The organism is Bacteroides sp. An322, assembly GCF_002161765.1.
Taxonomy (GTDB): Bacteria; Bacteroidota; Bacteroidia; order Bacteroidales; family Bacteroidaceae; genus Phocaeicola; species Phocaeicola merdavium.
The window spans coordinates 1-57,671 of sequence record NZ_NFIN01000016.1 but is presented as its reverse complement, the minus strand read 5'-3'; the positions used below and the strand labels follow the sequence as shown (position 1 = coordinate 57,671).

Below are 57,671 nucleotides of genomic sequence, written 5' to 3'. Positions count from 1 at the left end.
GTCGGTTTCTTTCATTATAAATACCTATTCCGGTTCGGCAATACATAATCATCGGCATTCTCCAACACATCATCCACCCGGTTGATTTCGAGGAACGAAGTATGCGTGCCTTTCTTTCCGCCGCTCAGGTATGCCACCATTTCATTCCGTGTCAACACACCGTCGTTGAGCAATTTGCGCAATGCCGTGAAATAATACTCCTGTCCGTTCGCCTTTTCGGGCATATAGATGGCTTCTACCCCGTATGACAATGCCAAATGGCGCATGGTCTTTTCCTTATAGCAAATAGCCAGCACCGGATATTTCCCGCGGAATGCAGCCAAGCTACGTGCCGTGCGCCCACTAAAGCTATCTGTAATCAAGGCACGGATAGGCATGAGGGTCGTAGCTCGTACCGCCTGCTTTGCCAAGAAGCTGGTGACATCGGTATTCTCCGGAGTCAGAGGAATAGGGATATCGTTTTCTTCCATTTTGTCTTTCTCGGCTTGTGCCGCAATCTTCGTCATGGTCTTCACGGCTTCTACCGGATATTTCCCGTATGCCGTCTCGCCGCTCAGCATCAACGCATCGGTGCGGTAATAAATGGCATTGGCGATATCGGTCACCTCGGCACGGGTCGGACGCGGGTTGTTAATCATCGTATGAAGCATCTGAGTGGCTACAATCACCGGCTTGCGCGCCAAGATACATTTCTTAATCAATTTGCGCTGGATGCCCGGAATGCGTTCTTGAGGCACTTCGATACCCAAGTCGCCACGAGCCACCATGATACCGTCCGCCACTTCCAAAATCTCGTCGATGTTGTCCACACCTTCTTGGTTCTCTATCTTCGCGATAATCTGAATGTCACTCTTGTGCGCATCGAGTATCTCGCGGATATCCAATACATCCTGCTTGTTGCGCACAAACGAGTGGGCGATGAAATCGATGTCCTTCTCGATAGCATACAAGATGTTGTTCCGGTCTTTCTCGGTAAGCGAAGGCAGGTTGATGCGTACGCCCGGCACATTCACGCTCTTGCGGTTGCCCAACGTAGCGTCATTGCATACCTCGCAAAACAAGGTATCTTCGTTTTTATCTATTACTTTCAATCCCAATTCCCCGTCATCAATCAAGACATTCGCGCCTACCGAAAGGTCGTGTACGAACCCCGGATAGCTGACCGCAATGCATTCATGAGTCGTCTCCTGTTCAGGATTCCCCACAATGCAGACCTTCTCGCCCGTCTTGAAGTCAATCGAGCCTTCCGCACTTGCCGTAGTCCGCACTTCCGGCCCTTTGGTATCCATCAAGATACCGATGCGGTTCGATACCTGGCGCACATTATTTATCAGTTTCTCGAACCCTTCACGATTAGCATGAGCGGTATTCATACGCACTACGTTCATACCTGCGTTGAACAGGTCTCTGATAAAATCGACATCGCAACGCAAATCTGAAATAGACGCAACGATTTTTGTTTGTTTAAGCATCATATAGTTTAGAGTTTTAGTGTTTCGTCAATAAAGCTTCCAACGCCAACCGGTACGAGTCAAGCCCGAAACCGCATATCACTCCGCGGCACGCACATGCTATCATCGACTTATGGCGGAATTCCTCACGCGCGTGTACATTAGATATATGTACCTCGATAACGGGAGCGGTCACCGCACGGATGGCATCCTGTAAGGCTATGGAAGTATGGGTATAGGCTCCGGCATTCATAATAATCCCGTCGCACGTGAAGCCTACCTCGTGAATTTTGTTAATCATCTCGCCTTCTACGTTCGACTGGAAATACGCTATTTCCACCTCCGGATAACGTCCTCTTAACGTTTGCAGATAATCTTCGAACGAAGTCGAACCGTAAATGCCCGGTTCGCGTTTGCCCAACAGATTGATGTTAGGGCCATTGATTATTTGTATCCTCATATTTATACTGAGTAAAACTTTTTAATAACTTTGCCGAGAAAAAATTCGGCACAAAGATACGAAAAAGAAATGAGAAGTTACGAAAAGATATTGTTAAAGTACCGTCAATACCTCAAATTAGAGCGTTCTTTATCCGAAAACACGGTAGAAGCCTACCTCACCGACTTGGATAAATTGCTCGCTTACCTCACCTTGGAAGGCATTGACATCACCGATGTGACCCTGCAGGACTTAGAGAATTTCTCCGCCGGGCTTCACGACATCGGCATCCATCCCCGCTCGCAAGCCCGCATCCTTTCGGGCATCCGCTCGTTCTTCCGCTTCCTCACCCTCGATGACTATATCCGCCAAGACCCCAGCGAATTGCTCGAATCGCCCCAGATAGGCAGGCATTTGCCCGATGTGCTGACCGTGGAAGAGATAGACGCGCTTATCGGAGCCATTGACCAAACCACTCCCGAAGGGCAACGCAACCGGGCGATACTGGAGACCTTGTATAGTTGCGGATTACGCGTCTCCGAGCTATGCAACCTCAAGCTATCCGACCTCTATCTGAACGAAGGCTTCATCAAGGTGGAAGGCAAGGGAAGCAAGCAACGCCTCGTGCCCATCTCGCCCCGCGCCATCAACGAACTGAAGAATTATTTCGTAGAGCGCGGCAATGCCAAAATAAAACCCGAATACGAAGACTTTGTGTTCATAAGCCGGTTCGGGAAAAACATCTCCCGCATCATGGTGTTCCATATAATAAAGGAGTTGGCAGACCGCATCGGCTTGAAAAAGTCCATTAGCCCCCACACCTTCCGCCACTCGTTCGCCACCCACCTCTTAGAAGGCGGAGCCAACCTGCGTGCCATCCAAGCCATGTTAGGGCACGAAAGCATCGGAACCACCGAGATTTATACCCACATCGACCGCAACATGCTCCGCCAAGAGATTATCGAGCATCATCCGCGGAATAAAAAACATGCTTTTGGTAAGCCATAGAGCTGATTTTAATCTTTTTTTTAATATCTGTTTAAAAAAAGAGCGCAAAAAGTTAACAGCTATCGGAGTTTTTCTTATCTTTGCCCCAAATAAATAAAGCGAAAGCAGAAAAGCCAAGCTAGATTATATTTTATAACAAACTAAATAATTAAAAACCATGATTAAGAAGTTGTATTTGCCCTTAGTGGCATTGTTAGTTCTTGCTTTCTCTTCATGTAGCAAGATGGGTGAATTGGACCCGAGCTATTTCACAACTGATCCTGAAGTATTGGAAGCTATCGGTGGTAAAGTGCCTGTAACTATCACAGGTAAGTTCCCTGAAAAGTATTTCAAGAAAACAGCAACCGTTGAAGTTACTCCGGTATTGAGATGGGACGGAGGCGAAGCCAAAGGCCAGCCTGCTATGTTCCAAGGTGAAAAAGTGGAAGGTAATGACCAGACTATCTCTTACAAGATGGGCGGTACCTATACGATGAAAGCCTCTTTCGACTATGTTCCCGAAATGGCTAAGTCTGAATTGTATCTTGATTTCAAAATCAAGAAAGGTAAGAAAGAATACACCATTCCTTCTGTAAAGATTGCCGATGGTGTAATCGCTACTTCTGAATTGCCTACCGTTAAGTCTGCTAACGCAGCATACGCGGAAGATGCATTCCAACGCATCATCAAGCAAGCTCAAGAAGCTCAAATCATGTTCTTGATCCAACAGGCTAACATCCGCGCAAGCGAATTGAAGTCGGACGGCATCAAAGATTTCAACAAGAAAGTAGTTGCTATCAACGGTGACAAGAAAAACTTCAAGCTGAACAACATCGAAATCTCTGCATACGCATCTCCGGATGGTGGTGTGAAACTGAACACTGGTTTGGCTGAAGACCGTCAGGAAAACACTGAAAAGTACCTGAACAAGCAATTGAAGAAAGGCGAAATCGAAACTCAGGTTGACGCTAAATACACCGCACAAGACTGGGAAGGCTTCCAGGAATTGGTTTCTAAATCAAACATCCAGGATAAAGACCTCATCTTGCGAGTGCTCTCTATGTATCAAGACCCTGAACAACGCGAAACTGAAATCAAGAACATCTCTTCAGTTTACAAGACTTTGGCAGATGAAATCCTTCCGCAATTGCGTCGTGCACGCTTGACCGCTAACTATGATGTTATCGGACGTAGCGATGAAGAAATCAACGCAGCATTCGATGCAAAAGAAGATTCTATCAGCGTAGACGAATTGTTGTATGCAGCTACCCTGACTCAAGACAACGCACGCAAGGAAGCTATTTACAAGAGAGCTATCGAAAAATATCCGAACGACTTCCGTGCTTATAACAACTTGGGTATGATGTCATACGCAGCAGGCGACTTGAACGCAGCTGAAAACTACTTCAAACAAGCAGCAAGCAAGAGCGCAAACGCAGCTGAAGTGAACACCAACCTCGGTTTGTGCGAATTGTGCAAAGGCAATGTAGCACAAGCTGAAACTTACTTGAGCAAGTCTACCGGCGCTAACACCGCTAACGAAGCTTTGGGTAACCTGTACATCAAACAAGGCCAATACGACCGTGCCGTACAAGCTTTCGGTGACACCAAGACCAACTCAGCCGCTTTGGCTCAAATCTTGGCTAAAGACTACAACAAGGCTAAGACTACATTGGAAGGCGTTAAGAACCCGGATGCTTATACTGATTACCTGATGGCTATCGTAGGTGCACGCACCAACAATGCCGACTTGGTTAAATCAAGCATGGCTAAGGTAGGTCAGAAAGACGCAAGCTTGAAAGCAAGCGCTCAGAACGACCGCGAGTTCGCTAAATATGCAAATGAGATTCAATAAATAGAATCTGTTTTTCATAAATTAAACATTTAGTGATTAGGAACCGGAGTGCGATTCGCGCTCCGGTTTTTTTATTTCAAATAATTTATGTATATTCGCAGGTCAATTCATCTATATGCAACGAACCATGAAGATATATCCAACGCTTATCGCACTTATAATGCTTGCCCTTTCTTCCTGCAAGGAAAACCCAACGTTCACAATCCGGGCAGAAATGGACGGACTTGCGGATAAACCCATACTTGTGGTCTACGACGACCCCACCTCAAGACTTGATACGATATTCCCGAAAGAAGGGAAATTCGATTACGCCTTCACTCCCGACACCATCACCCTCTTCCGTCTGGTCATGCCCGAAACGGGAGAAGTGATACCTGTCTTTGCCGATAAAGGGCAGGAAATGACACTTGCCGGAACCTTCCAAGCACCCGACATCACGGGAGACGGAATGAACGGGGAATACGGTGCGCTATTGAAAGAAGTGCAGGCTCTGAAAGACTCGGCATCCATTGCGCAAGCCGTAGAAAAGTTTATCCAAACCCACCCTTCTTCGTTTGCCTCGGCATACCTGATTAACCAATATTTCATCCAGGTCCCCTCGCCCGATACAGAGAAAATCGACCGGTTGATTGCTCCTCTTGCGGGAAACATCAAGGATAGCCGCATTCTGAGCGTGATACTCAAGACTTTGCCCTCGCAAGAAAACAACACCCGGCAAAACAAAGAATACGTCAATTATTTCTCGTGCAAGGACCGTGAAGGGAAATACATTTCGTGGGCCGGAGAAAAAGGAAGCTATACCTTGCTCAACTTTTGGGCAAGCTGGGACGAAGAAAGCCTCGTCCGGCGCGATTCTTTGGCAAAACTCGTTGAGAAATTTCCCGAAAAGAAATTCAAAGTCTTGAATATCTCCCTCGATTATGAGAAAGACAAATGGCTGGAAAAATGCAAGAAAGACACCAAGCAATGGATAGAAACCTGCGATTTCAAGGGTTGGAACAACACCATCGTAAAACAAAACCAAATTCATACGCTCCCTGCTAATATCTTAATAAACAATAGTAGGAAAATTATTGATGTACAATTATACAATCAAGCGTTATATAATAAAGTAAACGAAGAACTAAAAGAATAGGAACGCAAAACACAGCTTAAATGCTAATTAAATTATTCGGTGCAGCCGTTCAAGGAATAGACGCCACCATCGTCACAATCGAAGTCAATAGCTCCCGGGGAATCAAGTTTTTCCTCGTAGGATTGCCCGACTCTGCCGTAAAAGAGAGCCATGAGCGTATCGTAGCCGCCCTCCAAGTGAACGGATACAAATTCCCAACTTGCCAAATCGTGATCAACATGGCTCCCGCGGATATCCGGAAAGAAGGCTCTTCCTACGACCTTCCCTTGGCTATCGGCATCTTAGCGGTCTCCGGAGCCGTATCTCCCGAGAAGCTCGAACGCTATCTCCTCATCGGCGAACTAAGCCTCGACGGAAGCCTCCAACCCATCAAAGGTGCCCTTCCCATAGCCATCTGTGCCCGCCAGCAAGGCTTCGAAGGCTTTATCCTCCCCAAGCAAAACGCGCGTGAAGCCGCCGTGGTCAATAACTTGAACGTATATGGCGTAGAAAACATCACCGAAGTCATCGATTTCTTCAACGGGAAACGCGAATTAGAACCCACTATCGTCAATACACGTGAGGAGTTTTACCGGAGCCAGACCAACTTTCCTTTCGACTTCGCGGATGTCAAAGGGCAGGAGAATGTAAAGCGTGCCTTAGAGGTAGCGGCGGCTGGAGGGCATAACCTGATTATGATCGGTGCGCCGGGAAGCGGGAAATCGATGATGGCGAAATGCCTTCCCAGCATCCTTCCTCCTCTCTCCCTTGCCGAGAGCTTGGAGACGACAAAGATACATTCCGTAGCCGGAAAGTTAGGGAAAGATTCGTCCCTCATCGCCGTCCGCCCTTTCCGAAGCCCGCACCACACTATTTCGCAAGTGGCTATGGTAGGCGGAGGCACCAATCCCCAGCCGGGTGAAATCAGCTTGGCACATAACGGTGTCCTCTTCCTTGACGAGCTTCCCGAGTTCAACCGGAGCGTCCTCGAAGTGCTCCGCCAACCTCTCGAAGACCGGCATATCACGATTTCGCGTGCCAAATATACCTTGGATTATCCCGCCAGCTTCACCCTGATAGCCTCGATGAACCCTTGTCCCTGCGGGTACTACAATCATCCTACTCGCCATTGTGTATGCACTCCCGGACAAGTACAGAAATACCTGAACCGCATCTCCGGTCCTTTGCTCGATAGGATTGATATCCAAGTGGAAATCGTCCCCGTACCTTTCGAAAAACTTGCCGAACGCAAGTCAGGCGAACCCAGTGCCGCCATCCGCGAGCGTGTGATACATGCCCGACAGATACAAGCCAAGCGTTTTGCCGATATACCGGGCGTGCATTGCAACGCGCAAATGACTTCCCGCCTCCTGCATCAATACGCCCAGCCCGATGCACAAGGCATGACTCTCCTCCGCACCGCCATGGAACGCTTCAACCTCTCCGCCCGTGCCTACGACCGCATCCTGAAGGTTTCCCGCACCATAGCCGACCTGGACGGAAGCGAAGCCATCCTCCCCAAACACCTCGCTGAAGCCATCAGCTATCGGAACTTAGACCGGGAGAATTGGGCGGGATAACCGATTTATTCCTGCATCCTATCGGTTTCATTGCTAATCCCACCTAAGTAGGACTGCTGTTTTTCATAGATAGGACTCCAATCCTACTAGGGTAGTATTGCAATCCTACCCTAGTAGGATTGGACAAAGACCAAGAAGCATTATCTTATACACCAGCCTATACAAATACCTTCATATAACAATTTGGGAAGAAGTAAAAAGCCCCTGCAGGTTCTTTCTACCAGCAGGGGCTTCCGTTGTTTCGTTACGTAAGAATGAATTACTTACGCAGACCAAGTTCTTTCACGATAGCACGGTATCTTTCGATATCGCGACGCTTCAGGTAATCGAGCAATGCACGACGCTTACCTACCATCTTGGTCAAAGATCTTTCAGTTGTATAATCTTTTCTGTTGAGCTTCAAGTGCTCTGTCAGGTGAGAAATACGGTATGAAAACAATGCAATCTGAGACTCAGGAGACCCAGTATCAGTGTTAGACTTTCCGTACTTTTCAAAGATTTCTTGCTTTTTAGCTGCGTCTAAATACATAATTTTGACTGTTTTATTATTTATATAAATCAATTTGCGGGTGCAAAGATAGGAATAATCTTTTATACGGCAAACACTTTTGCTAAAATATCTTCTATAACAATATCATAAAGAGAAAAATTTGTGTTATATTTGCGGATATCAATCAACATAAAATTTATTATGGAAACCACTTTAACAATCTTGAAAGGAAGGCTAGCAAACACATTGCTGCATAAGTTTTCATTTATATCCAGTGTAGTATTTCTTTTTGGCTTTCATTTTCCCGTGAATCATTTTTATAATCCATGGGAGTATGCTAATGCAAGTGACGGATTCAAATACTTGATAACGATAGTCCCCCTTATCTTTATTGTAACTACCGCTATTTACTTAGGATATATAGGAAGGGACGAAGCTTTTTCTAAACATGTCAAATGGTGGACAATCTTTTATCTTTGTTTACTGCTGATTGACTTCGTTTTTATCTTGTCGCTTTTATTCACATAATGAAAATAATCTAATTAAAACCTTATGAATCATATTGCTACAAATCTTTACCATAAAAACGATACGGCTATTTAGCAGAAACGAATAAAAGCCCTTAAATAATATAGGACTTTTATTCGTTATACTCAAACAATACTTTCTTTTTCAAGCTTCTTATAAGCATAAAACAAAAAAACAGAAAGCATACAGAGTAAACTGATTGCTATAAAATCCAAAGAGGAAAAGCCCCTTTCAAGATGCAACAATACATAGCTTGGTATAGAAACCAAAACTACTTTCAGTAATAATTTTGAAGCCTTTGAAAAATAAAATAATGAATAATACTTATCTATTACACGGCTATTCAAACAAGGATGCTTATCTTTAAATAACGTACGGCTCACCAAAAATCTTTTCCGTCCATAATAACCTACAAAATACCATATTATTGACCATAAGACAATAAAGAAAATAGCCATACCACAATCAAAAACGCTTCCAAACATTTCATCATAAATAGATTCGTTATAAAAAACAAAACTAACATACGACAAAATCGCTATGAATATATTCCAAATAACTACAGAATATATTCCGTATTTTACATAACTATTTTTCATAAGGAACTTATTTAAGGTAAATATACTAGCTTAAAAGTAATAACAATATGGCAAACAACCAACAAAAAACGATAATTTTTCATTGATTGACATTGCTTTTTAATTCAGTAATCATAAAAATACAAAAAATATAAACTCATCAAATACATGACATTTGATTTGAACAAATTGGAGAAAAAATAGTAACTTTGCGCCCAAATAATAGGTATAGTATGCAAGACATTAGAAACATTGCTATCATCGCCCACGTAGACCATGGAAAGACGACACTCGTGGACAAGATGATGCTGGCGGGACATTTGTTCCGCAACGACCAGACCAACGGTGAACTGGTGCTGGATAACAACGACTTGGAACGTGAAAGAGGGATAACCATCCTTTCGAAGAATGTATCTATCAACTATAAGGGTACGAAAATCAATATCATCGATACTCCGGGACACGCCGATTTCGGTGGTGAAGTGGAGCGTGTATTGAACATGGCAGACGGATGTATCCTGCTGGTAGACGCTTTCGAAGGTCCCATGCCGCAAACACGATTCGTGCTCCAAAAGGCATTGCAGATAGGATTGAAACCCATCGTAGTAGTCAATAAAGTGGACAAGCCTAATTGCCGTCCCGAAGAAGTATATGAAATGGTATTCGACCTGATGTTCAGCCTCAACGCTACGGAAGACCAGTTGGATTTCCCCGTGCTCTATGGCTCGGCTAAGAACAACTGGATGGGCGAAGACTGGAAAACGCCTACAGGCACCATCGAACCGCTTTTGGACGCTATCGTGAAATACATCCCAGCCCCTAAACAACTGGAAGGGACACCGCAAATGCTGATTACCTCACTCGACTATTCATCTTATACGGGACGTATCGCCGTAGGGCGCGTACACCGCGGAACCATTAGCGAGGGCATGAACATCACGTTGGCAAAACGTGACGGAAGTATGGTGAAGTCTAAGATAAAGGAAGTACATACTTTCGAAGGATTGGGACGCCAAAAAGTACAATCTGTATCTTCAGGTGATATTTGTGCAGTTATCGGTATAGAAGGATTTGAAATCGGCGATACCATTTGCGACTTCGAAAATCCAGAACCGCTTCCTCCTATCGCCATTGATGAGCCTACGATGAGTATGTTATTTACGATTAACGACTCACCTTTCTTCGGAAAAGAAGGCAAATATGTGACTTCACGCCATATCCAAGACCGCTTGATGAAGGAATTGGATAAGAACCTTGCCCTCCGTGTACGTAAAACCGAAAACGAAGACGGCAAATGGATTGTATCAGGACGTGGCGTGCTGCACCTCTCGGTATTGATTGAGACCATGCGCCGTGAAGGATATGAATTGCAGGTAGGCCAGCCTCAGGTTATCTTCAAAGAGATAGACGGAGTGAAATGCGAACCGATTGAAGAACTGACTATCAGCGTTCCCGAAGAGTTCTCAAGCAAGATGATTGATATGGTGACCCGCCGGAAAGGTGAAATGGTTTCTATGGAAACCCAAGGCGACCGTGTGAACATCGAGTTCGATATGCCTTCGCGCGGCATCATCGGTCTGCGTACCAACGTATTGACCGCTTCTCAAGGAGAAGCTATCATGGCACACCGCTTCAAAGAATACCAGCCATACAAAGGAGATATTCCCCGCCGTACCAACGGCTCGATGATAGCCATGGAAAGCGGAACCGCTTTTGCATACGCTATCGATAAGCTTCAAGACCGCGGACGCTTCTTCATTTATCCGCAAGAAGAAGTCTATGCCGGACAAGTGGTAGGCGAACACGTACATGAAAACGACTTGGTGATAAACGTCACAAAGTCGAAGAAGCTGACCAACATGCGTGCGTCAGGTTCGGATGACAAGGCACGTATCATCCCTCCGGTGGTATTCTCATTGGAAGAAGCATTGGAATACATCAAGGAAGACGAATACGTGGAAGTAACCCCGAAGAGTATGCGTATGCGTAAGATTATCCTTGATGAAATCGAACGCAAACGGGCGAACAAGAACAATTGATATGTAATAGAATAGAAAGCACGGGAAAGAGGTTTTTAATTGATTTAAAATCCTTATTCCCGTGCTTTTCTATTTTATCATCGGTTAATAATATCAATTAATTATCCTCCTCTCCTACAATATGCTTGAAAGCTGAGCCGAAGATGATGTATTGCGTATTGCCGGCTATGGTTCCTTCGTTCTGTCCCCAAAGGAAGAGCCAATCATCGAAGTTCTCGAAATGGTCGGGCTTACGGAAAAGCACTCCAGGAGCGACATTGCCCGGTATGAATGAGAAATCAGCACGGTTGTTTCCATAGAATACCGCCTTCGGACGAGCTGCTCCTACTGCTGCCACAAACGAATAATTGTGGTAAGGGTGGCATCCGAAAAGCCAATTAACGGCACGATACACCTCATTCTTTGCCACAATATCAGGATAATAAAGATGTGCGAAACATACCGTAGTACCGAAACTAAGCAACGGACCGATTCCTGCCCAATTGCCTGTACCGATAGGCACACCATACGGATTCTGGCGATCAAAGTCTTGGATGTATTGCGCATATTTCTCTACATACGGACGCAGTTTCTCGCGATAATCTTCATCCATATAAGGAATAGCGTCAAGTGCGGTCTGAAGGTTAAATTCCAAATTCCGGTCCAGTTCGTTCCAAATTTCCTTCTTAAACACATCCAAATAGCCTTTTTCCTGCGTAGCGGCATAAAGTTGCAGATTCGTAGCCGCTACACCGCCAAACCTTGCACGGGTATTATTCTTCTCCGATTCAGCACGTTGGCTTAAAAGCTCTTCGGCTTCTTTCATCAAACGTTTCGATTGCGTCAATGCCCGTGCTGCCAAACTATCATTATAGCCTTTCAGTGCATGAGCCGCGGCGGCAAACATAGTCGCCGCACGCATATCGAGACGAGGATTCCGTGTCGTAAAAGCCCACATATCATCAGGCGTACCACTCCGTTTTCCATCTGCAGATACCTCGTAGGGTTTAAGCGAAGGGTCGTAGTGCAACCCATCGGTAATGGATGCAGCGTCTCCCAAATGATGATAATTATCCAAAACAGAATTTGACAATGTAGAAGCCATGTGCCCTATCTGCTCTGCCTGTGCCACCAGATTAAGCACGCCATGTTGGATGTATTGCATAATATCAGGAGTTCCGTCAGGACGGTGCAGATCCACATAACGCTGTTCTTCACTTACGAAAGTTTCATCACGCAAGGGCTTAAAAAGCTCCCATGCACGAATCAGATTCTCTACCACATTGATATTCGCACCGGTCTCAATATCAAAATCACCGGCATCAAAGAAGCCTCCGACATTCAGTCCGGGAATGAGTTCCAAAGGTTTGTATTTCGTATCTGTAACAGGACCTTGATAATGCAAGTCAAAATGGTCGCTGGGAGGAGCTTGCAAGTATCCTTCCTTGAACGGCTCGCCATGCCATACGCGATAGCCTTCGTTCACAAACATGTGATTCATGTGAATAGGCACCCACACATCTGTAGTGGCATCGGTTATCTTATCGTATACACGTTCGTCAATCAAGAAATTATTGGTCTTTACCGTATCGTATTGGATGTAGTAAATACCCGGTTCTTTTACACTTGAGAAATCAAACTTCACATAATTGTATTTATAATAACGTCCCCATGTATCAATCTTCCCTTCGTAAGCCTTTGAAACGGTTCCGTCTTCATTGATACGCATCAGGGCAGCAACCGCTTTCGGCGAATCGTTCTTATCCAATTCGATAACGCTTACCTTTGGCTGGTCTGGCGTGTAACCTACTTGGCAAAATCCGATATTTGGTTTCCGAATCCAGCCTTCAACCGCATAAGGCTCTACCGTCCAGCTCACTACTTTTCCCGTCTTTCCTGCAGGCAAAACGCTACGAAGCACAAACCAGCCGTTCTGTGCCAGCATACGCCCGTCGTAAAGTTTCAGTTCTGCATCATTACTATGGATACGAATCATACGCTCCGGGTCATCCATTGCCATCGTAATGCTATGCCCCGTTTCAAAAGGAAGGGGGTCAACGAAACGTCCCGTACCTCTGTCATCGTATGTCTTGAAACCTTTAAATTGCCGAGGTTTCTCATTATTGGGACGAGCAACGGTCTGACTGGTAGCATAACGCGGGAAACGATTCAACCGACCGTCCATCGAAAATGTCTTCAGCCAATATCTGGAAGGAAGAAACTCCAAATTCAGACCGGCATTTCCGACAAGTTCTTCCGGCACGGGTTTATCAAGCCAGACGGCTATTTCCACCGCTTTCCCTTGTGCAGTAACTACCACACGGCTATCAAAATCGTAGTCCTCATAACGCAGTCCGACTTCGATGCTTCCTTGTTCACGGTTCACATTCCGGTAAGTCATCTTCGGCACCAAATCCCATTGTTCAGGCGTGTTATTCAACCGCACGGCACCGCCTTGAATGGCACGGATGCCATGTTGGATAATCTCAATACCTGAGTTTTTCTCGTCATTGAATCCGCCATTAAAACTATTGCTGAAAACCAGCACATTTACTCCTTGCCTTTCAAAATAACAGCTGTCATTCAATTGCAAGTCTTGCGCTTGCGAAAAAGATGCTGCCATAAGGCCCATAACCCATAACAAATTCTTGTTGTTTTTCATATTGCTAACAAATTACAAATTTATTATTAGAGCCTGAAAATGACCGGAAGTTTAATCTTAACAATTACATTTTCACTACATTAACAATTCCTTTTAAGAAAAGTCATCCGCAAACATCTGCATCCTTCCGCATTCCAGCAGATTCCAGTGTGGTTTGCTCCACGAAATAGCGCGGACGTTGCTTCACTTCCTTATATATCTTCCCCACATATTCGCCAATAATGCCACATGCCAACAATATTGCCCCTCCGATAAACCAGACCGATACCAGCAAAGAAGTCCACCCGGGAATCGTATTTCCCTCGGCATACGAACACAAGCCGTAAACAATTGCAAACATGGCGATTAGCATAAAGAATAAGCCTAAATAAGTGATGTAACGCAACGGACGGACGGAAAACGAGGTAATGCCATCCAGCGCAAAGCTAATCATCTTCTTTAACGGATATTTCGACTCTCCGGCAAAACGCTCCTTACGGTCATAATAAACCATTGCCGTCGGATAACCCAAAGAAGAAACCATACCGCGAAGGAATAAGTTGCGTTCGGGATAGGAAACCAATGCCTGAAGCGTGCGGCGGCTCATCAAGCGGAAATCGGCATGGTTATAAACAATATCACCTCCCAATCCTCGCATCAGCCGATAAAATCCTTGAGCCGTAGTACGTTTGAAGAACGTATCTGTCTTCCGTTCCCGACGCACGCCGAATACGATATCAATACCTTTATTATAATAGTCCACCATCGTACCGATAGCCTCTACATCGTCTTGCAGGTCGGCATCTATCGAAACACATGCATCCGCATGAACCGAAGCCCATTCCAATCCTGCCCAAAGCGCATGCTGATGACCTACGTTATGCGCCAGTTTCAAACCTTCTACATACGCATTTTCTTTTGCATATTGCTGAATCAAACTCCAAGTGGCATCTTTGCTTCCGTCGTCTACATAAAGAATCATCCCGTGGCTTATGGCTTTCCTTTCCAACAAGGAATCAAGCACCCGTGAAAGTTGGGCGGTCGTTTCGGGCAATACCGCTTCTTCATTGTAACAAGGAACTACAATTACGAATTTCATAGCATTATCTTTTATGTTTGAATACAAATCTGACTAAGATAAAATTAACCGGTATGGCGATAGCAAATACAGGCAAAGGTGCCCATACTTTCGGAATACCGACATATAAAAAGAGATTCAACAACACGATATGAAGCAAATAGTTGACACCATGTGCAGCTCCCATACCGAACAACTTCTTCCACGAAGGCACCGAAGCAAAAGTGAAATAAGCGGTAGCATAGAAATTGGCGACAAACGAAAGCACATAGCCCACGGTATAAGCCACATTGACATTCATCACCTGCTGCAAAAGATAATAAATGCCGTAATGCAACGCCGTAGCCCCCACTCCTACAATGCCGAAGCGAAGAATCTCACCATATATTTTCTTTTGCTTCATTTCATCTTCCTGAACTGATAAAGCTGCACTACCTTATGGTCATCGCAACTCCGGTGCCTGCTATCATACACCTGCTTGATTTCGTATGCCGGATAAGCCTTGCCAAAGGCTTCCACATCCGATTCACCAACGACCAGATAACCTGCATCGGGCAAGAACACATCAAAAGGCACCACCCGGTCGCCCAAATAAAAGTTTATCGTAAACGGATGTGTGCGGTTCGCCACATATACATCCGTGCGATACGAATACAACCTGCCTTCGGGCACGATTTCCGCTATACGGTCTGCTACGGGCTTGTCTGATTTCACGTTCAATACCGTGGGTTGATAAAACCCGTCCAAGGCAAAAAAGATAGTAAAAATAATCCCTATCACCGAATACGCAAGCGGATTTTCACGTTGAACCGGTTTTATTTTAAAGAATGCATAAACCGCAACCAGAGGCAATAAGACTACAATCCATTTCCAACCCAATGCCGTTTGCTCCAGTGCCCGCATAAAAGCAATGTTTTCCGCTGCATGTTTCCCCGAAAAAATGCTATCGGGTACGATGCCGCACCGTACTGCCACAAATACCAAAAACAACAATACCGACAAACTTGCCATAACCGTACCGAAAAGCGTGACGGCTTTGCGATGCCTGCGAATCAAGTAAATCAGATATTCCGCCAAGAAATAAGCGATGAACGGATAAATAGGAAGCAGATACACACTCCGCTTGCTTTTCGGAATGCAATAGAATACGAAAATAATCACAATGCTGAGCAACGAGAACAGACGTGCGTCATCCATGTTGCGGATATAAGCCTTAAAACGGTTCCACCATGCCATCGGCTTTCCCTCTATCCGCTTGTATTTCAGGAAAAATACAGATATCAGCACCAAAAGCGTATAGGGTACATAGCCCGCAAACACGGTGATGAAATTATAATGCAACGGATTGACATGCGAATCGTAACTCATCTTGCCCAAGAGACGCAACACGTTCTCTTCCAGCACCAACTGGAGAAAACGGTCTCCTCCTTGCTGGTAGGCTGCCCAATACCAACACATCGGAAGCACACACGAAAGCAATACGATGCCGAAGAAAGAGAAGAAAATGCGCCAAAAGTTCAAGCCGCGAATCCACACGAACACCGCCACCACCAAACACGGAAGAAGCACACCTACCGGACCTTTGGTCAAGAACGCCCCGCTCAAGCAAAGCACCCCGACCCACGGAATGCCCCGCAAACGCTTCTCGCCCCACTTATAAAGCTGGTACAAAGCCAATACCATCAATGCCGAAAGCAACATATCCACCCGGCAATTCGTCCCGGCACGATGCACCTCGAAGTTTGTCAACGTAATCAATCCCATCAGGAAAGCCACTTCCGCCCCTCTCCTTTTAGCGTAAAAGCCATATCCAGCCAGTACCATAACCGCCAGTGCCAATGCCGAAGGCATACGCGAAGTATATTCGCTCACCGCTCCCGTCACCGAAGAAATTGCCGCAATCATCCAATGGAACAAAGGCGGTTTGAATGCCAATTCCACCCCATTGTTCACCGGAAGTACCCAATTCCCTTCCTGAAGCATCGAAAGTGCTACAACGGCTTCTCGCGGTTCGCCCCGTGTATTGAACAACGCTTCGCCTATGAACAAAAAAAGCGAGACGATGCATAGTGCTGCCAATATCCAGGCATAACGGTCTTGTTTGCGTATCATATTCTTATCTTTTTAATAATTACCACCATTTCCAGCTTCCTGTTTCCCATTCCTTTTTCGTCCGTTTCCAGCGGTTGTGCGTCCAAAGCCAATAAGCCGGAGCCTCCCTGATTTGTTTCTCCAAATGTTCGGAATACATATCCGTCAGACGGTATTGGGGCAACTCATTGGGATGCAAGGTTATAAGCTCCAGTTCAGCATGATAATACCCGCGCTTCACCCGCTTGATATTCACGTAATAAATGGCTGCATCCATTTTCTTTCCGATGCGTTCCGTCCCCAAAAAGAAGGCGGTTTCCTGATTCAGGAACGTTGTCCAGTGCTCCATAGCCTGCCAGCCCGGCGCCTGGTCGGCAATAAAGCCCACCATGACTTTCTTTTCGCCCTGGCTCAGGCGAAGGATGTGCCGCAAAGTCTCCTTCATCGGGATGTTATCCCCTCCGAATTGCCCGCGGAGCTTGAGAAACAAGCGGTCGAATGCCTTGTTGTATAACGGATGATAGATTTGCCCGCAATGGATTTCCGGAAGCCAGTATTGCATGGAAGCGACATACTCCCAGTTGCAATAATGTCCCAAATAGAGAAAGCAACATTTCTTGTTTTCCCGCTCCAGGTCAGCCTTTACCTTGTCCAGCCCGCCAAAGGTCATCCGGCGCATCATCTCTTTTTTCGACATCGAGAAAAGCTTAATCGTCTCTACCACATAATCACAAAAGAACCGGTAGAATTGCTTCTCGATGTGCAGGATTTCTTTTTCGCTCTTTTCTGGAAACGAATTTACCAGATTTTTATGCACGATGCGGCGCCGGTACTTGACACAATAGAACAAAGGGAAATATAAGAGGTCGGACACTCCGTACAGCACTCTCAACGGAAGCAAGGAGAGCACGTACCACGAAGCGAACACGATATAATAGACAAACTTCATCTCTGCAACAACATTTTTGGTTACAAGGCACAAATGTACAAATATTATTTGAAATACACTCACCTTAAAAAGAATTCCCCGCCCTATTGGTACGGTTCTTTCATTTTCGGCTCTTTCATTTAAAACACTAAATGGATGTCCGCATTTACCAAATACCAGTAGGGGCAGGCTTTGCCTGCCCGAATGCGTCCACGAATAGAGCAGTTGATGTCTTCGGGCGGGCAGACCCCGCCCCTACGGATAAATGGAAGAGCCGTGTTCTCTTGGCTGGATTCCCGTTTCCATATACATGCATTCGCCTATGCAATCAATTCCATTTACCGATGCAACCAATTAAGTTTTATATTCCAGCCCGCGGAATGTACGTTCCAGCCGGCGGAATATACGTTCCAGCCCGTGGAATATACGTTCCAGCCGGCGGAATGTAAAACTTACCTTGGCATACAAGAATAATGACCCGAACCCAAAAGAAAAGAAACGCGTTTCAATCTTTAAATCCTGCCGGAAGTTAAAATGCACAAATTCCGTCCCGTATGTGCATAAATATCAAGAAGAGCTTTAGAAATACCGAAAAAATGCCTTATCTTTGCACCCTCATAAACAAGCAGATTCCTTTATGAAAGAATTTTTCCAGATGATGCGGCGGTTCATCTCGCCCTATAAAAGATATGTTGCCGGTGCGGTGGCGTTGAACATCCTCTCCGCTATCTTCAACGTGTTCTCCTTCTCTTTGCTTATCCCGATACTGAATATCCTGTTCAAGACCGACGGTGCCAATCAGGTATATCACTTCATGGCATGGGGAAGCGGCGATATCAAAGACGTGGCGGTCAATAATTTCTATTACTACGCATCGCGGATGATTGAAATGTTCGGTCCTTCTACCACCCTACTCTGGTTAGGACTATTCCTTGCCGGAATGACCTTGCTGAAGACCGCCTGCTATTTCGGTTCTAGCGCAATCATGATTCCGCTCCGCACGGGAGTGGTGCGCGACATCCGCATCATGGTCTATTCGAAAGTGATGCACCTGCCTCTTAGTTTCCTTTCCGACGAACGGAAAGGCGACATCATCGCCCGTATGAGCGGCGATGTGGGCGAAATCGAAAACTCTATCACCAGTTCGCTCGACATGTTGTTGAAGAATCCTATCCTTATCTTCTTCTATTTCACCACCCTGATTGTCACCAGTTGGCAACTCACGCTCTTCACCCTCATCGTGCTTCCGGCTATGGGCTGGATTATGGGCAGAGTAGGAAGAAAGCTGAAACGCCAATCGCTTGAGGCACAAAGCAAATGGAGCGAAACCATGTCGCAGCTGGAAGAAACGCTGGGCGGAATGCGTATCATCAAAGCCTTTATTGCCGAGGACAAAATGATCAACCGTTTTGTGAAGTGCAGCAATGAGTTCCGCAATGCCACCAACCGTGTTGCGATGCGCCAAAGCCTTGCCCATCCGATGAGCGAATTCTTAGGTACAACCCTCATTGTACTGGTATTGTGGTTCGGCGGTTCGCTTATCCTGAGCGAATCATCACCCATTGATGCACCGACCTTTATTTTCTACATGGTCATCCTGTATAGCATCATCAACCCCTTGAAAGATTTTTCGAAGGCAAGCTACAACATCCCGAAAGGCTTGGCATCCATGGAACGTGTAGACAAGATACTGAAGGCGGAAAACCCGATTAAGGAACGCCCTGATGCCCGACACATCAGCGAAATGAAAGAAGGGCTGGAGTTCCGCCACATCTCGTTCAGCTACGGCACCCATGAAGTGCTCCACGACGTGAGCCTCAGCATCAAGAAAGGCGAAACCATAGCCTTAGTAGGGCAAAGCGGCTCAGGCAAATCGACATTAGTCGACCTTGTGCCCCGTTTCCATGATGTGCAATCGGGTGAAATCCTGATAGACGGACAAAACATCAAAGACTTGGCTGTAAAAGACTTACGAAGCCTGATAGGCAATGTGAACCAGGAAGCCATCCTCTTCAACGACACGTTCTTCAACAACATCACCTTCGGAGTGGATAATGCCACCATGGAAGAAGTGATAGCCGCCGCAAAAGTCGCCAATGCCCACGAATTTATCATGGAAAGCGAAAACGGATACGACACCAATATCGGCGACCGGGGTTGCAAGCTCTCAGGAGGCCAGCGTCAGCGCATCTCCATTGCCCGTGCTATTCTGAAAAACCCTGCTATCCTGATATTGGACGAAGCGACCTCCGCCCTTGATACAGAAAGCGAACGCCTGGTGCAAGAGGCTTTGGAACGCCTCATGAAGACCCGCACCACGATAGCCATTGCCCATCGTCTATCCACTATCAAGAATGCCGACCGCATCTATGTGCTCTACGAAGGCAAAATTGTAGAGTGTGGCAAGCACGAAGAACTGCTCCAAAAGAACGGCTACTACAAACGGTTGAACGATATGCAGGCGTTGTAAGAAGGGAAGCAAATTCAACGGCGGTTATTTCAACGGCGGTTGAATTTGCCCGGAATATGCTCAAAACATTATCATACCATGCAGTAAAACCAAAATCTGTCATTTATTGCATAAAAACAAATTACCAATCAAATGAAGAAAATATTATTCATTATCCCTTACATTCCTTACCCCTTGAATTCGGGTGGCAATCAGGCTTTTTTTAATATGGTAGAATACATCCGGAAAAGAATGTCTGTATCTGTCCTGCTCTATCCCCGTACAACTAAAGAACAGAACCATATTGAAGCACTTAAAAAAATATGGGATAATGTTACTTTCTTTGTATTCCAAGAAAATAAAGAACCTATTCAAAAATCATTTTATTTTTCCCTATTAGAAAAGATAAAAGCCAGCGTCACCCGAAAAATGCGACGTCGGTTAAACAAACTGAAAAAAGACCCTGTACGGGAAAAGGCTGTGCTATTCCAATCGGTTTTCCCTGCATTCCCCAGCCAGTATTTGGACTATGTGGCAAACATATCAAGACAAGGATTCGACATCATCCAAGTAGAGTTTTATGAACTTATCTCATTAGGATATATCCTTCCCCAAGATGTAGAATCCGTTTTCGTGCATCATGAAATAAGATACATACGGAACGAAAATGAAATGAATCTGTTCCATAATCTGACGGAACGTGAAAAAATGATTTTCCAAGTAGCTAAAGATTATGAACGTGCTGCATTGCAACAATATAAGCACATCATAGCATTGACCGATACAGATAAATACATTTTAGAACAGTTTATAGGAGAAAATAAAAGTATCTTTTCGTCTCCAGCCGTAATACAACCGATAAAGGAGCATCCGTTTCAACCCGCAACATCAAACCGGCTAACATTTATCGGAAGCGGGGACCATTATCCTAATAACGATGCAATGCAATGGTTCATTTCCGAAATTATACCTATTTTACACAAAAAAGGATTCCGTTTTACCTTAGACATCATCGGTTCATGGAACAGCTATGATATAAAAGCAGCAGAAGCTTTTGAGGAGATAAGAATGACTGGGTTCATTCCTGATTTAGCCGCTCACATCAGCGGAAGCATCGCCCTCATCCCTATACGTATCGGAAGCGGAATGAGAATGAAGGCACTCGATGCCGTTACCGCACAAGTCCCTATCATTACAACCACCAAAGGAATCGAAGGCATTGATTTACGCAACGAAGAAGAATGCCTGATAGCAGATTCTCCCGAAGCTTTCGCAGATGCAATCATCCGCCTTTCGCAAAACACAGACCTACAAAAAAAGTTATCTGCAAACGCTTCTGAAAGATTAAAAGCACTGTATCAACCCGAACGTATGTTAGAAAAAAGGATGAATGTATATAGACAAATCACGGGCGAATACCTAGCTTAAAGATTAATAAGTGTTAACGACATGCAGTAAAACACATTATTATCCATTTTATCTATAATAAAGCACAAAATGTATTTGTAATATGAATAAAGCCCCATACATCAGCGTCATTGTTCCCAATTACAACTACGCCCGTTACCTCGACCTGCGTATCGCGTCCATATTAAACCAGACTTATACGGATTTTGAACTGATTTTATTGGATGATGCTTCTACCGATAATAGTGTAGAGATATTGGAAAAGTATAAAGACAATCCTCACGTTTCACACATCCTTGTGAACGAAAAGAATAGCGGAAGCCCTTTCCTACAATGGATAAAAGGCATTTCCCTGGCACAAGGCAAATGGATTTGGATAGCGGAAGCGGATGATTTATGCGAACCGACCTTCTTAGAAACATGTATGCATTACATAGAAATGTACAAAAACGTTGCGGTCTGCAATGTAGGAAGCGTCTATATTGATGCAGAAGGCAATACAATAGACGAATGTGTCTATCCATGGCAAAAAGAAACAAACCATCCCGATGCCAAATGCTTTAACGGGAAAAAATTTGCCGAATGTGTATTATATTGGCAAAACGAAACCCGCAACGCCAGCGGCATTGTATTTAACAGGGCGTATGCCTTAAAGCTTCAGAACAAAGAATGGACCAAATTCCGTTATTGTGGAGACTGGCTGTTCTGGACACTCATGGCAATACAAGGGCAAGTCGTTCAGATTTATCAGAATCTGAATTATTTCCGCCAACATACTTCCCAAACAGCTAAAGGACAAAGCAGCGGACAAAGTGCTATCGAAGATTTTAAAGTCATCCTATACATTGAAAAAAATCTTCCTTCTATCAGCTATAGCAAACGCAAGCTAAGACATGGGAAAGAAGCCCGCAAAATAAGGCATATAAAAAACGAACGGGTCAAGAAATTGGTTTCAAAAGAATACCACAAACTATTCCACTCGTCCAAATTGAAAGACTATCTGTATTTCAAATTGCATTGGCATCTGAAATCACTGCCTTATATCTTGACGGAGGAAAAAGACAGGGAGAAAGTAACAAGATACAATTATTCATTATAAGGCAATGGCATATTCAATTTCCTTGCCTTTATCATTAAGTACAACGAGGGTGTATCAAAATATAAAACACTTTCATTTTGATACACCTTCTTAGAAGAACATCATAAACTTGCATTACTTTTATCAATATACTCAGCTAAATGCAAGTATTAATGAGTGACTTTGCTGTTCTATAACAATAAATCAATGAGAAAAGATTTTATCTATCCAAATTTTACTATTTTTGTATCTATATCAATATGAAATCATTCAAGAATGAAAAAAATAGCGTTTGTAGTAGTAAGATATGGCAAAGAGATAAACGGAGGAGCTGAATTGCATTGCCGCATGTTGGCAGAAAGACTTGTACCTTATTATCAAGTAGAAGTCTTAACCACTTGTGTTTGTAATGCACAAAAAGACTATGCAGAAGGCAAAGAAATGATTAACGGTGTGACAGTACGCCGATTTAAAACAGACCCACTCCATATCAAACGCAAATCTCCATTTAGCAATGCAAGGATTATCCGAAACATTCGAATGGGATTATACAAGATTTCATCATTAAAATTCATCGCTTCCCTTATACCTGTATGGACGCTACTCAAAAAAGATGAATTGCGTCTGTTCCGAAAAAATAAATTCTATTCGTCTGCCTTATTTGCATATATCCAATCACATAAAGACGAATACGATGTATTCATCCCGCTGACTATTGACTATCCGGAAACTTACTATACCGCCCTTTATGCTCCGGAAAAGACATTAGTCATACCCACCATGCATGAAAACAAAAACGCTTTCCGTCCGATACTGACCGAAATTTTCATCAAAGTCGCTTACATCGGTTTCAATATGGAAACAGAAATGAAACTGGCTGAACACATTTTCGGTCCGAAAATGTCTCCTCATGGCATCATCAGCGTTGGAATTGATATTGCCCCTATGGCGGATTGGGAGGAGACACGCACGAAATACCAACTACCCGAGGAATATTTATTGTATGTAGGGAGAATCGATGCAGGCAAATTGGACAATATTTTCAAAGATTTTCTTGCTTACAAAAAGAAATATCAGGAATCTAAATTAAAATTAGTATTGGTAGGAAGCAAATATTTCAACGCGATGCAACATCCGGACTTTATCTATACCGGTTTTGTGAGTGATAATGAAAAAACGACTATCATTCAACATGCTAAAATAGTCTTAAATCCTTCCAAATATGAAAGTTTATCGCTTATTCTATTAGAAGCATTAAGTTTAGGTAAAGTAATGATGGTAAACGGAAAATGCAATGTAATGAAAGAGCATGAAGAAAAGAGCGGACACGCCATTACCCTCTTTTACAATAGCAAAGATTTCATTGAACAACTTCATGCCTTGGATTTTAATGACACATTAAGGAAAAATATGGAAGGAAAAGGCATTTCATACGTACAACAAAACTATAATTGGGATTTAATCATGCAACGATTAATCCAGCAAATAGAATATATCTGCAACAAATAATATTTATTTGACAACAGCACTCAAAGTCAACATTTTAGTTTTTTTGCGTATCACGCAATATAACCATTTACGCAGAATATAATGAACATATTCTCTAGTGCTCATAATTTTCCACCCTTCTCGATAGGCAAAACGGATATAGCTATCCTGAAAAGGATGGCTACATCTATGCATCCATGGCTTCTTTGCACCCGTAAAATGAATAATAACAGGATTCTTTAATGCCTCTTGGTATTCATCTTTTCTATGCACAGGTGAAACATAGTTTTTCATCAAAAAGAAATCCATTAAATTCCAACGCATAGAGATCAACTTTTTGTTATTATAAAACAAGGCATTCAACACATCCTGGTCATGAAACAAAAGCCGGGTTCGATTTTCCATAATAAACTTCTTGCCACACTCAGTCAAATGCTTTTCTCTCCAATATTTCAAATTAACCAATAAGACACCTGCATTAACATATCCATATTGTTGGGGATAACCTAATCTCATAGGAGCTTTTTCGACTAATTCTTCTTGATCTTCCACTCCTGCCAATGCCACATCCGATACATCTATGTTCCATAACTCCTTAATAGAATGAATTACCATGATATCACAATCCAAATACAACACTTTATCAACATCATCAGGAAGCAAATCTGACATAAACAAACGCAAATAAGTGGCTACACTTATATACTTATGATTACCTATCGGGAAACCTTTTATCATGTCATCCGACACCTCGTAAAAACAAATTGAATTACCATGTTGAGCACAGAAATTCGTCAACCTATCCTTACTTCTATCACTCAAATTATGGCAAATAATATGTATACGAAAGCGTTCCTCCGGAGTAGATGCAAAAAGACTTGACAAAGTTACTCCACAATATTCTGTATACTTATCATCTATATTACAAACAACATCAATCATAAGCATTCATTTTATTAGGTTTATCACATTCCCATTAATACTTGCAAACTTCCTTGCAAACAAATAAGGAGAAGAAAGCAATTCATCTGTATCTTTCTCTTGCCAGACATACGGATTGCCCCGTTCCCAATCAATGTAACGCATGGAACCGATAAGGGCATTCTCCTTATTGTATATATGTTCCCGAAAAGAGGAATTCCACAATACGGTCTGGATGAAGATTTCATCCGGACATAAAGTATAGCGGAATGTACGAAACACATTTTCTTTTTGAGATAACAAATAAGTACAAAAGGCTTGTGTAATGCTTACCCAATTAAAGCCTTTCTGGAAAACGATATTTCCTTGATTCCGCTTGTAACGGATCACTTTTTGTAATGCCAAAAAGAGATTCCGGGATAAGGCACATACGCTATGCACCAACGCATTGCCTCCCTTGAAATAACGGGTAAAGAGATAATATCGATACACTTTCCGATGCAAGTCGCGCCGATGAGCCGCATCCGTCCAAAAGCCGACGAACTCCTTTCCTTGGTTTTTCTGAAAGAAAGCGTGGATATAGTCTTGCGACTTGATGGGCAAATCCACGCCCGACAATAAATGATAATAGGCATACGGACCTTGAGAAAAAGCACGCTCGAAAAGCATATATTCTACCTGCACCTGCGATATATCCCCCCAATAGACCGCTATCGGATGTTCCAAGAAAACCAATGTACTATGTTCCGCTTTATAATCCTTAATGGATTCGTACACGGAACGAGCACGCCGGTCGATATGTACGAAAATATCGTTCCGCACATCATCCAACATAGCCAAAAGCGTTCGCAACACTTCCGGCTCGTTATGGGCGATAATCAGATAAACATGCTTGTTCATTGCATCTTTTCCTTGAAAAACCTGCAAATCGTATCATCCTCATACACATATCCGTCCGCCTTCAGGCGATCGAACACGTGGGTGCCGATAACACGGTCGTATTCTTCCTCCAATTTCCCTTCTTTATACAGGCGATAGAAATACCGCCAATGGCGGCCTCCGTGCCGTCCTTTATGTTGTTCCAATTGCTTGCCCCCGTTTATCATCTTTTCTAAGAATTGCTGCTTGCCCCGTATATTATAATGGTACACGCGTATATCGGTATTTTCCGAACGCTGAGGGAACATGGTCACTTTATGGTTTCCCATGGAAATCTGCACGTATCCGGCGGCACGGTGAATCACTTTCTTGTTCTGACGCTCGAAAAGGGAATAGAGCGAAAGCCCGTAGCGTTCCAAATCGGGCACGTATTTCACCGCCATATCCCATTGCCAGAAAGGCTTATCTTCTTCGGGATAAAGGCTCCGCATCTCGCAATCCAATACGTTGGCACGGGTATGGCTCAATTCCTCCTTCAGGTTTCCCGAAGGCGCATACCACAACTCATCGGCATCGGCATTGATGATCCAGTCGGCACCGTACCGGGTCTTGGCGATCCAGATCATACGGTCCACCCACGCCTTTTGCTCGTAATCGGTGGCGGTTTCCCGTATCACTTCCTTCACCCAGCCCATTTGGCGGTATTTCTCAATAATCTCTGGCGTGCGGTCGGTAGAGTTGTTATCGGTAATGATAAACCCGTCTACCCCCATCGCTTTATGGAAGCGCAGGTTTTCTTCCAACATCCCTTCTTCGTTTTTCACCAAAAGCGTCATGATAAGACACGGAGAAGAAGTGCGGCGGAAAGTCTTGAAGATTTCCACCAACGCATAACCCAGTTTCTTCATCATATACATACTCATAACCCGCCTCCTTATTTTACAGGTACCCGAATCCATTCTGCAGGAACAATCTCCCGGCTATCCGCATCGCGTGTCCAGCGTTCGGGAGCTATGACAATCTTCTCCTTACGCGGATTCAACCATGCCCCCCACCAACTGAAGGTGCTATTACAAATAACGTGATGCCGGCACCGGCTCATCAACATCATGTCCTGCCAACTGTCCTCGCCCTTGTTCCAATCAATATACACCGCATCGGGCAAATCGAAATTCGCCTTTACCCATTCCAAATCATCCGAAAAGACATAATAATGCAGATGCCCTACACGTTTCTCCATTTCGCGCAACGCATTCCGATAATACGGCAACTGACATACGGAGCCTATGGTGTCCCAAAACTTCGGCTGCACATAATCGCCCCGGCGAACATGCAAGGATACGGCATGTTCATCTTGGTCAATCTGTGCCCGCATACGGATGCTTTGCGCATTGGCTTGGCTCAAATCGAACGTAAAAGCCCGGCGCACCTCTTCCTTGATATCGGCAAAGTATTTCTCGGACTGGTAAAAGCCTTTGAAATAAACCAATGGCCACAAGTAACGTTTCGTATAAGGAAGGAGCGACCCATGCTGCTTCCGCTCTAAAATGGTCTTGAAAAACAAGAACTCGATAATCTTCTTCAGGGTCTGGTTCATGCAGAACTCCACCCGAGGCAAACCGAATACCCGATGCATCTCGTATCCGTAATGCGCATGATAATGCATCATGTCCGTCAAATCAAGACGCACATGAGGAAAACGCTTTTTCATCTGCAAATAGCAGGCATAGATGAACATCTGGTTTCCTAAACCTCCCGTAACCTTTATCAGTCTCATATATGGTATGCTTATTTTATTATTCCTAACCGCTCGCCCACCCCGTCGCGATAAGCTTTCCAGAATTTGGCGATGTCGCTCCATTGGTACGCATCACTAAACGGGCATGTGAACAGGGCTATCAGGATATAGCCTATTACGCCATTGAAGCCACGCAGGTATTTCACCGCCCAATTCTTCCCGTAGCGGTGGTTCAAGTATGCGGAATTACGCACTTGATAGAAGCGTTTCCATTTCTTTTTCTTGTTGCGCTCCGCCCACGTATCTTTCGAAAAAAACTTTTCTTTATCCATCAAGGCATCAGGGATATATAGAATCTTATACCCCGCCTGCACGGTGCGGATGCAATAATCGGTATCATCGCAAAAGATGAAAAGTTCTTTCGTAGGCAGACCGATTTTCTCCACCACTTCCCTACGGATAAAAGGACCTTCGAAAGCCGTACCGCAAATCTCAATGGGCGCATCGACCTGCATTTTCGATAATTTTCCTTTGTAAAGTGAAGCGAAAGGATGAGTAAGGTCAAGCCCTTGGAAATCATTGGTATAGATTTTCCCTTCCATCAGCCGGCGAGGCGCAAGCATCCCTACTTCCTTATCATCGGCATACCGCAACAGGTTTTCCAGGCAATCGGGACGGGGAAATACATCATCGTCCATACACCATATCCAGTCGGCATCCAGTTCGCAAGCCTTTCGGATACCTGTATAAAAGCCACCCGAACCGCCTACATTCGCCTGATTCACTACCGTGAGCGAATCTTGCGAAGCCAACCATTCGGAAGTACCGTCGGTGCTCCCGTTATTGACCACCACAATTGCTGAAAGCGGTTTATTTTGCTTCAGGAAAGAAATGTTGCGCTTTAATAACTCCAAGCGGTTGTATGTAACTACTACGGCTATGATTTTCATGGCTTTACCTTGTAATTCTTCAATGCTTCTATTTCTTTTTCTTCCTTACCCGGCTGGGTGCTCCGAAACGCCACCATTAGCCTGAAACATGCCTCGGCATCGAATCCACGGTCTTTGGCATACGCCTCGGCAATAATCCGATGCATGGCGGGCGTGGCAGGCAAACGTTCCAAATTCTTACATCCGGCTTTCATATCCAGCGGACCGATGCCTAAACGGTTCAGGTCGACTATATCTATCTTGATTCCTTCAGGCGTTTTCTCGAAGAGGATATTGGCACGTCCGTAGTCTTTGTGGGCATATCCGTGCTCATGCAAAAGAGCCGTCACATGCCCTACGGCACGGAGCACTTCGTCCTCGTAATCAAAATGCCGGTGGAAAAGTTCCTCATACCGATGCGAACAGGAAGAAGCTAGAGTCACGTAATAACTCCGGTCGAAAAGCAACCCTTTCCGGATATTCATATATCCCACAGGCTGGGGAGTACCCACTCCTATCGCCTGAAACAAAAGGGCATGGTCGTAAGAGCGTTTTGCCTTCGAGGGGCGGAAAACGCCATAAACAAACCGGTTTATCAGATTCGGGCGGCGGAAAGACTTCACCACATAATCCACACCCTGATAGGTAATCCGTCTCAACTGGTTGCGCCCATTATGGATAACGGTTCCCTCATCCCGTTCAAAACGAAGGGGAAGGCTTATCATAAAATCCTCCAGTCCGGCAAAATCCGGATGAAGTACCAACGTCCGATGGTTGAACAAACTCATACCTTGATTTCTTTAACTAACTTCATACGCCAATCCATATAGCTGAAACCGGAGCCGCACCTATATGAAACGGGCTACGCACTTAACTTCAAATCTTATCCCACCCTTTTGTATATTTCAACCAATAATATTTCAGCGGATTGGTATATTTCAACTTTTTCCAAGGGCGGCTTCCATGAGGGCGGTGGATAACAGGAAGCGAAGTGAAAAGATAATTGGTAAACCCTTCTTTCAGAGCCTGATGCGAAATGGTCACATCAAACCAGTTCTTGCTTGTATCTAACTGATGAAAATCAAACTTCCGCAAGAAATCGGGACAAAGCAAGGAACAACAAAAACTCATCCGCTTTTTCTCGGCAAAGACACCCTCCTGCCTGCCTTTGGCATACAAGTAAGGGAAATTGATTTCCCCCGCTTCATCTACCGTGACCGATGCCGCAATACCGCAATCGGGACGCCCGGAAGCCCCGTCAAACAGTCCTTGCAAAGTATCTGGCTTCACAACAACATCCGATTCTACAATCAACAAACCGGCATCTGCCTTAATAGCCCGTTCTTGAGCCATCTGCAACACCAACAGATAATTGGGTGAAGGATGAGAAGTAAGGTCTTCCAGATTCACCAGTTCGAACCCGTATGTTTCTGCCGCCTTCTTCAGGCGAAGCGTATTCTCTGGAGTACTGAAATCATTATATATAGTATAGGTGAAAGGAACATCCGTTTTCGAATTCATAATCGCCTGTACCGTTTCAAGCGTCGAATCAATAGAGTCTTTCACGGGGGTTATTACATGCAAACATTTCATAAGTTTGAAGTTGTCTTTTTATCAATTAACTTTAAGGGTTTCTTAAATTGCTCATAATGCAAAAATAATGCATTTGTATCACATAGAAAAATCTTTCGTATTAAACATTTCTATTTCAAGCATAAAACCAATTTTTCTATAACCTCCGGATAATATTGATACTCCAACTGATGCACACGTTCAGCCAAAGTTTCGGGCGTATCATCAGGCAATACCGGGCATCGGGCTTGGAAGATGTAATCCCCTTCGTCATACTTTTCATTAATATATTGAATAGTAATGCCGCTTTCCTCCTCGCCTGCTTTTAAAACCGCTTCATGTACATGAATGCCATACATGCCTTTCCCTCCGAACTTCGGGAGCAAAGACGGATGTATATTTACCATGCGTTTCGGATAAGCATGTAAAATAGCATCAGGAATGCGCAACAAAAAACCAGCCAATACAACAAAATCTGTCTTGTATTCCTGCAAAACCTGCAAAGCCTCTCCCGATGCAAACCCGGCAGAAGTAACTACCCTGCAAGGGACATGCAAATGTTCAACCCGCTTAATCACTCCCGCGGAAGCACGAGATGCAATAACCACCGCTACATTAACTTCTTCTTTCTCTTCAAAATAACGGATAATCCGTTCGGCATTCGTACCTTCACCCGATGCCAAAATTGCGATATTTTTCATATTTTTGTCCTTTTTCGTGCACACAATATATAAAAATGTGCAAAGAAACAACATTTATTTGCCCGAATATTTGTATAGAACGAGAAATATTTATTCCTTTGCACCGAAATTTAAACAAAATTATTCTATTTATAAACTTAAAACAACAAAATTATGTCTGAAATCGCATCAAAAGTACAGAAAATTATCGTTGATAAATTGGGTGTAGAAGAATCAGAAGTTACTCCGGCTGCTAGCTTCACTAACGATTTGGGTGCAGACTCTTTGGATACTGTAGAACTGATCATGGAATTCGAAAAAGAATTCGGTATTTCTATTCCTGACGACCAGGCAGAAAAAATCCAGACTGTAGGCGACGCTATCTCTTACATCGAGGCTAACGCAAAATAAGTAATTCTGTATATGGAATTAAAAAGAGTAGTAGTAACAGGTCTTGGTGCGGTTACTCCGGTAGGTAATACAGTTCCCGAATTTTGGGAAAACCTGGTAAACGGAGTAAGCGGAGCAGGACCTATTACTCATTTTGATGCATCGAAGTTCAAGACTCAATTCGCTTGTGAAGTGAAAAACTTCAATGCGACTGACTTCATCGACCGCAAAGAGGCACGCAAGATGGACTTGTATACCCAATATGCGGTAGTAGCAGCCAAAGAAGCGGTAACAGATGCCGGTCTTGACACAGAAAAAGAAGACTTGAACAAAATCGGAGTCATCTTAGGCGTAGGTATCGGAGGTATACATACGTTCGAAGAAGAAGTGGCAGGATACGAGAAGACCAAAGACACGATTGGCCCGAAATTCAACCCGTTCTTCATTCCTAAAATGATTGCCGACATCGCTTCCGGACAGATTTCAATCATGTACGGTTTCCACGGACCTAACTTTACCACGACTTCTGCATGTGCTTCTTCTTCGAATGCCATTGCAGACGCGTTCAATTATATCCGTTTAGGCAAAGCCAATGTCATCGTTACCGGTGGTGCCGAAGCCGCTATCTTCCCCGCTGGTGTAGGAGGATTCAATGCCATGCATGCCCTCTCTACCCGCAATGATGACCCGCAACACGCATCTCGTCCGTTCAGCGGAAGCCGCGACGGTTTCGTAATGGGTGAAGGAGCCGGATGCTTGATTTTGGAAGAATTGGAACACGCCAAAGCACGTGGCGCAAAGATTTATGCCGAACTTGCAGGCGTAGGCGCTTCTGCCGACGCTTATCACTTGACGGCTTCTCATCCCGACGGCTTGGGAGCTAAATTGGTGATGCATAACGCATTGGAAGACGCTGGCATGAACCCGGAAGACATCGACTATATCAACGTACACGGAACTTCTACTCCGGTAGGCGATATCTCGGAAGTAAAGGCTATCAAGGAACTCTTCGGAGAACACGCCTATAAACTGAATATCAGTTCTACCAAGTCTATGACCGGACACCTGTTAGGTGCGACGGGAGGCGTAGAAGCCATCGCTTGTGTATTGTCTGTAAAGAATGACATTGTACCGCCCACTATCAATCACGAAGAAGGCGATAATGACGAAGAAATCGACTATAGCCTGAACTTTACTTTCAATAAGGCACAACAACGTACCGTTCGTGCCGCATTGAGCAATACATTCGGATTCGGCGGACACAATGCATGTGTAATCGTAAAAAAATACACCGAATAAACTGTGTTTAGCAATACTATAGATAAGATAAGACTCCTTTTCCGCAAGGACAAGGAGCCTTATCTTTGTTTTTATCGAATGACCGGATTCTATCCGCGTAACATCAACATTTATAAGCAGGCATTGCTCCACAAGTCGTCTTCTATCAAGAACGAAAAAGGACGCTTGCTGAACAATGAACGTCTGGAATTTCTTGGCGATGCAATTTTAGACGCCGTAGTAGCCGATATTGTGTACAAACGGTTCGAAGGCAAACGCGAAGGATTCTTAACCAATACACGTTCTAAAATCGTACAACGGGAAACCTTAAACCATATAGCCGGTCAAATCGGATTGGACAAATTAGTGAAATTCACCACACGCCAATCTTCACACAACAGCTATATGGGCGGCAATGCGTTTGAAGCCCTGATTGGCGCACTCTATCTGGACAGAGGCTATCGGGCATGCAAGAAGTTCATGGAAGAACGCATCATCAACCAATACCTTGACATTGATAAAATCTCACGCAAGGAAGTCAACTTCAAGTCGAAGCTCATTGAATGGAGCCAAAAGAACAAATTCCAAATAGAATTCAATTTGGTCAACCAATCGCTTGATGATGAACTGAATCCGATTTTCAATACGCAAATACTCGTGGAGAATGTCCCTGCCGGAACAGGAAAAGGCTATTCAAAAAAAGAATCACAACAAGAAGCCGCACACGAGACATTAAGAAAAATCAAGTCGGACCCTCAATTCATTGATGCCATCTTTACGTCAAAAGCCGAACGCGAAAAAGAGACAGACCCGGTATATACGGAAGATTCTCCCAGCGTAACGGAAAGCATTGAAAATGAAACGATAGACATTCGGGAAGAAATCATCACCGAACGCTACGATGATACAGAGCGCATCATCGCCGAAGCGGAAGAAGCCGCTTTCCGAGAAGAGGCAAATCAAAGCAAAACATCAGCCAACTCCTAACGCAAACACATACGGCTGCATCAGCTTACGCATATAGCTTCATAAGCCGATGCAGCCGTATGTGTTGGCTGATAGAATCTAAAAGCAATATTTTTTTATTCCTATTTAATGTTTTCTCATTCGGTTTCGCTTCGTTGCGCATGCGGATAGTCGATGGTGAAATGCAAGCCCCGGCTTTCTTTCCGTTCCATAGCTTGGCGGGTTATCAGATAGCCTACATTAATCATGTTGCGCAGTTCGCATATCTCACGGGAAGCTTTCACGCGCTTAAACAAGCGTTCAGTCTCTTCGTATAAGATATCCAGACGGTTCCATGCACGTACTAAGCGGAGGTTGCTCCGTACGATTCCTACGTAGGATTCCATTATCTGATTCACCTCTTTCATGCTTTGCGTAATCAAGATGCGCTCTTCATTGTTCATGGTGCCTTCCGCATTCCATTCGGGGATATCTTCGTTGAAATCGTATCGGTCGAGTACACTCAAAGCGTGCTTAGCGGCAGAGTCGGCATATACAATAGCTTCTATCAACGAGTTGGAAGCCAAACGGTTGCCTCCGTGCAAGCCGGTGCAAGAACATTCGCCCAAGGCATAGAGGCGTTTGATGCTCGATTGCCCGTCAAGGTCTACCTTGATACCTCCGCACAAGTAATGGGCGGCTGGGGCTACAGGGATGTAATCTTTGGTGATATCGATTCCTAAGCTCAGGCATTTCTTGTAGATGTTCGGGAAATGTTTCTTGGTTTCTTCGGGGTCTTTGTGGGTCACGTCAAGGTACACATGGTCTTCTCCCCGTTGCTTCATTTCGCTATCGATGGCACGGGCTACGATGTCGCGCGGAGCCAAAGACAAGCGTGGGTCGTATTTTTGCATGAATTCTTCTCCTGACAGATTACGCAACACGCCTCCATAGCCTCGCATGGCTTCCGTAATCAAGAAGCTGGGGCGGTCGCCCGGATGGTATAAGGCGGTCGGGTGGAATTGGATGAATTCCATATCCTTTACGATGCCTTTGGCACGATAGACCATAGCGATGCCGTCTCCGGTTGCTACTAACGGGTTTGTCGTATGGCGGTAAACCGCTTCACATCCGCCTGTAGCCATTACCGTAACCTTCGAAAGGAAGGTATCTACTTCGCCCGTGGCTTCATTCAACACGTATGCGCCATAGCATTTAATGCCCGGCGTATGGCGGGTAACGATGATGCCCAAATGGTGTTGGGTGATAATCTCTACGGCATAAAAATTGGTGAAGACGGTGATATTCGGGTGACGTTTCACTTCTTCAATCAGGCTGGTTTGAATTTCAGCACCGGTATTGTCTTTATGATGCAGGATGCGGAACTCCGAGTGACCGCCTTCGCGGTGCAAGTCAAACTCTCCGTCCTCTTTTTTATCGAAGTTCACACCCCATTGGATTAATTGTTCGATTTGTGCGGGAGCATTGCGCACCACTTTTTCTACGGCGGCACGGTCGCTTATCCAGTCACCCGCAACCATGGTATCATGAATGTGTTTTTCGAAATTGTCCACCTTCAGATTGGTCACGGAAGCGATTCCTCCTTGTGCAAAATACGTATTCGCTTCCTCCAGTCCGGCTTTGCAAATCAATGCGACCGAACCTTTATGCGCCACCTTGAGCGCGAAACTCATTCCGGCAATTCCTGAACCGATAACGAGAAAATCAAATTTCCTTATCATAGATAAAACGTATATGTCGGATGCAAAACTACAAAAAAACTTCCACCCTCGTATGTCCCTTTTCTTCTTTTTTCATCGAAACTTGCCGTTTTCTCTAAATTATTTACTATCTTCACCGAGAAATAATAAAAAGAATAAGATAAATGAACAGGACATTTCATTCGGAAGTAGGCTGGTGGTATGGGTTAATCATGGTCATTACCGCCTTTTTGCTCTTCGATTTCTTTTGGTTCCATTACACGGTTCTTATGATTCTGATAGCCGTGGCAATGGTTTTCGAGATTGAAATGCTGATTCATACGTGCTATATCATCACGGCGGACGGAAGATTGCGGATAGAAAGCGGACGCTTCGTTCCGAATATCGAAATCGAGGTCAGTTCGATTGTAAGCATGAAACGGGTGAAATCGTTTTCCATTGCTCCGGCATTATCGGCGGAACGGATTGAAATCGTGTACCGGAAAGGAGGCAAGGAGCGCACCGTGCAAATCTCTCCCCGGCGTGCCGAAGATTTTAAGGCATGGATACAAAAGAAGATGAATGTGGATAATAAACCGAATGTGGAATAAAATACAAACGTTATGGCAAAATCATTTAGAGTCCGGAAAATCTCGTACCAGTGGATTACCCTCATCGTGGTATTAGCATTGGCGATAGTCTGGATTTGCTTGGACAGAGAAAATTATTGGGGGTTGTTCGGATTGCTGGGTCCGTTGGGGTTGACATTAGACCAAATGCTGACCCGTATCCAAATCAGAGACAACGGGGATGTATGGATCCGCCGGGGATTTACGGGCGTGGCGCGTTTCCATGGCATATCGAAACTGATTTACCGCAAAAAGGCGTGGAAGAGCCAACAAATCGTGTTGCGCCATACCAAGGGGCATGTCACTCTCGACCCGAAAGACCGGAAGGCTTTCATTGCCAGCATGAAAGAAGCGAACCCGATGATGGAATATGCGGAAGAATAAAGTAACCTGATATAGAAAAACACCATGAAATACCAAGTAGCGATTATCGGCGGAGGACCAGCCGGATATACCGCCGCCGAACTTGCCGGCAAGGCGGGATTGAGCGTGGTCTTGTTTGAAAAGAATAACGTAGGCGGTGTGTGCCTCAATGAAGGATGCATCCCCACGAAAACGCTCCTATATGCATCGAAGCTTTCATATATATGCATGAACGCACGCAAGTATAATGTAAGTGCCGATGCAATTACTTGCGATTTGCCGAAGATGATAGCACGCAAGGCGAAGGTCGTGCGTAAGTTAGTGCTAGGCATCAAGGCGAAGCTGAACGCGGCACATGTCACGTTGGTGAACGGAGAGGCATCTATCGTAGACAAGAATACCGTGCGTTGCGGAGAAGAGACGTATGAGTGTGAACACCTGATACTTTGCACGGGAAGCCAGACGGTTATCCCACCTATTCCGGGCATTGATAAAGTGGCGTATTGGACGCACCGCGAAGCACTTGATAATAAGGCGCTTCCCCAATCGCTGGTGATTGTGGGAGGAGGCGTTATCGGCATGGAGTTCGCTTCGTTCTTCTGCGATTTGGGCGTGAAAGTGACCGTTATCGAGATGATGGACGAGATACTGAACGGCATCGACCGGGAAATCGCTTCGTTGCTTCGGGCTGAATACGCCAAACGGGGCGTTGTCTTCAAGTTGGGAGCGAAGGTGACCCAGTTGAAGCAAGACGATTCGGGCATTTACGTATGTTACGAGTCGGAGGGCGAGGAAGCTTGTGTAGCGGCAGAAAAATTGCTTTTAAGCGTAGGCCGGCGTCCGGTGACGGAAGGTTTCGGGCTGGAAAACTTAGGCTTGGAATATACCGAAAGGCATTGCATCAAGGTGGACGGGCAACTCCGCACCTCGGTTCCGAATGTTTATGCGTGCGGAGACCTGAACGGAGTTTCCCTTTTGGCGCATACGGCGGTACGGGAAGCCGAAATCGCCGTAGGGGCTATCTTGGGCAAGGCAGAGCGGATGAGCTATCGCGCCATACCGGGTGTGGTCTACACGCATCCCGAAGTGGCATCGGTAGGGAAGACCGAAGAAGCCCTGCAAAAAGAAGGCATCGCATACCGGGCAATCAAGTTCCCGATGACCTATTCCGGGCGTTTTGTAGCCGAGAATGAAGGCGAGAACGGGTGGATGAAAGTATTGGCGGATGCCGATAATAAGGTATTGGGCGTGCATTTGTTGGGCAATCCGGCTTCCGAACTTATTGTGTTGGGCGGTATGTTAGTAGAAGACGGAGCGACGTTAGACGCTTTCCGGAGGTATGTATTCCCGCATCCCACGGTGGGCGAATTGTTTAGAGACTTATGATTGATTGAACGCAAAGACGCAAAAGCGCAAAATCTATTGTTTAGAGAAAGCAAAGTACGCATAAGGAAACATTAATCTCTGTGTGCTTTGCCCTCTCTAAAAAATAATTCTTCGCGTCTTTGCGTCTCTGCGTTTGATAAAATAATTAGATGTTTTTATGAGAAAACTCAGCTTTATTCTATTGCTTTGGGCAGGAATCTTCCGGCTATACGGGCAGGACATTGCCGCCCGGCTTGATTCGTTAGTATCGTCTTCTGCCCTCTTGCAGACATCCGAAGTGGGCATTTCGGTCTTCAATCTTACCAAAGGCGAGCCGGTGTATGCCTATCAGGACCGGAAATTATACCGTCCCGCTTCGGTAGAGAAAGTGATAACATCGGTCACGGCTTTGGCTCGGCTGGGCGAAGCGTACACCTTCGATACCCGTTTGGCTTATACGGGCACTTTGGATGCGGATAGTGTTTTGCATGGTGATTTGTTCTTGATAGGCGGTTTCGACCCCGAATTTATGGAAGATGATTTGGATGACTTAGTGGGAGCGGTTCTTCGGGCAGGCATCCGTACGGTGGAAGGGAAGCTTGTGGCGGATGTCTCGGTAATGGATTCCGTTTATTGGGGTTCAGGCTGGGCATGGGATGATGCGCAATATTCGTTCCAGCCGTATTTATCTCCCTTGATGCTCAACCGGGGATGCGTAAGCGTATCGGTGAAGCCTACGCAAAGAGGGCACCGCCCTGAAGTGGAGACCGTTCCCGAATCGGATTATTATGCGATAGACAATCGTGCCGTATGCCATATTCCTCATTGCGGGAGGTTAAGAATCGAGCGCGACTGGATGCACAATGATAATACCATTCATATCACGGGGAATGCCAATCGGGCATGCGGGCAATTATTGAGTATGTTTTCTTCTCAAGACTTCTTTTTACATACGTTTGCCTATAAGTTGAGACAAAAGCACATCGGATTGGATTCATTGGCGTATGGAGTGTGTCCCGAAGAGGGGACATATATATATAAGGTGTCCCGTCCCTTGGAAGAGGTATTGAAGCAAGCCTTAAAAAAGAGCGATAACCTTTGTGCCGAGGCTCTATTCTATCATTTGTCTATTGGCGCAGGCAAGAAAAACGTAAGTGCCGAGGATGCGCAAAAGGCGGTAGAGCGTTTCATGCGGTATCAGATTAAAAAAGAGCCGGATAACTACAACATTGTAGACGGGAGCGGTGTGTCGATGTATAATTACATTTCGCCCGACCTGTTGGTGGCATACCTGAAATATGCGTATGCCCATAAGGAAGTCTTCGAACCTTTCTATGAAGCTTTGCCTATAGCGGGCGTAGACGGGACTCTCCGTTACCGGATGCGGAAAAGCAATGTGTTCCGTAATGTACATGCCAAGACCGGGACCGTAAAAGGGGTCAGTTCGCTTGCCGGCTATGTCCGTTCGGCGGAAGGAGACCTTCTTGCGTTCGCTATCATCAATCAAAATGTATTGAGCGGAAGAAAAGCACGCCTCTTTCAAGATAAAGTGTGTGAAATATTGGCACAATAAAAAAGAAATAGTATATTTGTGCTCGTTAACGGAACTCCGTGCCCACAAACCATTATGGAGTAAACCGATACAGATTTGTTACTTAACTTAATATTAAAACTTAAAAACATTATGGTTAATTTTTCATTGGAAGGCAAAGTAGCCCTTGTAACAGGCGGTGCATACGGCATAGGATTTGCCATTGCTGAAGCTTTTGCTCAGGCGGGTGCTAAGATTGCGTTTAATTGCCGTTCACAAAAGCATTTGGAACAGGCTCTTGCAGATTATAAGGCAAAAGGCATCGATGCTAAAGGGTATATTTGCGATGTGACCGACGAAGAAGCAGTAAAAGCTCTCGTGGCACAGATAGAAAAAGAGTTGGGCGTGATAGACATTCTGGTAAACAATGCGGGTATCATCAAACGTATCCCGATGTGTGATATGACGGTAGACGAGTTCCGCCAGGTGATTGATATCGACCTGAATGCTCCGTTTATCGTTTCAAAAGCGGTTATTCCGGGTATGATAAAGAAAGGGCATGGAAAGATTATCAACGTTTGCTCTATGATGAGTGAATTGGGTCGCGAAACCGTATCGGCATACGCGGCAGCTAAGGGCGGCTTGAAGATGCTGACCCGTAACATCGCTTCGGAATATGGCGAATACAACATCCAATGCAACGGTATCGGTCCGGGCTATATCGCTACTCCGCAAACCGCTCCCTTGCGTGAACGTCAAGCGGACGGTTCTCGTCATCCGTTTGATGCATTTATCGTATCGAAGACTCCGGCTGCCCGTTGGGGTACTCCCGAAGACTTGATGGGTCCGGCTATATTTTTAGCATCCGATGCTTCTGATTTTGTAAATGGACATATTCTTTATGTAGACGGAGGTATTTTAGCATACATTGGCAAACAACCGAAATAAAATCAAGTCGTTTCATTCATGACAACGTGGGAGGTCTTTTCTTGTATCGGAAAGGTCTCCCGTTTTTTTGCTTTTATAATCTGGCTTAGAATTTCAATCCAATTGCATGTCTCAAGTAAAGCAGTTGGGTATTTTTATAGTCCTACCAGGGTAGGACTGCAGTTTTTCGCTTGTCAGTACTGCAGTTTTAAGCAGGTAGGACTGCAGTCCTACCCTATAAGGATTAGAGGAGGACTGAGATAAAAAATCCAATGGAAATAGATTCGTAAGAGGAAGTTATCGTATTTATTTTTCTAGTATACGGATATTATTCGAATACTTTAAAAGTATATCCTTGTGCCAACAACCATTCGATAGCACGAGGCAAGGCATACTTCAGACGAGGTTCGGACTTAATTGAATCATGAAAGGTAATGATAGAGCCATTTCGCACATATTTCTTGACTTTGGCAAACACTTGCGGACCAGTAAGATGTTTGCTGTAATCACGGGTAACGAGATCCCACATCACGATGCGGTATTTCTTTTTCAACACATGATATTGCGCCCAACGCATGTGCCCGTGAGGCGGACGAAAAAGGTCGGTGTGCAGGTATTCGTTTGCCTTGTCGGTATTTGCCAGATAATTCTGACTCAAGTATTCGAAACCACGGATATGATTGAACGTATGGTTGCCAATGCGATGTCCGCGCTCTACCACCATGCGGAATTCTTCGGGATGCTTACGTACATTATCACCTACCATAAAGAATGTAGCCTTAATGCCGTATTTGTCTAATAAATCGAGTACCCAAGGCGTAATGTCAGGAATAGGTCCGTCATCGAAAGTCAGATAGACCGATTTTTCATTCTTATCCATACGCCACATAGCACGGGGATAAATCCAACGAAGCAATAATGGGGGTTGTTCGATAAACATTTCTGAAGTAGTTAATAATTAATGATGAATAGTTAATAGTGAACAATGATTCGTTCGTAACAGCTATTATCGCAAGCCGTTATTAATTATTCATTATTCACTATTAACTATACTCCTATTCGCGGGAAGGATTTGCACTTCCTACACGACTTTCCAGCATACTATATAATTGATCAAACTGATGACGATAGCTGGTTGCCGATTCGAGCGGCTTGCCGCTTTCGTCTTTCAGCCCTTCGAGTGCTTTGCAAACATCGTCTAAAATATAGAAATGACGCATGCACTCTTCGTATGAACTTGCCAAACGCATTTCGTCAAGGCTCATATACCATGCGGCATATTCCACTGAGTTTTGAGCTAACTGGCAAAGGATGTTTTCCGCTTTCTTGGTCTCGCCTAACTTCGCATAATCATCTGCCATTTCTTTCGAACTGCTATAGATATAATCGTGCCGCACCGTTGTACTCGGAATTTCCTTTTCACAATAATCAAGCACTTCCAATGCCTTGTCGTTCTTACCCTCACTAATCAATTGGGTAGCCAATTGTACAAACATACGGCGATGAGTATCGCACATCCGAAGCACAGTCTCATCCAAATAAATGTCCGGATTGTTTATACCTCCGAATTTGAACTTATGCATCAGGTTATCATACATCTTTTCCGAATCAAGGCGACGTCCTAATTTCACGTTATCAAACGGCGTGATGCGGTATGCCAAGCCTTCTTGCAAAAAATTGTTAGTCAAGTTCAGGTGATTGTCTGAACCTACGGTGATAGCCATATACATCGGACGTTCCCAATTGGTATTGGCAAGCATTTCCAGCATCATCAGTTCACTCTTATACAACACCCGTTTGCCTTTCAACGAAAGATGCATATAATCGGGTATCGAATCGGGTGCCAACATGCCCGAACGCTTGATAGCTTTCTTATCCAACTTAATCACAATGCTATCCGTCGGAATCATCTGCAAGCCTTCTTTCGGAGAACGTACCCAATACTTCAGGATATTCTTCAGTTCGTAAGGGTTATCACCGAACTCTTTCTTTGCTTCTTCGGGATATTGGTTATAATAGTTGTTGATAGTTTCCATTGCTTCTGGACGCACATAAACCGCTTCATTGTGCCCTTGTACATAGTCAATACGTTCCCAATTGATAGGTACGGAAGGCGAATCGTATGCCGGACGGCGCATTTGGTCGATGTACCAATCGGTCTGCAAATAGCTCAGGTTACATACACGTACATCGGTACGGAAGCCTTCGGTTTCCTGATTGTACCACAAGGGGAAAGTATCGTTATCTCCATTGGTAAAGATAATCGGGTTACCTTCTGCCTGTACCGAGTTTAGGTAGTTTTGTCCGAAATCACGGCACGTATAACGTCCGCTCCGGTCATGGTCATCCCATGTCTGGCTTACCATTTGCAAAGGCACAAGCAAGCATACAACACTGGCAAGAATTGCAGAAGGTTTCTCGCCCAGCTTTTTCTTTAACCATTCGGCTATAGCGGCTACTCCCAAGCCAATCCAAATGGCAAAAGCATAGAACGAACCCGCATACGCATAATCTCGCTCACGCGGTTGTTGAGGGGTCTGATTCAGGTAAAGCACGATAGCAAGTCCGGTCATAAAGAAGAGGAAGAACACAATCCAAAATTGCTGGATGCCCCGTTCACCCCGATAGGCTTGCCAAAACAAACCAATCAATCCCAATATCAAAGGCAAGCAATAGAACACATTATGCCCCTTGTTATTCTTCAAATCACTGGGCAACAAAGTCTGGTCGCCTACCAACATCTTGTCAATGAACGAGATACCGGTAATCCAATTGCCATGCTCTATCTCGCCCTGACCTTGGATGTCGTTCTGGCGTCCGGCAAAGTTCCACATGAAGTAACGCCAATACATGTAATTCAACTGGTAAATGAAGAAGAACTTGATGTTATCCCATTGGGTCGGTATCTTTACCATCAACATTTCCCCGCATTGGTCGTAGGGGACTTGACGCCCTTCTACCCCTCCCAGCCAAGCTTCGTAAGCCGCAGCATGGGCATCGCTATACATACGCGGGAAAATCATATTCTGCGCATACTTGTATTCATTTTTATAACGCACAATTTCATAGCTGTCCTTTTCATCCGGATTCTCCTTCTCTTTACGTTGATAAACCGGCGCACCTTCGGTCATGGCATAAACGCATCCTCCGTCCACTTCTTCCAAAGCAACTTTCGAAGCGTATGTCTGCCCGTAGAAAAGCGGACGCGTTCCGTATTGCTCACGTCCCAAATATTCACCCAATGTAAAGATGTCTTCGGGCGAGTTCTGATCCATCGGCGTATTAGCCGAAGAACGGATAACGATAACGGCATACGAAGAATAGCCCACCACCATCATCATCAGGCAGAGCAATGAAGTATTCAGCGTACGCGCACTAACCCGATACTTCTCAGGAAGATTCGCAAACAGATAGAATGCCAATATTGCCAATACGATGATACCGATAATCACACTGCTCGTTCCATGGCCATAGAAAGGAATACCCAACAGACCTACGGTAGCAAGGAAAGAAATATTCATCCATTTGCGGCTCCGAACGGTATAGCTTTCATAAACGCCCCATACAAGGCTCGCAGCTAACAGAATGATGTAAACAATGAGTCCGGTATTGAACGAGAATCCGAAACCGTTGACAAACAGGAGTTCGAACCACCCGCCTATCTTCACAATGCCCGGCACAATGCCATAAAGTACAGCTGCGACCAACACCATTGACCCGCAAAGAGCTATTAAACTGCCTTTGAGGTTGGCATGAGGGTTCTTCTTATAATAATATACCAGCACAATAGCCGGAATACAAAGCAAATTCAACAAATGTACACCGATAGACAAACCCGTCAGATACGCAATCAAAATCAACCAACGGTCGCTATGCGGCTCTGTAGCACGGTTTTCCCATTTCAATATCAACCAGAATACCACGGCGGTGAAGAGGCTGGAGTAAGCATATACCTCACCCTCTACGGCACTGAACCAGAACGTGTCGCTCCACGTATAAGCCAATGCGCCCACCAATCCTGAACCCATAATGGAGATAAGTTTTCCGGTAGTCATCTCCTTTTCATCGGGACAAATCAGCTTCTTAGCAAGATGCGTAATACTCCAAAATAAGAAAAGGATACATGCCGCACTCATCAAAGCACTCATGATATTCACCATTCGAGCCACTTGCGAAGGGTCGCTCGTGAATTGGCTGAACAAATTAGCGGTAAGCATAAAGAACGGTGCGCCGGGCGGATGACCTACTTCCAGTTTATATCCGGTAGTGATAAATTCGGGACAGTCCCAAAAGCTGGCGGTAGGCTCAATAGTCATGCAATAAGTAATTGCTGCAACTAGAAAGGTAAGCCACCCCACCAAGTTGTTAATCTTGTTGTACTGTTTCATTATGGATGATTTGTTTTAATTTTCCTGCAAACTTTGCATAATTGGCGCAAAGATAATGATTTTCAATACAGCACAGGTATGTATTCGATAGTTTTTCGTTTTTTTATCAATAGATTGAATGTAGCAGGAGGGGATTTATCTGATTTTGTGGAGCATACGAGACTCGAACTCGTCACCTCGACACTGCCAGTGTCGCGCTCTAGCCAGATGAGCTAATGCCCCTTTTCGCGAACAAAGATAAGGCTAATTTTTATATTTCCAATGGCTTCTTCCAGTTTTTCTTTCTTTTTCAGCCGAATTCAGCGATTGAAAAACGCTTCTATCCATTCTTCAGTCACTTCTGTATGCGAACGATAGTCAAGTATATGATTGACACAAGCAACCGTCTTTGCATTATGAAGTACGGTATTTATGTCATGACTTACCAAAATAATGGCATGTTCTTGATTGATTTCTTTTAATAGTTCATACAAGTGTTTCTCGAAACGTTTATCGATATAAGTATTTGGCTCGTCAAGAATCAAGACTTGCGGTTGGGACACCAAGGCACGCCCTAATAAAGCACGTTGCAATTGTCCTCCACTCAGTTGCCCTATGGGACGTTGTTCCAAACCTTCCAATCCCATACGGGCAATGACAGCACGGGTTCTCTCATGATGCTCTTTTGTAAAAGGTTTGAATAATGATTTTTGCTTGTTTAGTCCTGAAAGTACCACATCGTATACCGAAATAGGAAATTTTTTATCTATCGTCGTATATTGAGGCAAATACCCCATACTGATTTCAGATACTTCTTTGCCTTCCTGATAAAAATGAATGGTACCGGATACGGGGCTAAGCAAACCTAAAATAAGTTTAACAAGCGTAGTTTTCCCTCCTCCGTTGGGACCGATAATACCCAAGAAGTCATGCTCCAGCACAGTAAGGTTAATGTCTTCCAATACCGTTTTGTGATCGTAACCTGCCGATATATGTTTCAGTCGGATAAGTGATTGCATAAAGGTTAAGGCTGTTTGGAGGGTTTAGATAACGCACGAGCTATATGCAACATTTCTTCCTCCCATCGGTAACTAAGCGGGTTGACGGTTACAATGGGAATATTCAATTCTTGAGCTATCATTTCAGCATTGCGTGTATCAAATTCTTTTTGTATGAAAATAACTCGCACATGTTGTTCGTGGCATTGGTTAATCAACGCCTCCAGTTGGGCAGGGGAAGGTTCTTTCCCTCCTTTTTCAATGCTGATTTGAGTTAGTCCGTAGTCTCGCGCAAAATAAGAAAGGGCTGGATGATAAATTAAGAAGATTGTTTCTCCTCCATTTAAATAAGTGAGAATCTTTTCGTCTGTTTGTTTGAGTGCTGTGCCAAACTGAGTAAACCGTGTCATATATTCTTCTTTATGCTCAGGGTCGATTTGGCACAATGCTTGGCAGATGTTGGCGGCAATTGTGTAGGCATTACGCACAGAATTCCATGTATGCGGTTCGATACCTCCGGCATGTTTATGTCCTTCTTTTTCAGACTCATGTATTAAATTAACACCTTCCGAAAGATTAAAGAATGGTACATTGGGGGCATTTTCATGCAATTTGTCAGCCCAAATTAATTCATAGCCAATATATCCCGCACGTAGGAAAGCGCAGCTTTGATTCAAGCCGACCAGTTGTTGTGGAGTAGGGTCATACGTTTCAGGACTGCTTCCTTCGGGCACGAGGCTGATTACACGAAATCGGTCGCCTGCAATGGCTTCAGTGAAATATCGTAAGGGTTCGATACTGACGGTTATGACCGGTTTTTCTCCTTCGGTTTGCTGTTTGCTTCCACATGCTGCAAGCAATAAAGTAAGTAAAAAGTATAAATATATTTTCATGTGTTCCTTAATTGTTTCGAATGCAAAAATAACTATTCTTGCCCATATATGCGAACAAAGCCATGAAAAACAAAGTTCAAGGTTTGCTTGCCCGTAGTATTTCGCGCTTGCCTTCGGGTGGTCCAGGTAGACGTTCTACAGTGAATCCCACAACTTGAAGAGTGCGGCGTACTACCCCTTTAGCACAATAGGTGGTGAGAATGCCTCCAGGGTTAAGGCATTCGAAAAGACGGGCAAAGAGGGCTTGCGTCCACATCTCCGGCTGCTTTTCTGGCGCAAAGGCATCGAAATAGATGACATCGTACTTATCGGGGAAACCGTAAGTGGTGAAATCGGTTTGTATTTTGTGCAACGTAAAATAAGGTGTTATCTGAACATCTTCTTCCCATGCGGCACGATGCAAGGCATAGAAATCAGCGGCACGTTCGGGGCAAATCCGTTCGGGATAATCGAGCTGTTCTATTAGTTCGGATGGAACGGGATAGCGTTCGAGGGTGGTATAACGCACGAGGCGTTGTGCCTTATCGGCATAGAGCAAGGTAAGGAAAGCATTCAGCCCTGTGCCGAAACCTATTTCCAATACACGTGGCGAGGGAGAGGGATGATGCTCCAATCCCATTCGGATAAAGATATGTTCCGATTCGGTCAAGGCTCCTTTCACGGAGTGGTAGTGTTCGTTCAGTTCGGGGACGAAGAGCGTATTGCTTCCGTCGGCTGTTAGTTCGATATTCATGTTGGTGTATTTAAAATAATTCAAAGACTCCTAACGTTGCCGCTACGAGGATGGCATAACGTGCTAATTTCCCGATAGTCATTGACAGGGCTACAATCCATACATTGGCACGCATCCAGCCTAATACGATGAGGATGGCATCGCCTATGACGGGCAGGAACGAGAACAACGCCATCCACGAGCCGCGTCCTCGGATGAATCGCTCGGCACGGTCCATTTGCTTTTTGTCTACTCTTAGGTATTTTTCTATCCATTCTATTTTGCCTAAATGCCCTATCCAATAGCAAGTGATTCCGCCCAACGCATTGCCGGCTGTTGTGGAAATAGTAGACCATACGGGGTCTAATCCCAATCCTACGCAAGCCAACAATACAGCTTCGGACGAGAAAGGCAAGATGGTTCCTGCCAAGAAGGCGGAGATGAACATACCGGCGTAACCCCAATCGGTCAGAAGTTGAAGAAATGCATCCATAAGTTGAACAGGCAAAATAAAAACCAAATCAGCAATGTAGCATGAAACAAGATGCGTGAAATGCGGCTGAATGTCAATGCAAAGTAATGCGCGCTCATCATAGCAGCGGGGATAAGCGCCAGTGAGAGCAATTCTTTAACGTATTGAGGCTGTAAAGCCAACAGGATGTTAAGCCAAAGACTCATCCAAATAAACACACGCAGCAAGATGCGGGTTTGTACTTTATCTTTATAAGCAACTTGAAGATAGAGCACGCCAAAAGTGATGGAGAACAGTAGCACAACTCCCCACGATACGTATTGAGTAAGGGTAAGCACACTATAGTCTATCGGTTGAAATAGCACCAATTGAGTCAGGTAAGGATAAATGCCCGTCACATTGTCCGTCCATACAAAATAGGCGAATAAGAACCAATAAGGCAGGGTGAAGCCCATGATGCCGGCAAAGAAGCTACGAGCGTTGAGCGCGCGCAAGCTGATGGTGTGTATATATAATAAAGGTGTAATCCACGCTAAAGGCGGAAGAAGGAGGCTGCCCAATCCGAAGAAGAGGAAACTTTGGAACAAATAGCCCGGTGCGTGAGTAGATTCGTAACTTTTGAAAAGATTCAGCAGCATCAGGATGAATAAAGCGGGCAAGACACAAGCCACAGAAGCCTCGTGCAAGAACACCGTTGCCGCATAAAGCAGAAGAAAGGAAGCCGCAGGAAGGGTAGTACGCGTGCGTATCAAGGCGAATTTGGTTTCTGTCTCTAAAAGCAAGTAAGAAGCGAATCCGAACGCCACTAACGAGCCGGCATTGAGCCAGTCGTGTATCGAAGTGGCTGCCCAAATAAGCAGCGTAAGAATTACAGCCACAGGAAGTGTGCCTCTTCCCGTGGCTATTTGATATTGGAATCTGTTTCTTGCGGATAGCATGGATTACAGGTCAAATCCGATGTCGGAACGGAAGTATTTCTTTTCGAAATGAATCTTTCCGGCATTGGTGAACGATTGTTTCAAAGCTTCTTCCTTATCGGTTCCATACGAGCTGACGGCAATCACCCGCCCGCCGCTTGTTACCACTTGCCCGTCTTTCATTGCCGTGCCGGCATGGAACACGATGCTTCCGCCTGCCTTTGCTTCTTCAATGCCGCTGATAGGGAATCCTTTTTCGTAGGCTTCGGGATAACCTCCGGATACTAACATGACGCATACGGCTGAGCGTGGGTCGATTTCCAATGTCTTTTCGTTCAGGTTGCCGTTGGCTACGCCTTCAAACAAGTCTACCAAATCGCTCTTGATGCGCAACATGACGCTTTCGGTTTCAGGGTCACCCATACGCACGTTGTATTCGATGACCATCGGGTCGCCTTTCACATTGATGAGCCCGAAGAAGATAAAGCCTTTGTAGTCCAATCCTTCTTCAGCCAATCCTTCTACCGTAGGACGGATGATGCGGTCTTCTACTTTTTGCATCCATTCTTTGTCGGCAAACGGAACGGGCGATACCGAACCCATACCGCCGGTATTCAGTCCTTTATCGCCTTCGCCAATGCGTTTGTAGTCTTTGGCTTCAGGCAAGATTTTATAGTTCTTTCCATCGGTCAATACGAATACAGAGCATTCAATGCCGCTCAGGAACTCTTCGATGACCACGGTGGCGGAAGCGTTTCCGAACATACCGCCTAACATTTCTTTCAGTTCTTTCTTGGCTTCTTCCAAGGTGGGAAGGATAAGTACACCTTTACCTGCGCACAATCCGTCGGCTTTCAATACGTAAGGTGCTTGCAGGGTTTCGAGGAAAGCCAAGCCTTCTTCTAAATTGTCTGCCGTGATGCTTTTATATCCTGCCGTAGGGATGCCGTGGCGTTGCATGAATCCTTTGGCGAACTCCTTGCTTCCTTCCAAGGTGGCTCCGGCTTTCGAGGGTCCGATGACCGGGATGTTTTTCAATACTTCATCATTGCGGAAGAAATCGTAAACGCCTTTTACCAACGGGTCCTCCGGTCCTACGACCAACATATCAATGCCTTTTTCGAGTACAAATGCCTTAATGGCTTCGAAGTCATCGGCTTTGATGGCTACGTTTTCGCCCACTTCCTGTGTTCCGGCATTACCCGGAGCAATGTACAGCTTTTCTATTTTCGGACTTTGTGCGATTTTCCATGCCAATGCGTGCTCGCGTCCGCCTGAACCTAATAACAGTAGTTTCATATCCGTTCGATTTAAGTTGATGTTTCTTATTTATGGAACACAGAGACACAGAGGCACGGAGTTTTATAAGCTTTTGAGAAAAATAAATCTTTGTGTCTCTGTGCCTCTGTGTTCGGTTTAATGTAAATAGTCAAGGAAATAACGTGTAATGTGCTCATGCAGGTGAACACGGTCACGACCCATCATATTGTGTCCGTCTTCGGGATAGATGAAGAGGTCGGGATGTGTTCCGGCTTCGATGCAGGCACGTAAGAAAGTTATCGTATGCTGAGGGACACACGTGGGGTCCATGCCTCCGATAATGATTTCCAAGCGTCCTTTCAAATTGCCTGCTCTGCTCTTTAAATCACGGTTCTTATATCCCTCGGGGTTGGTTTGCGGTGTGTCCATATAGCGTTCGCCATACATCACCTCGTAATATTTCCAGTCGATAACCGGACCTCCAGCCACGCCTACCTTAAAGATGTCGGGATAAGTCAGCATCAGGTTCGTGGTCATATAGCCGCCGAAACTCCAGCCGTGTACGCCTATCTTCTCAGCATCGACATACGGAAGCGATTGGAGGAACTTGGCTCCTTCCATTTGGTCTTTAGCTTCTTCTGCTCCTAACTGGCGGAACGTGCGGTTCTCGAACCGGATACCCCGGTTATCGCTTCCTCGGTTGTCCACCGTAAGCATAACATATCCTTGTTGTGCCATATACAGGTCCCAGCCACGGGCATCGTAGAAACGGGTATTGTGAATCATTTGTGCGTGCGGTCCGCCATATACATAAATAATAGCTGGATATTTTTTGTTCGGGTCAAAGTTGACCGGCTTAATCAAGCGGTAATACAGGTCTGTCTCTCCATCGGCTGCCTTGATGGTGCCGATGCTGATTTCAGGCAGGTTGTATTGTTCCTTCATCGGGTCGGTAGCAGTAAACAGCATGACGCCTTTCTTTCCATCAGTAGGCAAGATGCTGATTTCACGTGGAACATCGTTCGAAGTGAAGTTGTCTATCAGAAATTCCCCATTCTCCGAGAGTTGTGCACGATGCATGCCGTCTTGTTTGCCTATCAAGGTACGTTTGCCGCTCTTTACATTGAGGCTGAAGATATTAGTCTGGAGCGGAGAGATTTCCGTGCTTCCGATAATGACGGTCTTCATCTTCTTGTTGAAGCCCAAGATTTCCTGCACCAGCCAGTCACCTTGGGTGAGCAGGGTGGTCTGCACGTATTCGCAATACGTGGCTTCTTCGTCCTTTCCGGTTTTCCATTCGCCCGCTTGAGGCTTTTGCGTGTCCATTAAGTAAAGGTGATGATACCCATCGCGCTGGCTCCAGTAGATGAACTTGGTTTCATCCCAAGGCAAGAATGCCAACGGATGTTGCGGCTCCACATAGCGGGTATGTTTTTCTTCGTAAAGCACACCTTTCTTTTCGCCCGTTGCGGCATCATAGCGCACCAATTGCGCATGGTTTTGGTCGCGGTTCAGTTCAATGACGTAGATGTCTTTCTCATTGGGTGCCCAGCTAATATTGGTAAAGTAGCGGTCGGTCGGGTCTCCGGCTTGCAGGTAAATGGTCTTTCCCGTCTTCACATTATAGATACCGATAGTCACTTTGTGGCTGGTCATGCCTGCCATCGGATATTTATCGGGCACGAGGGTGGCGATACGGGTAGTAGTGTTCACTTGCGGATAATCGGTCACCATGCTTTGGTCCATCCGGTAGAAAGCCAAATATGTGCCTTTCGGACTCCAGAACGTGCCTTTCATGATGCCGAACTCGTTGCGATGAACAGATTGACCGTACACAATATCATTATCCGTTTCCTTTTCGCCTGATACATGGGGGCTTACCGCTTTAGAGAAGTCTCCTTGGTTGGCAACGTATAAATGGTCGCCCGCCGTATAGGCAAGATAGCCGTTCTCCTTACAAAAGTCAAAGTTAGTTGCCTTCTCTTCTTGGATGCGGAACATATTGTCTAACTTCTTTTGAACAAAATCGTAGAAGAAGACATACTTTTCGCTTTTCTCCTCATTTCCTACATAACCCGAAAACATGACGATGTTCCGGTTTCCCCAAGGCAATGAAGCACCTTGCAAAGTACGGAGCGGTTTAATGGGAAGAGAAAGTTCATACGGTTTTTCCCCGTTCTGCAACGCCTCGTTCACTTCTTCCAAGGTCACGATGACGCTTTCTTCTCCCGTACGATTATTGATCCGCTTGATGTCCTCCACATCGGTACGCACACATACGTCTTCCCACCATTGCAGCCCCGGCATGTTTTTCGGAGTCAGGTTGAAATAGTTGCTTCCGCCCGGAATCACATCGTTCAGGGTGAATGCTTTCTTCTCTTGGGCGGATAAGCTGGCGGTCATACAGAATATTATTACAATAAATGATAAAATCTTTTTCATATACATTGAGGGTTTAATCTTCTTCTTCCGATTTTCTACGCCGATGAATATAACGCATACGTACCGGAATCCGTGCACGTTTATCATCTTCTTCATTACGCGGGAAACGGCGTGGCTTTTCGCGGTCAAATCCTTCTTCTCTACGTGAAAAACGCTTAGGTTCATCGCGATTGAAATCCCGCTTACGTTCACGGGTAAATTCCTTACCCTCACCGGCACGGCGGGGACGGAACTCCGATTTATCCCCTTCTTTGCGGAAATCGTCACGAGAACGGAATGCCGGGCGGTTCTCATCCCGACGGCGGTCATCCCGGAAGCGGTTTCTGCCTTCTTTTCTTCCGTATTCAACCTTTTCTCCATGGTGACGAGGACGTACAGGCCTTTCTTCTTGTTTGGGCTTGAATTCCGCATCTGGATTATCGGTGCGGAATTCTTTGTATTTCCCGTCAAATATTTGATATTTACGGAATTGGCATTCCAATGCACCGTTGAAGAGCAAGATTTTAGCTGATGCTTTTAATCCGATTTGGTCGAAACATTCATCCCGATAGCTCAATACCCATGCGTCATTGCCTACGAATGCATGTTTCAACCGTTCGCCTATCATCTGATAAAGCCCCAGCAAGTCGTCCGATGAAATCCGTTCGCCATACGGAGGGTTCATGATGATGATGCTCTTTTCCGTAGGTTGTTCGAATTGCTGGAAAGGTTGCACCTTTAATATGACATCCTTAGTCACTCCTGCCGCTTTTACGTTATCTGTCGCTATAGCATTGGCTTTCAGATTATTGTCATATCCGTATATCTTGTGGGTAAATTCGCGCTCTTGCGAATCATCGTTATAAATCGAGTCGAAAAGTTCTTGGTCAAAATCTTTCCATTTCTCAAAACCAAATTCTTTGCGGAACACGCCCGGAGCAATGTTTCTGGCAATCAAAGCCGCTTCGATAGGAATGGTTCCCGAACCGCACATCGGGTCTATCAGGTCGCATTCTCCGCGCCAGCCGGTCATGAGAATCATACCAGCCGCCAGCACTTCATTCAGCGGAGCCTCCACTTGTTCCTGACGGTATCCACGGCGGTGGAGCGATTCGCCCGAACTATCGAGTGAAAGCGTGCATTGGTCTTCGGCGATATGGATATTCAGTGTCAGGTCGGGGTTATTGATACGTACCGAAGGACGGTTTCCGGTCTTTTCGCGGAAATAGTCAACAATGGCATCCTTTACTTTATAAGCCACAAACTTGGAATGGCGGAATACTTCCGAGAATACCACAGCATCTACGGCAAAACTACTCATATTGTCCAGATAGTTTTCCCATTCAATGCTCTTTATGGCATCATATACTTCATCGGCTGTTGTTGCCTGGAAACGTTTAATGGGTTTCAATACACGGATAGCGGTGCGCAGACAGAAATTTGCGCGATACATCATGGCTTTGTCTCCGGTAAACGATACCATGCGCCGTCCGATTTCGATGTTGGCGGCTCCCAGTTCGGTGAGTTCTTGTGCCAATACGTCTTCCAGCCCTTGGAAGGTCTTGGCGATCAGCTCAAATTCTTGGTTCATTCTTGATTAAATTACGTAATTTCAAATAATTGTGCAAAATTAGCAAATTTCGTTCAGCTAGTCAAGTGTTTGCATGTGTTTCTTACACTTTCCTCCAATGTTTGTATGAATCTTCATTTGCAAAATGAACAAAAAGTGCGTATATTTGTTTTCTAATCAATGATAGAGAGTCCTCTGTGGTAAGATAAATTACATTAAAAACTGACAGATTTTATGAGCAATCCGATTTTGAAAACATTCGATTACTCTTTCCTAAGTTTCTTGAAACACCGCGTCAACGGGGGAATGGTGCTGATGGTTGTAGCTGTATTGGCAATGATAGTAGCCAATTCGCCATGGGCTGAAACTTATCATGCATTTTGGAATCATCCTGTGTCGTTACAGGTAGGCGGGTTCAATTTGTTCAGCCATCACGGTGAACCTTTGACTTTAATGGCATTTATCAACGATGCCTTAATGGCGGTGTTCTTCTTCTCCGTGGGTCTGGAAATTAAGCGGGAAGTACTGGTGGGCGAACTTTCCAGCCTGCGCCAGGCATTACTTCCCATTATCGCGGCGGTAGGAGGCATGATTATTCCCGTAGCAATCTATTTTGCAATGACATCAGGAACGCCTGCAGAGGGAGGTTTGGCTATACCGATGGCGACCGATATTGCATTTTCCTTGGGCGTGCTTAGCCTGTTCGGCAAACGTGTTCCCCTGAGTCTGAAGATTTTCCTGACCGCTTTTGCCGTAGTCGATGACATTGGAGGCATCCTGGTCATTGCTTTCTGCTATACTTCCCATTTGGCTGGAGGATATTTGCTAGCCGCATTTATCATTCTTGCTATCCTACTGATAGCCAACCGAATGCAAGTCATGTCGCGCACGTTCTATTGTGTGTCGGGCATTGTGGTATGGTATCTTTTCCTCCAATCGGGCGTACATGCTACAATTGCAGGGGTACTAGTGGCTTTTACAATTCCTTCCATTCCGTGTCTGAATGTAAAGAAATACATTACGCGCATCCGTGAAAACATCGCCGGATTCCCGCATTTCGACAAAAGCAGCATCCTTCTGACTCCCAACCAGATAGATGTATTGAAAAGTATTGAATCGGCTTCCGACAAAGTGATTTCGCCTCTTCAGTTCATGGAAGACCGTATGCACGGCATGGTAAACTATGTGATTATGCCGCTCTTCGCCTTTGCCAATGCCGGCATTACGCTTTCGGGCGGCGAAGGAGACATAGCCGGGCTGGTGACCTACGCCGTGGTATTGGGATTGATGCTGGGCAAATTTGCGGGAATTTACCTCTTCACGTGGCTGGCGGTCCGTATGCGCATCACTTCGCTCCCGCAAGGAATGGATTGGAAAAACGTTGCCGGCGTCTCGCTTCTAGGCGGAATCGGCTTTACGGTCTCGCTTTTCATCGCCAACCTTTCGTTTGGAGCAACCGATGAAGCCTTGTTGAACCAAGCCAAATTAGGTGTGCTTGGCGGAACCATTTTAGCTGGTGTCGTGGGCTATATGGTATTAAGTTTCGTCTTACCTTCGAAGAAAAGCGTGCTATTGCATGATAAATCAATGGAATAATTAGTTGCAAAGGGAAACATGTTATGATAAGATCGCAATCCTACTGGGGTAGGATTGCTGTTTTCCCATAGTCAGTACTGCAATTTTAAACAGGTAGGACTGCAGTCCTACCCTAGTAGGATTGGAGAAGGACTGAGGTGTGTGGCGGTATTCATTTGTATGCATTGTCTGATAAATCTGTTTCGAATGTTTTTCTTATAAAATTTTTGCGTTTACAAAAAATTATATACATTTGCAAACGGCTCTCATACCTTTTGCATTTATGCTTGAGGTGACCCGCGCCGGGCAGAACGTGGCGAAGTCATTACAGATTAAACCATACGAAGCGGGCATTGGGCGGGAAAAGAGAGTCGAGACATATTGAAGGCGTTTACTTTGACGCTCTGTTTGAGACGCATCGGAATCTAGCAAATTTACGGTATTGTAGTCTTGAACTTAGCAACGGTAGATGCCCGGGGTGTGATTTATATCACAGCCTTTGGCGTATCCTGCCAGCCCGAACTATATCCGTTCGGGCACAAGGGGTTTCTATACCTATATATAGTAGGTATGCCAAAGCTGGAGCGATATACATTCATATCGGCGTGGGCTCTGACGTTGTCTGTTCAACTACAATAGGCAGTGCTAGAGCCTCGATGCGTGGGACGGACAACAGGACGGACTCACGCTTTTTTTATGCCTTGCTGAAATCAAAGTTCAATTAAACAGGAAAAAGGATATGTCATTGTTTTTGTCAATGATGTCAAGTATATTGTACACTTTTATAGAATGAAAAACGGCTGGAATATTGAGAAAGTAGAAGAATACTAATTCCCAAGTCGTCTAAATATCGTGCTATATTTATTTGATATTGTTGAAGTTGGTATAGTAAAAAAAGAATTTTGACTTTCTTTATCTTTACCTTCTATAGCCTTATATTTTGTAAGTAAAGTTTGTATATAAGGTTTCTCTAAATCTACATTTAATGTATATTGAACGAAATCACGTAACATGTCATAATTATACTTTAATTCAAATTTTGTAATATGGTCTTCTTCATCGCTTTTATATAAAATAAATTGCTTATAAACAACAGCTCCAGATGCCATTCTATAACCACAAGCATAATATATTCTGTCTCCATGAAATTCATTTTCTTCTAATTCTTTTATCATTTTACGAATTTCAGGAACTGACTGACTATAATATACATAATCACAAACTTCACGTTCTTCTTCTGTAATATACGACTCTTTAATTTTTTTAGCATATCCTTGAGGCTCTTCAAAATTCGATTCAAAGAAGTTTCTAGTTGATAGCCATCCAATAGTTTTATCAATGGGGGTATAACTATTTGCTAATACAGTTCTTCTTTGGCTTGCATACATATAGAGTTGGTGTTGAATTCTATATATGTCAGATTTCCAGCTAAAACCATCAATATGTTCCTTTACTATATTACGCTCAAAGAAGCCATAAGAGCCATCTACGTTATTACTTATATAATCCCTCATTTCTTTTGTGATATCACTCTCACTTTCACTCTCTTTACATGAAGACAACAAAAGCAATCCAATCATTAATACTACATACTTTATCATAATTCTTTCTTTATTCTATTTAACAATTCTTCTAAAACATCCCTATTATACCTATTCTTTAAAGCTTTCGAATAAATTTCGTTTGCAATAGCTAACTTATTGGGTTGATAAGGATCTATAAACATTTTAGGATTAGCTTTCTCTATAATTTCATTATATAAATATGATATATCGGGTTTCATATTAACCTTAGAGTTTAAGCTACTTTTTTTTGAATAGTATTTTGATGAACGATATATCAAATATATAAAATAAACAAATAGTATAAAGAATAATATCCAAAAGCAAATTTTGACAACAAAGAAGTGTTCTGTATAATAAGTTTCTTTATCATTATTGTAGTTTAGATGGTTAAATCTGATTTCATAAGTCAGCAGTGGATATGTATCATAATACACACGATAAAAGCCATTATAAATCCAACTTATTCGATGTCCACATAATGGCTCACCTTCAGGATCTGGTGAGAGTTCTATATTTTCAAAATTTACATAATTATTATCCTCAAAATTTCTATAATGACCTTCTGCCTGCAAGTAATAATAGCGATTATAAAGGTTTAGAATTTTATTAATAGTTTTCTTATTATTTTGATTATAACAATCCTTATAATCTCTATCCTCTTCTACAAGATATTCCAAAGCACTAGTACAACTCTCATCCAAAGAAGGTCTCCAATTTCTCAAATTATATGAGGACTGTAAATATCCAACAGCTACTGGTTTAAAAATAAGAAACTGTTTTGAATTGATTTAAGAATAATGTTATAGGGCTACATACAATTCAGAATCAGCCGGTCAATTGGAAAAATGTTATATCTTTACAGGTACCAAACAAT

Annotated in this window: 50 protein-coding genes and 1 tRNA gene (1 of these 51 running past the window's edge); 19 read left to right on the top strand and 32 right to left on the bottom strand. The window is 44.6% G+C overall.

The features are described from left to right. The 3 genes in view from B5F91_RS09685 to aroQ are tightly spaced (at most 13 nt apart) and all read right to left on the bottom strand, a layout consistent with a single transcriptional unit that may run on beyond the window. A protein-coding gene (locus B5F91_RS09685) for a class I SAM-dependent methyltransferase (protein WP_087428888.1) crosses the window boundary here: on the bottom strand, positions 1-15 show its start. The gene continues 624 nt to the left of window position 1, outside the view; 15 of the gene's 639 nt are visible here — the first part of the coding sequence; its start codon is at positions 13-15; its stop codon lies off the left edge, out of view. Further along, positions 15-1,475: a pyruvate kinase gene (pyk, locus tag B5F91_RS09680; RefSeq protein WP_087428887.1), complete on the bottom strand. Its 1,461-nt coding sequence runs from the start codon at positions 1,473-1,475 to the stop codon at positions 15-17. Before pyk ends, B5F91_RS09685 begins: the two co-directional genes overlap by 1 nt. Positions 1,476-1,488: 13 nt before the next feature. Further along, positions 1,489-1,911, bottom strand: coding sequence for a type II 3-dehydroquinate dehydratase (aroQ, locus tag B5F91_RS09675; protein WP_087428886.1), 423 nt, complete (start codon positions 1,909-1,911; stop codon positions 1,489-1,491). Positions 1,912-1,980: 69 nt separating this feature from the next. On the opposite strand from aroQ, the gene xerD reads away from it, so the two are divergent. The 4 genes from xerD to B5F91_RS09655 all read left to right on the top strand — a co-directional run bounded on the left by xerD (position 1,981) and on the right by B5F91_RS09655 (position 7,426). Next, a complete protein-coding gene (xerD, locus tag B5F91_RS09670) occupies positions 1,981-2,898 on the top strand; it encodes a site-specific tyrosine recombinase XerD (RefSeq protein ID WP_087428885.1) in 918 nt (305 codons plus the stop codon). Between the two features lie 157 nt (positions 2,899-3,055). Further along, positions 3,056-4,732, top strand: coding sequence for a tetratricopeptide repeat protein (locus B5F91_RS09665; protein ID WP_087428884.1), 1,677 nt, complete (start codon positions 3,056-3,058; stop codon positions 4,730-4,732). A gap of 127 nt (positions 4,733-4,859) precedes the next feature. Beyond that, the gene (locus B5F91_RS09660) at positions 4,860-5,867 is read left to right on the top strand and encodes a thioredoxin-like domain-containing protein (RefSeq protein WP_087428904.1); all 1,008 of its coding nucleotides are present in this window, start codon (positions 4,860-4,862) and stop codon (positions 5,865-5,867) included. 20 nt (positions 5,868-5,887) lie between these two features. Continuing rightward, complete coding sequence (locus B5F91_RS09655) at positions 5,888-7,426, top strand: YifB family Mg chelatase-like AAA ATPase (RefSeq protein WP_087428883.1); 1,539 nt, start codon at positions 5,888-5,890, stop codon at positions 7,424-7,426. A gap of 259 nt (positions 7,427-7,685) precedes the next feature. On the opposite strand, the gene rpsO is transcribed toward B5F91_RS09655, so the two are convergent. Next, complete coding sequence (rpsO, locus tag B5F91_RS09650; RefSeq protein WP_087428882.1) at positions 7,686-7,955, bottom strand: 30S ribosomal protein S15; 270 nt, start codon at positions 7,953-7,955, stop codon at positions 7,686-7,688. 614 nt (positions 7,956-8,569) lie between these two features. Next, complete coding sequence (locus B5F91_RS09640; protein ID WP_087428880.1) at positions 8,570-9,043, bottom strand: hypothetical protein; 474 nt, start codon at positions 9,041-9,043, stop codon at positions 8,570-8,572. 212 nt (positions 9,044-9,255) lie between these two features. On the opposite strand from B5F91_RS09640, the gene typA reads away from it, so the two are divergent. Continuing rightward, positions 9,256-11,061: a translational GTPase TypA gene (gene typA, locus B5F91_RS09635; protein ID WP_087428879.1), complete on the top strand. Its 1,806-nt coding sequence runs from the start codon at positions 9,256-9,258 to the stop codon at positions 11,059-11,061. Between the two features lie 97 nt (positions 11,062-11,158). Here typA and B5F91_RS09630 read toward each other — a convergent pair whose 3' ends face one another. The 5 genes from B5F91_RS09630 to B5F91_RS09610 form a co-directional block, all read right to left on the bottom strand. Further along, a complete protein-coding gene (locus tag B5F91_RS09630; protein ID WP_239416395.1) occupies positions 11,159-13,663 on the bottom strand; it encodes a glycoside hydrolase family 9 protein in 2,505 nt (834 codons plus the stop codon). Positions 13,664-13,805: 142 nt separating this feature from the next. Next, complete coding sequence (locus tag B5F91_RS09625) at positions 13,806-14,780, bottom strand: glycosyltransferase family 2 protein (protein ID WP_087428877.1); 975 nt, start codon at positions 14,778-14,780, stop codon at positions 13,806-13,808. A gap of 4 nt (positions 14,781-14,784) precedes the next feature. Next, positions 14,785-15,162: a GtrA family protein gene (locus B5F91_RS09620; protein ID WP_087428876.1), complete on the bottom strand. Its 378-nt coding sequence runs from the start codon at positions 15,160-15,162 to the stop codon at positions 14,785-14,787. Next, positions 15,159-16,871 carry a glycosyltransferase family 39 protein gene (locus B5F91_RS09615; RefSeq protein WP_087428875.1) on the bottom strand — a complete coding sequence of 571 codons (1,713 nt, stop codon included), beginning with the start codon at positions 16,869-16,871 and terminating at the stop codon, positions 15,159-15,161. Before B5F91_RS09615 ends, B5F91_RS09620 begins: the two co-directional genes overlap by 4 nt. A 19-nt stretch (positions 16,872-16,890) precedes the next feature. Further along, positions 16,891-17,799: a lysophospholipid acyltransferase family protein gene (locus B5F91_RS09610; RefSeq protein WP_087428874.1), complete on the bottom strand. Its 909-nt coding sequence runs from the start codon at positions 17,797-17,799 to the stop codon at positions 16,891-16,893. 183 nt (positions 17,800-17,982) lie between these two features. On the opposite strand from B5F91_RS09610, the gene B5F91_RS09605 reads away from it, so the two are divergent. The 5 genes from B5F91_RS09605 to B5F91_RS09585 all read left to right on the top strand — a co-directional run bounded on the left by B5F91_RS09605 (position 17,983) and on the right by B5F91_RS09585 (position 24,221). Further along, positions 17,983-18,252, top strand: coding sequence for a hypothetical protein (locus tag B5F91_RS09605; protein WP_144025099.1), 270 nt, complete (start codon positions 17,983-17,985; stop codon positions 18,250-18,252). A gap of 163 nt (positions 18,253-18,415) precedes the next feature. Then, the gene (locus tag B5F91_RS09600; protein ID WP_087428872.1) at positions 18,416-20,248 is read left to right on the top strand and encodes an ABC transporter ATP-binding protein; all 1,833 of its coding nucleotides are present in this window, start codon (positions 18,416-18,418) and stop codon (positions 20,246-20,248) included. 132 nt (positions 20,249-20,380) lie between these two features. Then, positions 20,381-21,655 carry a glycosyltransferase gene (locus tag B5F91_RS09595; RefSeq protein ID WP_087428871.1) on the top strand — a complete coding sequence of 425 codons (1,275 nt, stop codon included), beginning with the start codon at positions 20,381-20,383 and terminating at the stop codon, positions 21,653-21,655. Positions 21,656-21,737: 82 nt separating this feature from the next. Next, positions 21,738-22,733, top strand: coding sequence for a glycosyltransferase family 2 protein (locus B5F91_RS09590; protein WP_087428870.1), 996 nt, complete (start codon positions 21,738-21,740; stop codon positions 22,731-22,733). A gap of 255 nt (positions 22,734-22,988) precedes the next feature. Beyond that, on the top strand, positions 22,989-24,221 hold the full coding sequence (locus B5F91_RS09585) for a glycosyltransferase (protein WP_087428869.1): 1,233 nt from the start codon (positions 22,989-22,991) through the stop codon (positions 24,219-24,221). A gap of 3 nt (positions 24,222-24,224) precedes the next feature. On the opposite strand, the gene B5F91_RS09580 is transcribed toward B5F91_RS09585, so the two are convergent. The 8 genes from B5F91_RS09580 to purN all read right to left on the bottom strand — a co-directional run bounded on the left by B5F91_RS09580 (position 24,225) and on the right by purN (position 30,940). Then, positions 24,225-25,142, bottom strand: coding sequence for a glycosyltransferase family 8 protein (locus B5F91_RS09580; protein ID WP_087428903.1), 918 nt, complete (start codon positions 25,140-25,142; stop codon positions 24,225-24,227). A 6-nt stretch (positions 25,143-25,148) separates the two neighbouring features. Continuing rightward, positions 25,149-26,021, bottom strand: coding sequence for a beta-1,6-N-acetylglucosaminyltransferase (locus B5F91_RS09575; protein WP_087428868.1), 873 nt, complete (start codon positions 26,019-26,021; stop codon positions 25,149-25,151). Beyond that, positions 26,018-26,923 (bottom strand): glycosyltransferase family 2 protein, encoded by a 906-nt coding sequence (locus tag B5F91_RS09570; RefSeq protein WP_204244677.1) that lies wholly within the window; start codon positions 26,921-26,923, stop codon positions 26,018-26,020. Before B5F91_RS09570 ends, B5F91_RS09575 begins: the two co-directional genes overlap by 4 nt. Before the next feature lie 11 nt (positions 26,924-26,934). Then, a complete protein-coding gene (locus tag B5F91_RS09565) occupies positions 26,935-27,777 on the bottom strand; it encodes an alpha-1,2-fucosyltransferase (RefSeq protein WP_087428867.1) in 843 nt (280 codons plus the stop codon). Between the two features lie 11 nt (positions 27,778-27,788). Further along, the gene (locus tag B5F91_RS09560) at positions 27,789-28,688 is read right to left on the bottom strand and encodes a glycosyltransferase family 2 protein (protein ID WP_087428866.1); all 900 of its coding nucleotides are present in this window, start codon (positions 28,686-28,688) and stop codon (positions 27,789-27,791) included. After that, positions 28,685-29,455 carry a lipopolysaccharide kinase InaA family protein gene (locus B5F91_RS09555; RefSeq protein ID WP_087428865.1) on the bottom strand — a complete coding sequence of 257 codons (771 nt, stop codon included), beginning with the start codon at positions 29,453-29,455 and terminating at the stop codon, positions 28,685-28,687. The genes B5F91_RS09560 and B5F91_RS09555 overlap by 4 nt, the downstream gene beginning before the upstream one ends. An 88-nt stretch (positions 29,456-29,543) precedes the next feature. After that, a complete protein-coding gene (locus B5F91_RS09550) occupies positions 29,544-30,260 on the bottom strand; it encodes a family 2 glycosyl transferase (RefSeq protein ID WP_087428864.1) in 717 nt (238 codons plus the stop codon). 110 nt (positions 30,261-30,370) lie between these two features. Further along, positions 30,371-30,940, bottom strand: coding sequence for a phosphoribosylglycinamide formyltransferase (gene purN, locus B5F91_RS09545; RefSeq protein ID WP_087428901.1), 570 nt, complete (start codon positions 30,938-30,940; stop codon positions 30,371-30,373). Positions 30,941-31,093: 153 nt separating this feature from the next. On the opposite strand from purN, the gene B5F91_RS09540 reads away from it, so the two are divergent. Genes B5F91_RS09540 through rnc form a run of 3 tightly spaced genes read left to right on the top strand, consistent with a single transcriptional unit; the run spans position 31,094 to position 33,574 of the window. Next, complete coding sequence (locus B5F91_RS09540) at positions 31,094-31,330, top strand: acyl carrier protein (RefSeq protein ID WP_007567505.1); 237 nt, start codon at positions 31,094-31,096, stop codon at positions 31,328-31,330. A gap of 12 nt (positions 31,331-31,342) precedes the next feature. Continuing rightward, on the top strand, positions 31,343-32,608 hold the full coding sequence (gene fabF, locus B5F91_RS09535) for a beta-ketoacyl-ACP synthase II (protein ID WP_087428863.1): 1,266 nt from the start codon (positions 31,343-31,345) through the stop codon (positions 32,606-32,608). 3 nt (positions 32,609-32,611) lie between these two features. Next, on the top strand, positions 32,612-33,574 hold the full coding sequence (rnc, locus tag B5F91_RS09530; protein ID WP_087428862.1) for a ribonuclease III: 963 nt from the start codon (positions 32,612-32,614) through the stop codon (positions 33,572-33,574). 116 nt (positions 33,575-33,690) lie between these two features. Here the strand turns inward: rnc and nadB are convergent, their stop codons facing one another. Continuing rightward, positions 33,691-35,274 carry an L-aspartate oxidase gene (gene nadB / locus B5F91_RS09525; protein ID WP_087428861.1) on the bottom strand — a complete coding sequence of 528 codons (1,584 nt, stop codon included), beginning with the start codon at positions 35,272-35,274 and terminating at the stop codon, positions 33,691-33,693. A gap of 143 nt (positions 35,275-35,417) precedes the next feature. Between nadB and B5F91_RS09520 the strand changes: the two genes are divergently transcribed. The 5 genes from B5F91_RS09520 to B5F91_RS09500 all read left to right on the top strand — a co-directional run bounded on the left by B5F91_RS09520 (position 35,418) and on the right by B5F91_RS09500 (position 40,068). Next, positions 35,418-35,843: a PH domain-containing protein gene (locus B5F91_RS09520; protein ID WP_087428860.1), complete on the top strand. Its 426-nt coding sequence runs from the start codon at positions 35,418-35,420 to the stop codon at positions 35,841-35,843. A 12-nt stretch (positions 35,844-35,855) separates the two neighbouring features. Then, entirely contained in the window at positions 35,856-36,245 is a 390-nt protein-coding gene (locus tag B5F91_RS09515; RefSeq protein WP_144025098.1) for a hypothetical protein, read from the top strand. A gap of 24 nt (positions 36,246-36,269) precedes the next feature. Further along, positions 36,270-37,610 (top strand): dihydrolipoyl dehydrogenase, encoded by a 1,341-nt coding sequence (gene lpdA, locus B5F91_RS09510; RefSeq protein ID WP_087428858.1) that lies wholly within the window; start codon positions 36,270-36,272, stop codon positions 37,608-37,610. A gap of 157 nt (positions 37,611-37,767) precedes the next feature. Then, entirely contained in the window at positions 37,768-39,162 is a 1,395-nt protein-coding gene (gene dacB, locus B5F91_RS09505) for a D-alanyl-D-alanine carboxypeptidase/D-alanyl-D-alanine-endopeptidase (protein WP_087428857.1), read from the top strand. A 111-nt stretch (positions 39,163-39,273) separates the two neighbouring features. Next, positions 39,274-40,068, top strand: a complete 795-nt coding sequence (locus B5F91_RS09500; protein ID WP_087428856.1) for a gluconate 5-dehydrogenase — start codon at positions 39,274-39,276, stop codon at positions 40,066-40,068. Positions 40,069-40,375: 307 nt separating this feature from the next. Here B5F91_RS09500 and B5F91_RS09495 read toward each other — a convergent pair whose 3' ends face one another. The 11 genes from B5F91_RS09495 to B5F91_RS09445 form a co-directional block, all read right to left on the bottom strand. Then, positions 40,376-40,987: a polysaccharide deacetylase family protein gene (locus B5F91_RS09495; protein WP_087428855.1), complete on the bottom strand. Its 612-nt coding sequence runs from the start codon at positions 40,985-40,987 to the stop codon at positions 40,376-40,378. Positions 40,988-41,102: 115 nt separating this feature from the next. Next, a complete protein-coding gene (locus B5F91_RS09490; protein ID WP_087428854.1) occupies positions 41,103-44,435 on the bottom strand; it encodes a DUF2723 domain-containing protein in 3,333 nt (1,110 codons plus the stop codon). 148 nt (positions 44,436-44,583) lie between these two features. Continuing rightward, a tRNA-Ala gene (locus tag B5F91_RS09485) sits at positions 44,584-44,657 on the bottom strand. Positions 44,658-44,734: 77 nt separating this feature from the next. Beyond that, on the bottom strand, positions 44,735-45,433 hold the full coding sequence (locus tag B5F91_RS09480; RefSeq protein WP_087428853.1) for an ABC transporter ATP-binding protein: 699 nt from the start codon (positions 45,431-45,433) through the stop codon (positions 44,735-44,737). 5 nt (positions 45,434-45,438) lie between these two features. Continuing rightward, positions 45,439-46,305 (bottom strand): zinc ABC transporter substrate-binding protein, encoded by an 867-nt coding sequence (locus B5F91_RS09475; RefSeq protein ID WP_087428852.1) that lies wholly within the window; start codon positions 46,303-46,305, stop codon positions 45,439-45,441. 76 nt (positions 46,306-46,381) lie between these two features. After that, positions 46,382-47,038 (bottom strand): tRNA (5-methylaminomethyl-2-thiouridine)(34)-methyltransferase MnmD, encoded by a 657-nt coding sequence (gene mnmD, locus B5F91_RS09470; RefSeq protein WP_087428851.1) that lies wholly within the window; start codon positions 47,036-47,038, stop codon positions 46,382-46,384. 10 nt (positions 47,039-47,048) lie between these two features. Further along, complete coding sequence (locus B5F91_RS09465; protein ID WP_087428850.1) at positions 47,049-47,510, bottom strand: YqaA family protein; 462 nt, start codon at positions 47,508-47,510, stop codon at positions 47,049-47,051. Then, positions 47,486-48,367 (bottom strand): hypothetical protein, encoded by an 882-nt coding sequence (locus tag B5F91_RS09460; protein WP_239416394.1) that lies wholly within the window; start codon positions 48,365-48,367, stop codon positions 47,486-47,488. The genes B5F91_RS09465 and B5F91_RS09460 overlap by 25 nt, the downstream gene beginning before the upstream one ends. A 63-nt stretch (positions 48,368-48,430) precedes the next feature. Beyond that, complete coding sequence (gene purD / locus B5F91_RS09455) at positions 48,431-49,705, bottom strand: phosphoribosylamine--glycine ligase (RefSeq protein ID WP_087428848.1); 1,275 nt, start codon at positions 49,703-49,705, stop codon at positions 48,431-48,433. A 117-nt stretch (positions 49,706-49,822) separates the two neighbouring features. Then, positions 49,823-52,108, bottom strand: a complete 2,286-nt coding sequence (locus tag B5F91_RS09450) for a DPP IV N-terminal domain-containing protein (protein ID WP_087428900.1) — start codon at positions 52,106-52,108, stop codon at positions 49,823-49,825. 13 nt (positions 52,109-52,121) lie between these two features. Further along, entirely contained in the window at positions 52,122-53,678 is a 1,557-nt protein-coding gene (locus tag B5F91_RS09445; RefSeq protein WP_087428847.1) for a THUMP domain-containing protein, read from the bottom strand. Positions 53,679-53,891: 213 nt separating this feature from the next. Between B5F91_RS09445 and nhaA the strand changes: the two genes are divergently transcribed. Beyond that, the gene (gene nhaA, locus B5F91_RS09440) at positions 53,892-55,253 is read left to right on the top strand and encodes a Na+/H+ antiporter NhaA (RefSeq protein ID WP_087428846.1); all 1,362 of its coding nucleotides are present in this window, start codon (positions 53,892-53,894) and stop codon (positions 55,251-55,253) included. A gap of 806 nt (positions 55,254-56,059) precedes the next feature. Here nhaA and B5F91_RS09435 read toward each other — a convergent pair. Both B5F91_RS09435 and B5F91_RS09430 read right to left on the bottom strand, forming a co-directional pair. Next, a complete protein-coding gene (locus B5F91_RS09435) occupies positions 56,060-56,833 on the bottom strand; it encodes a hypothetical protein (RefSeq protein WP_087428845.1) in 774 nt (257 codons plus the stop codon). Continuing rightward, a complete protein-coding gene (locus B5F91_RS09430; protein ID WP_239416393.1) occupies positions 56,830-57,519 on the bottom strand; it encodes a hypothetical protein in 690 nt (229 codons plus the stop codon). Before B5F91_RS09430 ends, B5F91_RS09435 begins: the two co-directional genes overlap by 4 nt. Positions 57,520-57,671 lie beyond the last annotated feature (152 nt).

What these genes read in the sequence shown, in the direction of transcription:
- pyk (WP_087428887.1), bottom strand. Translation starts at nt 1,475, where the DNA reads ATGATGCTTAAACAAACAAAAATCGTTGCGTCTATTTCAGATTTGCGT.
- aroQ (WP_087428886.1), bottom strand. Translation starts at nt 1,911, where the DNA reads ATGAGGATACAAATAATCAATGGCCCTAACATCAATCTGTTGGGCAAA.
- xerD (WP_087428885.1), top strand. Translation starts at nt 1,981, where the DNA reads ATGAGAAGTTACGAAAAGATATTGTTAAAGTACCGTCAATACCTCAAA.
- B5F91_RS09665 (WP_087428884.1), top strand. Translation starts at nt 3,056, where the DNA reads ATGATTAAGAAGTTGTATTTGCCCTTAGTGGCATTGTTAGTTCTTGCT.
- B5F91_RS09660 (WP_087428904.1), top strand. Translation starts at nt 4,860, where the DNA reads ATGAAGATATATCCAACGCTTATCGCACTTATAATGCTTGCCCTTTCT.
- B5F91_RS09655 (WP_087428883.1), top strand. Translation starts at nt 5,888, where the DNA reads ATGCTAATTAAATTATTCGGTGCAGCCGTTCAAGGAATAGACGCCACC.
- rpsO (WP_087428882.1), bottom strand. Translation starts at nt 7,955, where the DNA reads ATGTATTTAGACGCAGCTAAAAAGCAAGAAATCTTTGAAAAGTACGGA.
- B5F91_RS09640 (WP_087428880.1), bottom strand. Translation starts at nt 9,043, where the DNA reads ATGAAAAATAGTTATGTAAAATACGGAATATATTCTGTAGTTATTTGG.
- typA (WP_087428879.1), top strand. Translation starts at nt 9,256, where the DNA reads ATGCAAGACATTAGAAACATTGCTATCATCGCCCACGTAGACCATGGA.
- B5F91_RS09630 (WP_239416395.1), bottom strand. Translation starts at nt 13,663, where the DNA reads ATGGCAGCATCTTTTTCGCAAGCGCAAGACTTGCAATTGAATGACAGC.
- B5F91_RS09625 (WP_087428877.1), bottom strand. Translation starts at nt 14,780, where the DNA reads ATGAAATTCGTAATTGTAGTTCCTTGTTACAATGAAGAAGCGGTATTG.
- B5F91_RS09620 (WP_087428876.1), bottom strand. Translation starts at nt 15,162, where the DNA reads ATGAAGCAAAAGAAAATATATGGTGAGATTCTTCGCTTCGGCATTGTA.
- B5F91_RS09615 (WP_087428875.1), bottom strand. Translation starts at nt 16,871, where the DNA reads ATGATACGCAAACAAGACCGTTATGCCTGGATATTGGCAGCACTATGC.
- B5F91_RS09610 (WP_087428874.1), bottom strand. Translation starts at nt 17,799, where the DNA reads ATGAAGTTTGTCTATTATATCGTGTTCGCTTCGTGGTACGTGCTCTCC.
- B5F91_RS09605 (WP_144025099.1), top strand. Translation starts at nt 17,983, where the DNA reads ATGCGTCCACGAATAGAGCAGTTGATGTCTTCGGGCGGGCAGACCCCG.
- B5F91_RS09600 (WP_087428872.1), top strand. Translation starts at nt 18,416, where the DNA reads ATGAAAGAATTTTTCCAGATGATGCGGCGGTTCATCTCGCCCTATAAA.
- B5F91_RS09595 (WP_087428871.1), top strand. Translation starts at nt 20,381, where the DNA reads ATGAAGAAAATATTATTCATTATCCCTTACATTCCTTACCCCTTGAAT.
- B5F91_RS09590 (WP_087428870.1), top strand. Translation starts at nt 21,738, where the DNA reads ATGAATAAAGCCCCATACATCAGCGTCATTGTTCCCAATTACAACTAC.
- B5F91_RS09585 (WP_087428869.1), top strand. Translation starts at nt 22,989, where the DNA reads ATGAAAAAAATAGCGTTTGTAGTAGTAAGATATGGCAAAGAGATAAAC.
- B5F91_RS09580 (WP_087428903.1), bottom strand. Translation starts at nt 25,142, where the DNA reads ATGATTGATGTTGTTTGTAATATAGATGATAAGTATACAGAATATTGT.
- B5F91_RS09575 (WP_087428868.1), bottom strand. Translation starts at nt 26,021, where the DNA reads ATGAACAAGCATGTTTATCTGATTATCGCCCATAACGAGCCGGAAGTG.
- B5F91_RS09570 (WP_204244677.1), bottom strand. Translation starts at nt 26,923, where the DNA reads ATGAGTATGTATATGATGAAGAAACTGGGTTATGCGTTGGTGGAAATC.
- B5F91_RS09565 (WP_087428867.1), bottom strand. Translation starts at nt 27,777, where the DNA reads ATGAGACTGATAAAGGTTACGGGAGGTTTAGGAAACCAGATGTTCATC.
- B5F91_RS09560 (WP_087428866.1), bottom strand. Translation starts at nt 28,688, where the DNA reads ATGAAAATCATAGCCGTAGTAGTTACATACAACCGCTTGGAGTTATTA.
- B5F91_RS09555 (WP_087428865.1), bottom strand. Translation starts at nt 29,455, where the DNA reads ATGAGTTTGTTCAACCATCGGACGTTGGTACTTCATCCGGATTTTGCC.
- B5F91_RS09550 (WP_087428864.1), bottom strand. Translation starts at nt 30,260, where the DNA reads ATGAAATGTTTGCATGTAATAACCCCCGTGAAAGACTCTATTGATTCG.
- purN (WP_087428901.1), bottom strand. Translation starts at nt 30,940, where the DNA reads ATGAAAAATATCGCAATTTTGGCATCGGGTGAAGGTACGAATGCCGAA.
- B5F91_RS09540 (WP_007567505.1), top strand. Translation starts at nt 31,094, where the DNA reads ATGTCTGAAATCGCATCAAAAGTACAGAAAATTATCGTTGATAAATTG.
- fabF (WP_087428863.1), top strand. Translation starts at nt 31,343, where the DNA reads ATGGAATTAAAAAGAGTAGTAGTAACAGGTCTTGGTGCGGTTACTCCG.
- nadB (WP_087428861.1), bottom strand. Translation starts at nt 35,274, where the DNA reads ATGATAAGGAAATTTGATTTTCTCGTTATCGGTTCAGGAATTGCCGGA.
- B5F91_RS09520 (WP_087428860.1), top strand. Translation starts at nt 35,418, where the DNA reads ATGAACAGGACATTTCATTCGGAAGTAGGCTGGTGGTATGGGTTAATC.
- B5F91_RS09515 (WP_144025098.1), top strand. Translation starts at nt 35,856, where the DNA reads ATGGCAAAATCATTTAGAGTCCGGAAAATCTCGTACCAGTGGATTACC.
- lpdA (WP_087428858.1), top strand. Translation starts at nt 36,270, where the DNA reads ATGAAATACCAAGTAGCGATTATCGGCGGAGGACCAGCCGGATATACC.
- dacB (WP_087428857.1), top strand. Translation starts at nt 37,768, where the DNA reads ATGAGAAAACTCAGCTTTATTCTATTGCTTTGGGCAGGAATCTTCCGG.
- B5F91_RS09500 (WP_087428856.1), top strand. Translation starts at nt 39,274, where the DNA reads ATGGTTAATTTTTCATTGGAAGGCAAAGTAGCCCTTGTAACAGGCGGT.
- B5F91_RS09495 (WP_087428855.1), bottom strand. Translation starts at nt 40,987, where the DNA reads ATGTTTATCGAACAACCCCCATTATTGCTTCGTTGGATTTATCCCCGT.
- B5F91_RS09490 (WP_087428854.1), bottom strand. Translation starts at nt 44,435, where the DNA reads ATGAAACAGTACAACAAGATTAACAACTTGGTGGGGTGGCTTACCTTT.
- B5F91_RS09480 (WP_087428853.1), bottom strand. Translation starts at nt 45,433, where the DNA reads ATGCAATCACTTATCCGACTGAAACATATATCGGCAGGTTACGATCAC.
- B5F91_RS09475 (WP_087428852.1), bottom strand. Translation starts at nt 46,305, where the DNA reads ATGAAAATATATTTATACTTTTTACTTACTTTATTGCTTGCAGCATGT.
- mnmD (WP_087428851.1), bottom strand. Translation starts at nt 47,038, where the DNA reads ATGAATATCGAACTAACAGCCGACGGAAGCAATACGCTCTTCGTCCCC.
- B5F91_RS09465 (WP_087428850.1), bottom strand. Translation starts at nt 47,510, where the DNA reads ATGGATGCATTTCTTCAACTTCTGACCGATTGGGGTTACGCCGGTATG.
- purD (WP_087428848.1), bottom strand. Translation starts at nt 49,705, where the DNA reads ATGAAACTACTGTTATTAGGTTCAGGCGGACGCGAGCACGCATTGGCA.
- B5F91_RS09450 (WP_087428900.1), bottom strand. Translation starts at nt 52,108, where the DNA reads ATGAAAAAGATTTTATCATTTATTGTAATAATATTCTGTATGACCGCC.
- B5F91_RS09445 (WP_087428847.1), bottom strand. Translation starts at nt 53,678, where the DNA reads ATGAACCAAGAATTTGAGCTGATCGCCAAGACCTTCCAAGGGCTGGAA.
- nhaA (WP_087428846.1), top strand. Translation starts at nt 53,892, where the DNA reads ATGAGCAATCCGATTTTGAAAACATTCGATTACTCTTTCCTAAGTTTC.
- B5F91_RS09435 (WP_087428845.1), bottom strand. Translation starts at nt 56,833, where the DNA reads ATGATAAAGTATGTAGTATTAATGATTGGATTGCTTTTGTTGTCTTCA.